The sequence below is a fragment of the Aquipseudomonas alcaligenes genome (genome assembly GCF_003205495.1).
Lineage (GTDB): Bacteria > Pseudomonadota > Gammaproteobacteria > Pseudomonadales > Pseudomonadaceae > Aquipseudomonas > Aquipseudomonas alcaligenes_B.
This window is the reverse complement of record NZ_QJRX01000004.1, coordinates 53,164-109,714: the sequence shown is the minus strand read 5'-3', so window position 1 is coordinate 109,714 and position 56,551 is coordinate 53,164. Positions and strand designations below refer to the sequence as shown.

Sequence of the window (56,551 nt, the reverse complement as noted above, 5' to 3'; positions counted from 1 at the left end):
TGATGGCGCGCGATCTGGGGCAGGAGGGCCTGGCGCCCCCGCCCGTCGAGGAGTCCGAGAAATGAGTCTGCTCACCCTGTTTCTGCCGCCCCAGGCCTGCACCGAGGCGAGCGCCGACATGCCGGTGTGGTGCGTCGAGAGCGACAGCTGCCGTCAGCTGCCCTTCGCCGAGGCCTTGCCGGCCGACGCGCGGGCCTGGCGCCTGGTGTTGCCGGTGGAGGCGGTGACCACCTGTGTCGTGCAGTTGCCGACCACCAAGGCACGCTGGCTGGCCAAGGCCCTGCCGTTTGCCGTCGAGGAGCTGCTGGCCGAGGAGGTGGAGCAGTTTCACCTGTGTGTCGGTAGCGCCCTGGCCGATGGTCGTCATCGTGTTCATGCCCTGCGCCGCGAGTGGCTGGCCGGATGGCTGGCGCTGTGCGGCGAGCGGCCGCCGCAGTGGATCGAGGTGGACGCCGACCTGTTGCCGGAGGAGGGTAGCCAGCTGCTCTGCCTGGGCGAGCGCTGGTTGCTCGGTGGTGCGGGCGAGGCGCGCCTGGCCCTGCGTGGCGAGGACTGGCCGCAGCTGGCGGCGCTCTGCCCGCCACCCCGACAAGCCTATGTGCCGCCCGGGCAGGCGGCGCCGCCGGGCGTCGAGGCCTGCCAGACGCTGGAGCAGCCGTGGCTCTGGCTGGCCGCGCAGAAGGCCGGCTGCAACCTGGCCCAGGGGCCTTTCGCCCGTCGCGAGCCTTCCGGCCAGTGGCAGCGCTGGCGGCCGCTGGCGGGGCTGCTCGGTCTCTGGCTGGTGCTGCAGTGGGGCTTCAATCTGGCCCAGGGCTGGCAGCTGCAGCGCGAGGGCGAACGCTATGCCGTGGCCAACGAGGCGCTGTATCGCGAGCTGTTCCCCGAGGATCGCAAGGTGATCAACCTGCGTGCGCAGTTCGACCAGCACCTGGCCGAGGCGGCGGGGAGCGGCCAGAGCCAGTTGCTGGCCCTGCTCGATCAGGCCGCCGCGGCCATCGGCGAAGGGGGCGCACAGGTTCAGGTGGATCAGCTCGACTTCAACGCCCAGCGTGGCGACCTGGCCTTCAACCTGCGTGCCAGCGATTTCGCCGCGTTGGAAAGCCTGCGGGCACGCCTGCAGGAGGCCGGCCTGGCGGTGGACATGGGCTCGGCGAGCCGCGAGGACAAAGGCGTCAGTGCGCGCCTGGTGATCGGAGGTAACGGATGAACGGCCTGCTCATGCAATGGCAAGCGCGCCTGGCGCAGAACCCTTTGATGCTGCGCTGGCAGGGCCTACCGCCGCGCGACCGGCTGGCCCTGGGCCTGCTCGCTACCTTCCTGTTGCTGGTGCTGCTGTACCTGTTGCTTTGGCGGCCGGTCAGCCAGAACCTGGAGCGGGTGCGCGGCTTCCTGCAACAGCAGCGTACGCTGCACGCCTACCTGCAGGAGCATGCCCCGCAGGTGCGGGCACGGCAGGTCGCACCGCAGGCCAGCATCGATCCTGCCGCGCTGCAGGGGTTGGTGACCGCCAGTGCCGCCAGCCAGGGGCTGAATGTCGAGCGTCTGGACAACCAGGGTGATGGTGGCCTGCAGGTGAGCCTGCAGCCGGTCGAGTTTGCCCGTCTGCTGCAGTGGCTGGTGAGCCTGCAGGAGCAGGGCGTGCGCGTCGAAGAGGCCGGTCTGGAACGTGCCGACAAGGGGCTGGTGAGCAGCCGCCTGCTGCTGCGTGCCGGTTGAGCCCGGCTGCACCAGGCGAGTGCATCGGCACTTGCGCGGAGCATCCGGAAAACCCGTCCGCGAAGAAAAAATTCAAGCAGGGTGTTGACTTAGCTATGACCTCTGCGTAAATTGCGCGCCTCGCAAGGCTAACGGCTGATTAGCTCAGCTGGGAGAGCACCTGCATCACACGCAGGGGGTCGGCGGTTCGATCCCGTCATCAGCCACCAATCTTTGCGAGACCGACGCGCAGCGGTAGTTCAGTCGGTTAGAATACCGGCCTGTCACGCCGGGGGTCGCGGGTTCGAGTCCCGTCCGCTGCGCCATATTAAGAGAAGCCCTCAGCTCGCAAGAGCTGGGGGCTTTTCGCATGTGGCGGAAAAAACTCGCTGTCACCACCCTGTCATCGGGAATCTTCAGGCTGTTGGCATGGTCTTTGTTTGAACCATGACGTCACGACAGGAGATAACCCTATGGATGACTACGTCGAAGAGCTCCTCGAATCCCGTGCAATCGAGCAGGACCCGCTGGAGCCGGCCGAGGACGCCACCGAACTCTGAGGCTCGCGGCTAGCCGGCCTGCAGGCGCTGGCTGCGCCGGAACTCCCCGGGCGTCTGCCCGCTCCAGCGCTTGAAGGCGCGCTGGAAGGCCTCCGCGGAGGCGAAACCGAGCAGGTAGGCGATCTCGCCGAAGGCCAGTTCGGTGTCGCGGATATAGGCCATCGCCAGATCGCGCCGCGTTTCGTTGAGCAGGGTACGGAACTGCGTGCCTTCTTCCGCCAGTTTGCGCCGCAGCGTCCAGCTCGGCAGCTGCAGTTTTTTCGCCACTTCCTCCAGCTCCGGCTCGCGCCCGTGCAGCATCGGTCCCAGCAGGTGGATGATGCGCTCGCGCAGGCTGCGGGTGCGAGTCAGCTGTTCCAGTTCCCGCTCGGCCAGTTCCAGCAGCTGCTGCCAGGTGCTCGGGCAGTGTTGTGACAGGGGCTGGTCCAGGGCGTTGTTGGTCAGGCGCAGGCGGTTGTGGCCGGCCGCGAATTCCACCGGGCAGCCGAAACAGGCTTCGTAACGTTCGGCATAGGCGGGGGCGGGGAACTCGATCTCCACCCGCTCCACCGCCAGCCTATCGCCCAGCAGGGCGCCGAGCTGGTGGTGCCAGCTGGACAGCACCGAGTCCACCACGAAGCGGTTGAAGTCGTTGTACGGACTGATCGAGTAGAAGCTCAGCCAGGCGCCGCCGGCATCCTCGACGAAGCTCGAATGGCCGCGGTAGTTGTGCGCGTACAGCGGTTCGAGGCGGATCAGCGTGCGCGCCGCCTCGCGCAGGGTCGGTGCCTGGGCGGCGGTGACGCCCGCCAGGCCGGCCTGGCCGATGCGGCTGTGGCGCCCCATCTCCAGGCCCAGCGCCGGGTCGCCGCACAGGGCGATGGCGCTGTGGCCCAGACGCATGTAGCGCGGGATCGACAGGCGCTCGCGTGGCAGGGCCAGGCGCGCGGCATCCAGGCGGAACTGGCGCAGCAGCTCGTCGGCGGCCACCCCCTTGTCCGCCAGGGCGGCCACCAAGCCGTGGACGAAGGCGACGGACAGGTCGCCCAGGCGGACGCGCGCGGCCTTCATATCAAAGCCACAGGTTGAGCAGGCGGGCGCCGGGGCCGTCCTCGGCCAGGTGCTGGGTGCCGGGGGTGGCCGCCATGCTGCGTCCCTGGCTGCCCAGGTCCCACAGCTGGCCGCGCAGGAAGACCAGCATGCCGGCGCGTGCCTGCGTTTCTCTCAGGTGGGCGGACAGCGCCTGCTGCAGGCGGCTCTCGGCTGCGCCTACAGGCGCGGCGTTGCCCGGCAGGAAGGCGGGCACGGCGAGCAGCTCCACCTGTTGCGCGGCGAGGTGCGCATAGTGCTGCGCCTGCTCGCCGTCGCTGCCGAGCAGGATGCCCAGGCGCCCGGCCGGGGTGGCGATCACCTGCAGCGCCTGGCTGGGGGCGGCGGCGGTGAAGGCGTCTTCGTCGCGATGCGGCAGGACCTTGCGCTGGGGCTGGCCGAGTGGCAGGCCGTCGCTGCCGAACACCAGGCTGACGTTGTACAGCGGGCCGCTGCCGACCTGCAGCACGCCCTCCACCACACTGGGCTCGGGCAGCACGATGGAGCCGGCGACCAGGGTGACGCCATAGCTCTCGGCCAGACCGCCGAACAGGCTCTGGTAGTCCGCGGCCATCTGCGCGGCCTTCATGCGCAGCAGGGCGTCGCTGAGCGGTGCCTTGCCCTGGCTGAACAGGGTGGCGCGGGCCAGCTCCAGAGGGTGGCTGAGGCCCAGCCAGATGCGTGCCTCGGCCAGGTCGCGGGCGGCGAAGGCCTCGCGCTTTTCCCCTGCGGCCACCAGCCAGGTGCCGATGTGCTCGGGCAGTATCACCACCGTCTTCGGGTTGAGCAGGCCCAGCGCGCGGGCCTGATCCAGATGAGCGGACAGTTTGCGGTGCAGGTGCAGCAGGCTGCGGTAATCGGCGCCCTGCAGGTCGGGCTGGATGCCCAGCAGGTTGCCGCGGCCGCGGTCCTGGCCCTGGTCGAAGGCCAGCGAGCTACGCAGGTCGCTGAGGATGTAGCTGTCCGGGCGCCACTGGGCCCAGGCGACGTAGGCGAGCAGGGCGAGTGGCAGGAGCAGCCAGAGGGCGCGGCGGAGCAGGGTGAGCATGGTGGAGCCTGTGCATACGATGAGGTCGCCAGACTAGGCCAAGGCGCCGCGCTTGCCTAGTCGCGCTGTCATTTATGATCAATAAGTTGTGCATTTCGATCATTGAGTGGTCGGCGGTCGCTCTTTATCGTCTGCCGCACAACGACCGTGCACGGAGCAGTGCGCGGCGCCCCGTGACAAGCCCGACGCTGTGGAGATGACCATGAGCAACGCCTACCCGAACCTGCTGGCCCCGCTGGACCTCGGTTTCACCACCCTGAAGAACCGTACCCTGATGGGCTCCATGCATACAGGCCTGGAGGAGAAGCCGGGCGGTTTCGAGCGCATGGCGGCCTATTTCGCCGAGCGCGCCCGCGGTGGCGTCGGCCTGATGGTCACCGGCGGCATCGGCCCGAACGAGGAGGGCGGTGTCTATTCCGGCGCAGCCAAACTGACCACCCCGGAAGAAGCCGAGAAGCACAAGATCGTCACCCGTGCGGTGCATGAGGCGGACGGCAAGATCTGCATGCAGATCCTCCATGCCGGCCGCTACGCCTACAGCCCCAAATCGGTGGCGCCGAGCGCCATCCAGGCGCCGATCAACCCGTTCAAGCCCCAGGAGCTGGACGAGGCGGGCATCGAGAAGCAGATCCAGGACTTCGTCACCTGCTCGCTGCTGGCCCAGCAGGCCGAGTACGACGGTGTCGAGATCATGGGTTCGGAAGGCTACTTCATCAACCAGTTCCTGGTCGCCCACACCAACCACCGTACCGACCGCTGGGGCGGCAGCTACGAGAACCGCATGCGCCTGCCAGTGGAGATCGTCCGCCGCGTGCGCGAGGCCGTGGGGCCGAACTTCATCATCATCTACCGCCTGTCCATGCTCGACCTGGTCGAGGGCGGCAGCACCTGGGACGAGATCGTGATGCTGGCCAAGGCCATCGAGAAGGCCGGCGCCACCATCATCAACACCGGCATCGGCTGGCACGAGGCGCGCATCCCGACCATCGCCACCAAGGTGCCGCGTGCCGCCTTCACCAAGGTCACCGCCAAGCTGCGCGGCGAGGTGAGCATCCCGCTGTGCACCACCAACCGCATCAATACCCCGGAAGTGGCCGAGCAGGTGCTGGCCGAGGGCGATGCCGACATGGTGTCCATGGCCCGTCCGTTCCTCGCCGACCCCGAGTTCGTCAACAAGGCGGCCGCCGGCCGCGCCGACGAGATCAACACCTGCATCGGCTGTAACCAGGCCTGCCTGGACCACACCTTCGGCGGCAAGCTGACCAGCTGCCTGGTCAATCCGCGCGCCTGCCACGAGACCGAGCTGAACTACATCCCGACCACCACGGTGAAGAAGATCGCCGTGGTCGGTGCCGGCCCGGCCGGCCTGTCCGCCGCCACCGTTGCGGCCGAGCGCGGCCACCAGGTGACCCTGTTCGACGCGGCCGGCGAGATCGGCGGTCAGTTCAATGTGGCCAAGCGCGTGCCGGGCAAGGAAGAGTTCTACGAGACCCTGCGCTACTTCAAGAAGAAGCTGGAGACCACCGGCGTCGACCTGCGCCTGAACACCCGTGTGTCGGCCGACGACCTGGTCAAGGGCGGCTACGACGAGATCATCCTGGCCACCGGCATCGTGCCGCGCACCCCGGCCATCCCGGGCATCGAGCACGCCAAGGTGATCAGCTACCTGGACGCCATCCTGCAGCGCAAGCCGGTCGGCCAGAAGGTCGCGGTGATCGGCGCCGGCGGTATCGGCTTCGACGTCTCCGAGTTCATCACCCACCAGGGCGAGGCTACCAGCCTGAACCGCGAGGCCTTCTGGAAGGAGTGGGGCATCGATACCGCACTGGAAGCCCGTGGCGGCATCGCCGGGGTCAAGGCCGAAGTGCATCCGGCGGCACGCCAGGTGTTCCTGCTGCAGCGCAAGAAGTCCAAGGTCGGCGACGGCCTGGGCAAGACCACCGGCTGGATCCACCGCACCGGCCTGAAGAACAAGAACGTGCAGATGCTCAACTCGGTCGAGTACCTCAAGGTGGACGACGCCGGCCTGCACATCCGCATCGCCGAGGGCGAGCCGCAGCTGCTGCCGGTGGACACCGTGATTGTCTGCGCCGGGCAGGACCCGCTGCGCGAGCTGCACGACGACCTGGTCGCCGTCGGGCAGAACGTGCACCTGATCGGCGGCGCTGACGTGGCCGCCGAGCTGGACGCCAAGCGTGCGATCAACCAGGGCTCGCGCCTCGCCGCCGAACTCTGATCGACAGACGCCCCGCCCAGTGCGGGGCGTCTGCTTTAAGGCTCACAACAACAAGGAGAAGCCGATGTCCACCGATCTTCAATTGCAACCGGCCGCGGCTGCCAGCCTGCAGCGCTGGCACCAGTTCGTCGCCGCCAAGGACCTGCGCCCGCTGCCCGAACTGCTGCATCCGCAGGCGGTGTTCCGCTCGCCCATGGCGCACACGCCGTATCCGGGCGCGCCGGCGGTCAACCTGATCCTCAATACCGTGCTGCAGGTGTTCCAGGACTTCGCCTACCACCGTGAGCTGGCCAGCGCCGATGGCCTGAGCGTGGTTCTGGAGTTTTCCGCGAAGGTCGGCGAGCGCGAACTCAAGGGTATCGACATGATCCGCTTCGACGAGGCCGGCAAGATCGTCGAGTTCGAGGTGATGGTGCGGCCGATGAGCGCTCTGCAGGCCCTCGGCGAGGAGATGGGGCGGCGTCTGTCACCCTATCTGGCGGCGGCCAAGGCCTGATTCACCCAACCGCATCACAGTTTCACCCCGCCGCCGGTCCGGCAGGCCGTTTCGGCGGGGTGGCTGCCAACCCAATCACATTGCCCGCGTTGCTTTTTCCCCTAGACTTGCCTGAAACAAGGGATTGCGCCTGCCTCGCAGGTTATGCGCCCGCCCGGGGCAAACCCGCAGCGAGCCGAACGTGATCCTGATGGCCTGAGGGAAATCCATGAGCATGCAGAACAAAGCGCAGATGGTCGAGGCCGTGCTGTTCTTCAATGAGCGCGGCGTCTGCAAGGAGATGCTGTTTCCCGAGTTCGAGGCCCTGCTCGACAACGTGGTCAACCTGCCCGAACTGGCCGATCAGCAGATGCGCCTGGCCTACGTGCTGATCAACCCGCGCCTGCTGGTGCGCGCCGTGGTGTTCTTCTACCTGGATTTCGATGAGCGTGGCGCGGCCGACAAGGGCTGGAACCTGCCGCTGCGCCATCTGGCCGACAATGCCGGGCGCGGCCCCGACCTCGGCGCCGGGCCGATCCGCCTGGCCTGCCGCAGCCAGTGCCCGGTGTCCTGGCACCAGATGCACCTGTGGGACCCCAGCCTGGCCCCCGGCAAGAACGACCTGGTACTGATCCGCGATGCGGTCAAGCGCAACAGCCTCGGCCTGCTGGTGGAGGAGGATGCGCCGGTGGTGCTGGCCGAGCGCCTGCAAGTGGCCGCCGAGGACAAGTGGCAGGCGCCCGACCCCGCCCGCGAGGAGGCCGGCAAGCAGGCCGAGCAGAAGGAGCAGGAGCACCGCCTGAAGACCGCCCAGCTGATCAAGCAGCAGCGCCTGCGCATCAGCACTCTGGGTAAGCAGCATGAAGAAGAGCTGGCGCGCCTCAAGCTGGCGGCCGAAGAGCGCCAGCGCGCCCTGCAGACCGAGATCCACAACCTGCACGAGGCCCTGCGTCAACAGGAAGAGTTGAACAACAGCCTCAAGGCGCAGCTGGGGGCCCAGGCCGACAGCATGCAGCAGACCCGCGAGGAGCTGTCCAGGCAGTTGCGTGACCTGGAGAAGCACGGTCGTACCGAAGCCGACATTCTCCGTTCGCAATTCGATTCCGAGCTGCAGGCCCGGGTTGCCGCTGCCGTGGCGGAGTTCAGGGAGCAGGTGGCGCTTCGCGACGTCGAGCTGGCCTACCGTGCCGAGCAGGAGACCCAGCTGCAGCAGGAGTTGGAGCGCCTCAGGCACGAGCGCGACGAGCTGGCCGGCCAGGGCGGCGAGCAGATCCTCGAGCGCCTGGCCAAGCTCGGCGTGGTGTTCGTGGTCTACCATCCCGGCGCCGGCCACCTGACCATCCCGCTGCAGGACATCGCCCGCTACCAGAACAACCCCATGAGCTATGCCGCGGCCAAGTGCTTCGTCTCCGAGGAGCAGTACCGCCAGTGGCTGGCCCATTACCAGCAGCCCACCTGCGAGGCCAGCCTGCCCTCCGGCGAGCGCTGCGCCATGCCCATCGACCGGGTGGAAACGCCCAGCCGCTTCATCGTCGGCGAGTCCAACTGCTGCGCCCGGCACAAGGCCGGAGCCCGCCTGCGTACCGTCGGCTAGTGCCGCTGCGCCTGCCCGACTGGGCGCCGGCAGCGCCCCTGCACGTGCTTTCCTGCGACTGGCTGACGCGTGCCGGCGTCGAACTGGCCGTGCTGCGTCTCGATCTGCTCGATTCCCTGCTGTCCGGTAACAAGTGGTTCAAGCTCAGGCCGCACCTCGAGGCTGCCGCCGAGGCCGGTGCCGAGGGACTGATCAGCCTTGGCGGCGCCCATTCCAATCATCTGCATGCCTTGGCCGCGGCCGGCTGCCGCTTCGGCTTCGCCACGGTCGGCCTGGTGCGTGGCGAGCCGCAGGACACGCCGACGGTGCGTGACCTCGAGGCTTTCGGCATGCGCCTGCACTGGCTGGGCTATGGGGAGTATCGGAGGCGCCACGAGCCAGGGTTCTGGCAATCCTGGCGCGCGCGCTATCCGCAGCTATGGCCGGTCAGCGAGGGGGGCGGCGGCCTGGCGGCGGCGCGTTCCTGCGCGGCCCTGGTCGAGATGGCGCGGGCGCAGCTGGTGAGCATCGGCTGGGTCGACTACCACGCCTGGTGGCTGGCCGCCGGGACCGGCACCACGGCGGCGGGTCTGGTGCTCGGCGAGCGGGGCGTTCATCCGGTGCATGTCGCCATGGCGGTACCGCCGGGGCACGGGGTAGAGAGCCAGCTGCCGGCCATGCTCCGCGAGGCGGGGGTGGCGGACGGCGGCTATCGTCTGCTGGACGCCAGCCGCGGCGGTTTCGCCCGCCTGGATGCCGAACTGGCCCGCTTCACCCTGGCCGGCGAAGAGGCCATGGGGTTGCCGCTGGAACCGCTCTACACCGCCAAGGCGTTGCTGGCATTGCGCGCCGAGGTGGAGGCCGGTTACTTTGCTGCGGGTACGCGCCTGCTATTCCTCCATACCGGTGGTCTGCAGGGGCTCAGGGCCATGGCCCTGCGCCTGCGGACACTGGTCGCGGGCTGAGCCGTGCCGCCGAGAAGAACAATGAAGGACTGGTTTTCATGACCGAGCCGCTGAACCCCGAACAGCTGCGCAGCTTCACCCCGCTCAACGTGCTTTCCGAGCAGCAGTGGCGCGAGCTGCGTCCCCAACTGGTGCCGCAGCCGCTGCTGGCCGGCCAGTTGCTGTTCCGCCAGGGCGATCAGGCTCGGACTACCTACTATCTGCTGTCCGGCGAGCTGCTGCTGCGCGATGCCGAGGGCCGTGAGCAGCACCTGCAGGCCGGCAGCGAAGCCAGCTGCCATCCACTGTCGCCGAGCCTGCCGCGCCTGCACGAGGCGCGTGCGCTGAGCGATGTCAGTGTGCTGGCGCTGGATTCCGCCACGCTCGGGCGCCTGCTCAACTGGCGCCTGGCTTATCAGGATCTGCTGCTCGACCTCAGTAGCAGCGGCGAGGATGTCGAGTGGCTGGAACGTTTGTTGGAAAATCCGCTGTTCAGCAAGGTGCCGCCGGCCAATGTGCGCGCCATGCTCGATCGTCTGCATCCGATCGATCTGCCGGCCGGCAGCCGGGTACTGGTCGAAGGCGAGAGCGGTGATTGCTGTTACTTCCTCAAGAGTGGCCGCGCCGAGGTATTCCGGGGAGGCGACGGCGGTCGCCAGGTGCTGGCCGAACTGGAAGTGGGCGCCTGCTTCGGTGAGGAGGCGCTGCTGTCCGACCAGCCGCGCAACGCCACCGTCACCCTGATCGAGCCCGGCGTGGTGCTGCGCCTGGATCGCCAGGACTTCTTCGCCTTGCTCAAGGCGCCGGTGGTCGACGAGGTGTCCTTCGGCGAGGCGGCGCGCCTGCTGTCGAGCGGCGCCCAGTGGCTGGACGTGCGTCTGCAGGCCGAATACGAGCAGGGCCATGCCCAGCAGGCGCTGAACATGCCGTTGCACCTGCTGCGCCTGAAGGTACGTCTGCTGGACAGGGACAGGACCTACCTGTGCTACTGCGACAGCGGCAAGCGCAGCGCCAGTGCGGTCTTCTTGCTGTCGCAACTGGGCTTTTCCGCCTATGCCCTGCGCGATGGCCTGGATGCGCTACCGGCGGTGCATCGCGCCGCCCTGCTGTGCGAGAGCGGTCCGGGCTACCTGGCTCGTTCCGGCGGGCGTACCGAGCGCAGTCACTAGCCTTCGCTGGCCCGCACGGAGGGCAGGGGCCACTGGTCGCCGACCAGGAAAAGCCGCTCGCTTTCCCGCCAGACGTCCCCGGTATCTGGCTCCAGTCGTACCAGCAGCTGCGCTGGGGCATCCTCGGCCTGTTGCTGCAGCCACTCATCCAGCTGCTCGTGGCTCCAGATGCTGTCCGCTTCGGCGCGTGCCGGCGCCAGCCAGGCGCGCCTGGGCAGTGGCTGCCAGCGCCCCGGGCCGGCCTGCTCGCGCCAGCCAGGCCAGGCGTGGCGGTGCAGCCAATGCCCGCGCAGGTGGTCCGGGTGGCTGCCGCGAGGGGGAACGCAGCCCTCGGGCCAGGGATAGAACAGATAGCCGCCCAGCCAGGTGGCGGCCTGGGGCGCTGCAGCGCCCATGTCGAGCAGGGCTGCGCGCGCTGCCGCGTGGGCGGACAGCGGTAGCTGGTGCTGCGCCAGATGCCGCAGCTTGAGTCCGAGGCGGTCCTCGCTGGCGGGGCCCAGCCAGTGCTCGGCATCCTCGCCGGCCTCCCGCTCGGGCCCCAGGTACAGCTTGATCGCCAGCTCCAGGTGGTGCACGCCCTCGGCGTCGCGCAACAGCAGGTCCAGTTCGCCCAGGGTATGGCCACCCTGGCGCACCGGCAGGTTGGCTGCCAGCAGTTGCACATCCGGCGCCGCCTGCAGGGCGAACTGCCAGAGCCGTTCGTAATGCCGGCCCAGGCGGCTGGAGCCGGCGGCGAGAAACGCCAGCAGCGCCGCCGGCGCCTGTTCCTGCTGCAGCAACCAGTCGGCCAGGCGCTGCGGCTCATGCCGCCAGATGCTGGCGGTCAGCGGGTGGCGCAGGGGTAGCCCGCTGCCATCGAGCAGCGGCGGAGCCAGCAGCGTCCAGGCCAGGTCGCGGACCTGGGGCTGGCGCAATTGGTCGAGCAGGGCATCGAGTAGCGCGCGCATCGGCCGAGCATAGCCCAGGCGGTTTGCTGCGGCCTCCGGCTTTCGCCCATAATCCGGGCAATTCTCCCCGTTGCAGAGCGCCCCATGGAGCAATTTCGCAATATCGGCATCATCGGCCGCCTGGGCAGCGCCCAGGTGCTCGATACCATCCGCCGCCTGAAGAACTTCCTGCTCGAGCGCCACCTGCACGTGATTCTCGAAGACACCATTGCCGAAGTGCTGCCCGGCCACGGCCTACAGACCTGTTCGCGCAAGATCCTCGGCGAGGTCTGCGACCTGGTCATAGTGGTCGGCGGCGACGGCAGCATGCTCGGCGCCGCCCGTGCCCTGGCCCGCCACAAGATCCCGGTGCTGGGCATCAACCGTGGCAGCCTGGGCTTTCTCACCGACATCAAGCCGGACGAGCTGGAGGTCAAGGTCGCCGAAGTGCTGGAGGGGCGCTTCCTCGAGGAAAGCCGCTTCCTGCTGGAGGCCGAGGTGCGCCGCCATGGTGAGGCCATCGGCCAGGGCGATGCACTCAACGACGTGGTGCTGCACCCGGGCAAGTCGACCAAGATGATCGAGTTCGAGCTGTTCATCGATGGCCACTTCGTCTGCAGCCAGAAGGCCGACGGCCTGATCATCGCCACGCCCACCGGCTCCACCGCCTACTCGCTGTCCGCCGGCGGGCCGATCATGCACCCCAAGCTGGATGCCATGGTCATAGTGCCGATGTACCCGCACACCCTGTCCAGCCGGCCCATAGTGGTCGACGGCAACAGCGAGCTGAAGATCGTGGTGGCCGACGACCTGCCGATCTACCCGCTGGTGTCCTGCGACGGCCAGAACCACTTCACCTGTGCGCCCGGCGACACCATCACGGTGGCCAAGAAGCCGCAGAAGCTGCGCCTGATCCATCCGCTCGACCATAACTACTACGAGGCCTGCCGCACCAAGCTCGGCTGGGGCGGCCGCCAGTGGAGCCACGACTGACATGCTGCTGGACAGCGGGCGTGGCTATGACCTGATCGGCGACGTGCATGGCTGCGGGCGCAGCCTGGAGCGTCTGCTCGAGCAGATGGGCTACAGCCGCCACGCCGGGGTATGGCGCCATCCGCAGCGCATGGCGCTGTTCCTCGGCGACATCATCGACCGCGGCCCGCGCATCCGCGAGGCCCTGCACCTGGTGCACGACATGGTCGAGGCCGGCCAGGCCCTGTGCATCATGGGCAACCACGAGTACAACGCCCTCGGCTGGTACACCGAGGCGCCGCCCAACAGCGAGCGGCGCCATGTGCGCGAGCACACGCCACGCCACGAGCGCCTGCTGCAGCAGACCTTTCGCCAGTTCGAGGAGCATCCGGCGGACTGGCACGACTTCCTCGACTGGTTCCAGCAGCTGCCGCTGTTCGTCGACGCCGGGCGTTTCCGCCTGGTGCACGCCTGCTGGGATGGCGAGCTGATCGGCCAGCTGCGCCAGCGCTTCGCCGATGGGCGGGTCGACCGCGACTTCGTCACCGCCTCGGCGGTGCCCGGCAGCTTCGCCAACCGGGTATTCGAGCGCCTGCTGCGCGGCACCGACCTGCGCCTGCCGCAGGGCCTGACCCTGACCAGCGAGGAGGGCTTCACCCGCAGCTACTTCCGCACCAAATTCTGGGAGGACGACCCGCAGACCTACGGTGACGTGGTGTTCCAGCCCGACGCCCTGCCCGAGAGCGTGGCCAGCCTGCCGCTGGGGCCGAGCGAGAAGAGCCGCCTGCTGCAGTATGGTGCCGACGAGCCCATGCTGTTCGTCGGCCATTACTGGCGCCGTGGCCGCCCGGCGCCGATCCGCCCCAACCTGGCCTGCCTGGACTACAGCGCGGTGATGTACGGCAAGCTGGTGGCCTATCGCCTGGACGACGAAACGCAGATCGAGCCGGACAAGTTCGTCTGGGTCGAGGTGGAGCGTCCGGAGGCGCCGCAATGAGCCCGGTGGAAGCGCTGCGCCGCCCGTTGCAGGAGGACCTCAGCGGCTTCGTCGCCTTGCTGCGGCGCCTGCAGGTGCCGCACCGGGTCAGCGAGGAGCGCGGTGCCCAGGTGCTCTGGGTGCCGGCCGAGGCCTTGGCCGAGCAGGTCCGTGCGCTGTACCTGCGCTATCCGCAGGGGGCCGCCGAGGAAGAGGTGCCGACGCCGGCGCAGCCGTCCCGTCCGGGCCTGGCCGCGCAGTTACGCGCCAGCTGGATGACCACCCTGGTCCTGCTGCTGACCCTGGTTGTGGCCGGCGTGACCCTGCTCGGCGACAATTTCACCACCCTGCGCTGGCTGACCTTTCAGGACTTTCGCATCGAAGGCCAGTACCTCTACTTCCAGCCCTGGACTGCCAGCCTGGAGGCGGGGCAGTGGTGGCGGCTGGTGTCGCCCATGCTGATCCATTTCGGCATCCTGCACCTGGCCATGAATGCGCTGTGGTACTGGGAGCTGGGCCGCCGCATCGAGTTTCGCCAGGGCGGCCTCACCCTGCTCGGGCTGACCCTGCTGTTCGGCCTGTTGTCCAATTTCGCCCAGTTCTGGTTCGGCGGCCCCTCGCTGTTCGGCGGCCTGTCCGGCGTGCTCTACGGCCTGCTCGGCTACTGCTGGATCTTCCAGCTGCTGGCGCCGACCCCGGCCTATGTATTGCCGCGCGGCGTACTGGCGATGATGCTGATCTGGCTGCTGGTGTGCCTGACCGGGGTGATCGATACCCTCGGCTTCGGCTCCATCGCCAACGCCGCCCATGTCGGCGGCCTGCTTGCCGGCTGCGCCGCGGGTCTCGTCGGCGGTGCGCTGGCGCGCCTGCGCCGGTAAACTTGGCGCCCTGTTTAGCTTTCCGTGTCGGAGCCCGCGATGTCGTCCTTTGCCGAAATGATCGAGAACATCACCCCCGAGATCTACCAGAGCCTCAAGCTGGCGGTGGAAATCGGCAAGTGGCCGGACGGCCGCAAGCTCACTCAGGAGCAGAAGGAGCTGTCGCTGCAGGCCATGATCGCCTGGGAAATCCAGAACCTGCCCGAGGAAGAGCGCACCGGCTACATGGGCCCGCAGGAGTGCCAGTCGCATGCCGAGCCGATTCCCAACATCCTGTTCAAGTCCAACGACACCCTGCACTGATGACCCAGGCTATGAACGAGCTGGGCCGCGGTAGCCTGAGCAAGATGGCCGTGCGCCTGGGTGAGACGGCGCAGTACGCCTTTCGCCTGGACGAGACCGAAGTGCCGGTCAATCCGCTGCTGGGCAAGCGTGTGCGCCTGGAGTTCCTCGGCGCCATCCACTGCAGCCACTGCGGGCGCAAGACCAAGAAGAGCTTCGCCCAGGGCTACTGCTACCCCTGCTTCACCAAGCTGGCGCAATGCGACAGCTGCATCATGAGCCCGGAGCGCTGCCACTACGACGCCGGCACCTGCCGCGAGCCGGAGTGGGGCGAGCAGTTCTGCATGACCGATCATGTGGTGTACCTGGCCAACTCCTCGGGAATCAAGGTCGGCATCACTCGCGCCAGCCAGATTCCCACCCGCTGGCTGGACCAGGGCGCCAGCCAGGCACTGCCGATCTTCCGTGTCGCCACCCGCCAGCAGTCCGGCTTCGTCGAAGACCTGCTGCGTACCCAGGTGGCGGACAAGACCAACTGGCGCGCGCTGCTCAAGGGCGATGCCGTGCCGCTCGATTTGCCGGCCATCCGCGACCAGCTGCTGGAAAGCTGCGCCGAGGGCATTGCTGCGTTGCAGCAGCGCTTCGGCCTGCAGGCGATCCAGCCGGTCGGTGATGCCGAGGTGCTGGAAATCCGTTACCCGGTGGAGGCCTACCCGACCAAGGTGGCCAGCCACGACCTCGAGAAGACGCCAGTGGTGGAGGGTATCCTCCGGGGCATCAAGGGCCAGTACCTGATCCTCGACACCGGCGTGATCAACCTGCGCAAATACACGGCCTACCAGGTCGCCGTACTCACCGAATAAGAGGCCACAAGCCATGCGTACCGAACAGCCGAAGATGATCTACCTCAAGGACTACCAGGTTCCCGACTACCTGATCGACGAGACTCACCTGACCTTCGAGCTGTTCGAGGACCACACCCTGGTGCACGCCCAGCTGGTGATGCGCCGCAACCCCGAGGCCGGCGCCGGCTTGCCGCCGCTGGTGCTGGACGGCCAGCAGCTGGAGCTGCTGGAGCTGAAGCTGGACGACCGCGTGCTCGGTGCTGCCGACTACCAGCTGACCGACAGTCACCTGACCCTGCAGCCGACGCAGGAACGGTTCGTCATCGACAGCAGCGTGCGCATCCACCCGGAAAGCAACACCGCGCTGGAAGGCCTGTACAAGTCCAGCGGCATGTTCTGCACCCAGTGCGAGGCCGAGGGCTTCCGCAAGATCACCTACTACCTCGACCGCCCGGACGTGATGAGCACCTTCACCACCACACTCAGCGCCGAGCAGCATCGCTATCCGGTGCTGCTGTCCAACGGCAACCCGATTGCCAGCGGCAGCGAGGAGGGCGGCCGCCATTGGGCGACCTGGGAGGACCCGTTCAAGAAACCGGCCTACCTGTTCGCCCTGGTCGCCGGCGACCTCTGGTGCGTGGAAGACCGCTTCACCACCATGAGCGAGCGCGAAGTCACCCTGCGCATCTACGTCGAGCCGGAAAACATCGACAAGGTGCAGCACGCCATGGACAGCCTGAAGAAGTCGATGAAGTGGGACGAGGAGGTGTACGGGCGCGAGTACGACCTGGACATCTTCATGATCGTTGCGGTCAACGATTTCAACATGGGCGCCATGGAGAACAAGGGCCTCAACATCTTCAACTCCAGCTGCGTGCTGGCCAAGGCCGAGACCGCCACCGACGCCGCCCACCAGCGCGTCGAGGCGGTGGTGGCCCACGAGTACTTCCACAACTGGTCGGGCAACCGCGTGACCTGCCGCGACTGGTTCCAGCTGTCGCTCAAGGAAGGCTTCACCGTGTTTCGTGACGCCGAGTTCTCGGCCGATATGAACTCGCGCACGGTCAAGCGCATCGAGGACGTGGCCTACCTGCGCACCCACCAGTTCGCCGAGGATGCCGGCCCGATGGCCCACCCGGTGCGCCCGGACAGCTTCATCGAGATCTCCAACTTCTACACCCTGACCGTCTACGAGAAGGGCTCGGAAGTGCTGCGCATGATCCACACCCTGCTCGGCGCCGAGCTGTTCCGCAAAGGCTCGGACCTGTACTTCGCCCGCCACGACGGCCAGGCCGTGACCTGCGATGACTTCGTCAAGGCCATGGAGGACGCCAGTGGCATCGACCTGACCCAGTTCAAGCGCTGGTACAGCCAGGCCGGCACGCCGCGCCTGGACGTCAGCGAGAGCTACGACGCGGCGGCCAACACCTACCGCCTGCAGCTGCGCCAGAGCTGCCCGGCCACCCCGGGTCAGGCCGAGAAGCTGCCCTTCGTCATCCCTGTCGAGCTGGCGCTGCTGGATGCCCAGGGCCGCGAACTGCCGCTGCAGCTGGTCGGCGAGGACAAGCCGGTCGGTCGCTCCCGCGTGCTGCAGGTGACCCAGGCCGAGCAGGCCTTCACCTTCGTCAACATCGCCGAGAAGCCGCTGCCCTCGCTGCTGCGCGGCTTCAGCGCGCCGGTCAAGCTGAGCTTCCCCTACAGCCGCGACCAGCTGATGTTCCTCATGCAGCACGATAGTGATGGGTTTAATCGCTGGGAGGCCGGCCAGCAGCTGGCCGTGCAGGTGCTGCAGGAGCTGATCGGCCAGCATCAGCGCGGCGAGCCGCTGGTGCTCGATCAACGCCTGGTCACCGCCCTGCGCAGCGTGCTGGAGAACGACAGCCTGGATCAGGCCATGGTCGCCGAGATGCTGTCGCTGCCGGGCGAGGGCTACCTGACCGAGATCAGTGATGTAGCCGACGTCGAGGCCATCCACGCCGCCCGCGAGTTCGCCCGCCAGCAGCTGGCCGAGGCGCTGTTCGAGCCGCTGTGGGCACGCTACCAGGCCAACCGCGAGGCCTCGCGCAACACGCCCTATGTGGCCGAGTCGGCCCACTTCGCCCGCCGCAGCCTGCAGAACATCGCGCTGTCCTACCTGATGCTCACCGGCAAGCCGGAGGTGCTCGCCGCCACCCTGGAGCAGTACGAGGTGTGCGATAACATGACCGAGCGCCTGGCCGCGCTGGCCGTGCTGGTCAACTCGCCCTTCGAGACGGAGAAGGCCGAGGCGCTCAAGGCCTTCGCCGAGCACTTCAAGGACAATGCGCTGGTCATGGATCAGTGGTTCAGCGTGCAGGCCGCCTGCACCCTGCCGGGCGGTCTGGCCCGCGTGCAGGCGCTGATGCAGCACCCGGCCTTCACGATGAAGAACCCGAACAAGGTGCGCGCACTGATCGGTGCTTTCGCCGGGCAGAACCTGGTCAACTTCCATGCGGCCGACGGCAGTGGCTATCGCTTCCTGGCCGACCAGGTGATCAGCCTCAACGCCACCAACCCGCAGATCGCTTCGCGCCAGCTCGGCCCGCTGACCCGCTGGCGCAAGTACGGCGCTTCGCGCCAGGCGCTGATGCGCGGCGAGCTGGAGCGCATCCTGGCCAGCGGCGAGCTGTCTAGCGACGTGTTCGAGGTGGTCAGCAAGAGTCTGGCCTGAACCCGGCAGGCGTTACCAAGCAAGCGCTCGGTAACGCCTGCTGTTACTCCCTGTTTCCTTTCTGCCTGATCAGTTTTTCGCTGGCGGCCAAAGCCCCGTGGCAGAGGCTTTGCGCTTCTTTTGTGGGCTATTTTCACAAGGCTGAAGCGCGCCACTCGGCAGACAAATTGCGACATCCTTGCGCGGTGCAGATCAATATATGTACTGCCGCCTGAGTCGCAGTAAAAACAGGACCAAAAGCGCTTTCCTGGTATCGATCTTGAATAGTCCCGCCCGGTCGCGAGTCCGGGTATGCCCGGCACGACGGACATAACAAGAACAATCGATCCATGGAGCTGCCTATGGCCATCCCTTTGCGCAAGTCGTCCCTGTGTCTCGCCCCCGTCAGGGCGGGTTTTGCCCTTGTCGGGCTTATTCCATTGCTGGTGGCTATCCCGGCCGGCGCCGTTGAGTTCAGCTTCGTCGAGGGCGAGGTGACCGGCTCGCTGGATACCACCCTGTCCTATGGCCAGCTGTACCGGGTGCAGGGGCGGGACAAGACCAACGACGACACCAACGGCAACGATGGCAACCGCAACTTCGATACCGGCCTGGTCTCCGAGGTGTTCAAGATCACCTCCGACCTGGAGGCCAACTACCAGAACTACGGCCTGTTCGTGCGTGGCACCGCCTTCTATGACACCCAGATCATGGACAAACGCAACGACAACGACGACTTCCGGCCGAGCCAGGGCTACCCGAACAACAACCATTTCACCGACGAGACCCGCGATAGCGCCGGCCACAGTGCCGAGATTCTCGACGCCTATGTCTATGGCAACTGGGATGTCGGCAGCATGCCGCTGACCGTCAAGGTCGGCCGCCAGGTGTTCAACTGGGGCGAGGGCATCTTCTATCGTGGTGGCATCAACACCACCAACCCGATCGACGCCGCCAAGTTCCGTCTGCCGGGCTCCGAACTGAAGGAAGTACTGGTGCCGGTGGAGGCCTTCAATTTCAACATCGGCCTGACCGACAATCTGTCGCTGGAAGGTTTCTACCAGTGGAACTGGAAGGAGTCGGCGATCGACCCGGCCGGTACCTTCTTCTCCGAGACCGATCTGTTCGCCGATGGCGGCAATACGGCTTATACAGTGAACGATGCCTTTGCCAATCCACTGTTGGCTGGTGCTTATAACGGTCTGGTGGCAGTTAATCAGCTGAGCGGCAGTGATTATTACGACCCTGCGACGGGGACGATCAAGGTTGCCAACATATCGAGCGACCTGAATGCCAAGAATGATGGGCAGTATGGTTTTGCGCTGCGTTACGTGGCGGAGGAGCTGAACCTCACCGAGTTCGGCTTCTACTTCGTCAATTACCACGCGAAGGAGCCGCAGATATCGGCGAGCGTTAACGATGCCTATGCGGGTTTCAACCCGGATGTACTTTGTAACACGCTGGGAGCAACCAGTTGTGCCAACCTGCAGCTGGCGGCCTCACTGGGCAACGCAGCCGCTGCGCAGGCTCTGGCTGGTGCCAATGGCCTGGCTGCCATCGATATCGCCAATCAGGTTGTAGGGCGGCGCGAATACGTCGAAGACATCCGCATGTATGGCCTGAGTTTCAATACCAATATTGGTGAGGCCTCGGTGTTCGGCGAGCTGGCTTACCGGCCTAACCTGCCGGTGGGCATCAGTGCGACCAATGACCTTCTGGGGGATCTGCTCGGTCAGTCTCTGCTGCTAGGGAGTGGCGGTTTGGCCAACATTGCGGGCAGGGATACCGCGCTGGATGGCCAAATTCACAACTACGAGCGTATCGAGGCGTTCAACCTGTCCATCGGCACCATCTACAACTTCGGGCCGGCGATCAGCTTCGATTCGCTGATGGGCGTGGCCGAACTGGCCTCCGAGCACTCCCGTGCCAGCGACCTGAGCTACACCGCCTACGATGGCAGCGAGCGCGGCTTCGCCGGTCGTCCCAATGGCGCCTATGTGTCCGGCTACGACGATGAGGACCAGCTGGATCGCGACGCCTACGGCTACACCCTGGCCCTGTCCGGTACCTGGAACGACGTGTATGCCGGGGTCAACCTGTCGCCCTTCGCCGTGTTCAAGCACAACTTCCAGGGCAACTCGCATCAGACCGGCAACTTCGTCGAGGGTGCCATGGCCTATTCGGTCGGCCTGCGTGCCAGCTACCTGAACAGCCTGGAGGCCGAGGTGCAGTACACCGAGTACTACGGCGCCGGCCAGAACAACAGTGGCCGCGATCGCGACAACCTCGGCGTCAACCTCAAGTACTCCTTCTGAACATGAATCCCAGGGCCGGGCGGCCAGGCCGCCCGGCTCGCTAGTACGGAGAATCACCATGCTGATGAAACACTCGCTGATGGGCGCCGCAGTCGCCCTCGCGCTTTCCACCGGCAGCGCGCTGGCCGCTGTCTCGCCGCAGGAGGCGGCCAAGTTGGGCGCCACGCTGACCCCATTCGGCGCGGAGAAGGCCGGCAATGCCGATGGCAGCATCCCGGCCTGGAGCGGTGGCATCACCCAGGCACCGGCTGGATTCAAGGGTGGCGGCCAGCACCATGTCGATCCCTTCCCGGACGACAAGCCGCTGTTCACCATCACCAAGGCCAACCTGGAACAGTACAAGGACAAGCTGAGCGCAGGGCAGATCGCCCTGTTCAACGCCTACCCGGACAGCTTCCAGATGCCGGTCTATCAGAGCCGTCGCTCCGGCTCGGCACCGCAGTGGGTGTATGACAACAGCATCAGGAACGCCACCAGCGCCAAGCTGGTCGAGGGCGGCAATGGCTTCGCCGACGCCTACGGTGGCATTCCGTTCCCGATTCCGCAGAGCGGCGTGGAGGCACTGTGGAACCACATCGTGCGCTACCGCGGTACCTATATCACGCGCCGCTCCGCCGAGGTGGCGGTGCAGCGCAACGGCGCTTTCTCGCCGGTGGTGTCCGAGGCCGAGGCGCTGTTCCGCTACTACGACCCGCAGGGCAGCTATGCCGACCTCAACAACATCCTGTTCTACTACCTGAACTTCACCAAGAGCCCGGCGCGTCTGGCTGGTGGTGCGGCACTGGTACACGAGACTCTGGATCAGGTGAAGGAGCCGCGCCAGGCCTGGGCCTATGCGGCCGGGCAACGTCGCGTGCGGCGTGCGCCGAACCTGGCCTACGACACGCCGATCGCCGCTTCCGAAGGTTTGCGTACCGCCGACGATACCGACATGTTCAACGGTGCACCCGACCGCTACGAGTGGAAGCTGCTGGGTAAGAAGGAGCTGTATATCCCCTACAACAACTACCGTATCGCCGCAGCCGGGGTGAAGTACGAGGATGTGCTGCAGGTTGGCCACGTCAACCCGGCGCTGACCCGCAACGAACTGCACCGCGTCTGGGTGGTGGAGGGCACGCTCAAGCCGGGGGCGCGTCACATATATGGCAAGCGCACCCTGTTTCTCGACGAGGACAGCTGGCAGGCTGCCGTGGTGGATCAGTACGACACCCGCGGCGAGCTGTGGCGGGTGTCCGTCGCCTACCTGAAGAACTACTACGACCTGCCCACCACCTGGTCGGCCATGGAGGCTTTCCATGACCTGCAGAGTCGCCGCTACCACGTGCAGAACCTGGACAGCGAGGAACCGGCCACGGTGAACTTCACCAAGGCGATTCCGGAGGACAGCTACTTCACGCCGTCCGCCCTGCGCCGCCGCGGTACCCGCTGAGCGTCACGCCAGGACACAAGGCCGCTGTCAGAGGCGGCCTTGTGCATTCTGCGGAGACGAAAGTCTGGGTAACCGACGCTTAACAAAACATAACGTCACGCCGATTGTCAGTTTTTTCCAAAGCCGTATAGCATGAGCCGCCTGCCATAAGGCATGTACCCACCTATAAGAATAAAGGGGGAAATTTATGCGTGAGCCCGTCATGCGGCGCACCCGCTCCGGTTGCCTGAATTCCATGCAGGCCCCGGCCCGTCAATACTCGCCGCTGGCGAAGGCGCTGTCCCTGCTCGGCGTCTGTTCCATTCTGGCTTTTGCCGCACCCATGCCTGTACAGGCTGCGGAATCCGCCAATGTCCTTTCCATCGAGTCGCCCAAGGCCGTGTCCAGCCTGTTGCTGGATGTCGCTCATGCCGGCAAGCGTCTGGTCGCCGTGGGTGATCGTGGTCACATCCTGTTCTCCGAAGATGCCGGCAAGAACTGGGTTCAGGCCCGTGTGCCGACCCGCCAGCTGCTGACTGCCCTGTACTTCGTCGATGACAAGCACGGCTGGGCCGTCGGCCATGATTCGCAGATTCTCGTCAGCGAAGACGGCGGCGCCAACTGGAAGCTGCAGTTCGAGGACCTCGAACGCGAAGCTCCCCTGCTCGACATCTGGTTCCGCGATACCAGCACCGGCTATGCCGTAGGTGCCTATGGCGCGCTGTTGGAAACCACCGACGGTGGCAAGACCTGGGCCGACGTCAGCGACCGCCTGGACAACGAGGACGGCTATCACCTCAACGGCATCGCCGAGGTCAAGGATGCCGGCCTGTTCGTCGTCGGCGAGGCGGGCAGCATGTTCCGCTCCGCCGATTGGGGACAGACCTGGGAGAGGGTCCAGGGCCCCTATGAGGGTACCCTGTTCGGTGCCCTCGGCACTGCCAGCAGCAACACCCTGCTGGCTTTCGGTCTGCGCGGCAATCTCTATCGCTCCACCGATTTCGGCGCCACCTGGCAACAGGTCCAGCTGCTCTCCGAGAGTGGTCCGCTGGAGTTCGGCCTGGCCGGCGGCAGCCTGCTGAAGAATGGCGACGTGGTCATCGTCGGCCACGGCGGCAGCGTGCTGACCAGCAAGGATTCCGGCCGCACCTTCACCGTGATCAACCGGGCCGATCGCGCCTCGCTGGCCTCGGCTGCTGCCGATGCAGCCGGCAACCTGGTCCTGGTGGGGCAGGGCGGCGTACAGATCGCTACTCCGACTGGCGCCGAGCCAGGCCAAAAACAATAAGCCGGGGCGTATGAGCATATGAGTTCCATGAGCAGCCATCACCAGGACAAGGCGACTTTCCTCGAGCGCCTGATTTTCAACAACCGGCCGATCGTCATCGCCCTCTGCGCGCTGATCACCCTGCTGCTGCTGTGGCAGGCCTCGCATATTCGTCCCTCGACCAGTTTCGAGAAGATGATTCCGCTGGAGCATCCCTTCATCCAGAAGATGCTCGAGCACCGCAACGACCTGGCCAACCTGGGCAACACCGTGCGTATCTCCGTGGAGGCGAAGGATGGCGACATCTTCTCCAAGGAATACATGGAGACCCTGCGCCAGATCCATGACGAGGTGTTCTACATCGCTGGTGTCGACCGTTCCGGCCTGAAGTCGCTGTGGAGCCCGGCCGTGCGCTGGACCGAAGTGACCGAGGAAGGTTTCGACGGTGGCGAGGTGATCCCGCAGACCTACGATGGTTCCGAGCAGAGCCTGCAGGAGCTGCGCAGCAACGTCCTCAAGTCCGGCCAGGTCGGTCGCCTGGTGGCCAACAACTTCAAGTCGAGCATCGTCGATGTACCCCTGCTCGAGCAGTACCCGGATCCGAACGATCAGAGCAAGCTGCTCAAGCTGGACTATCGCCAGTTCTCCCATGAGCTGGAAGAGAAAATCCGCGAGAAGTACCAGGCGCAGAACCCCAATGTGCAGGTGCACATCGTCGGTTTCGCCAAGAAGGTCGGTGACCTGATCGACGGCCTGATCATGGTGGTGGCCTTCTTCGGTATCGCCCTGGCCATTACCCTGGTGCTACTGTACTGGTTCAGCTGGTGCATCCGCTCGACCATCTCGGTGGTCTCCACCACCCTGATCGCGGTGGTCTGGCAGCTGGGCCTGATGAACCTGGCCGGCTTCGGTCTCGATCCCTACTCGATGCTGGTGCCCTTCCTGATCTTCGCCATCGGCATCTCCCACGGGGTGCAGAAGATCAACGGTATCGCCCTGCAGTCGAGCGACGCCGACAATGCCCTGACCGCGGCCCGGCGGACCTTCCGCCAGCTGTTCCTGCCGGGCATGATCGCCATCCTGGTGGACGCAGTCGGCTTCATCACCCTGCTGGTGATCGACATCGGCGTGATCCGCGAGCTGGCCATCGGCGCCTCCATTGGTGTGGCGGTGATCGTGTTCACCAACCTGATCCTGCTGCCGGTGGCGATTTCCTATATCGGCATCAGCAAGAAGGCCGTCGAGCGCAGCAAGCGCGAGGCCGGTCGCGAGCAGCCGTTCTGGCGCCTGCTGTCCAACTTCGCCCACCCGGTGGTGGCACCGATCTCCGTGGTCATTGCCCTGTCGGCCGGCGTGGCGGCCTTCTGGTACCAGAAGGAGCACCTGCAGATCGGCGACCTCGACCAGGGCGCGCCGGAACTGCGTCCGGACTCGCGCTACAACAAGGACAACGATTTCATCATCAGCAACTACTCGACCAGCTCCGACGTGCTGGTGGTGATGGTCAAGACGCCGAACGAGGGTTGCTCGACCTACGAGACCCTGGCGCCGATGGATCAGCTGATGTGGCGCCTGGAGAACACCGAGGGCGTGCAATCGGCCATTTCCATGGTCAGCGTGTCCAAGCAGGTGATCAAGGGGATGAACGAGGGCAGCCTCAAGTGGGAGACCCTGTCGCGCAACCCGGACATCCTCAACAACTCCATCGCCCGTGCCGACGGCCTGTACAACGCCGACTGCTCGCTGGCGCCGGTACTGGTGTTCCTCAACGACCACAAGGCCGCGACCCTGAAGCGCGCCGTCGCGGTGGTGCAGGAGTTCGCCGCGGAGAACAACAAGGAAGGCCTGGAGTTCATCCTGGCGGCCGGTAATGCCGGCATCGAGGCGGCCACCAACGAGGTGATCGCCACTTCCGAGCTGAAGATCCTGGTGCTGGTGTACATCTGCGTGGCGCTGATGTGCCTGATCACCTTCCGCTCCTTCGGTGCGATGCTGTGCATCATCCTGCCGCTGATCCTCACCTCCATCCTCGGCAACGCCCTGATGGCCTGGCTGGGTATCGGCGTGAAGGTGGCGACCCTGCCGGTGATCGCGCTGGGCGTGGGTATCGGCGTGGACTACGGCATCTACATCTACAGCCGCATGGAAAGCTTCCTGCGCGCCGGCCTGCCGCTGCAGGAGGCCTACTACCAGACCCTGCGCTCCACCGGTAAGGCCGTACTGTTCACCGGTCTGTGCCTGGCCATCGGCGTGGTCACCTGGATATTCTCGGCGATCAAGTTCCAGGCTGACATGGGGCTGATGCTGACCTTCATGCTGCTGTGGAACATGTTCGGTGCGCTGTGGCTGCTGCCGGCTCTGGCGCGCTTCCTGATCAAGCCGGAGAAGCTGGCCGGCAAGCAGGGTGGTTCGCTGTTCGCCCACTGATCGCTATCGCGGCTGGTGCAAGGGCTCCCTCGGGAGCCCTTTTTCATTGCCTGCCGTCTATTCTCGGGTAGGGAGGAGGGGGCCTTCGAGCTGCATGGTCAGCCCTTCACGGTGCTCAATAGCGGGCCGGCATTCCGATTCAACGAGGCCGTCTCCCTGCAGGTGCTGTGTGGCGATCAGGCCGAGGGTCGATCACTACTGGGGCCGGCTGGGTGAAGGCGGGGCGCCGCAGGCGCAGCAGTGTGGCTGGTTGAAGGATCGCTATGGCTGTCCTGGCAGGTGGTGCCCGAAGTGCTGCTGGAGATGCTGCTGGCCGAGGATCAGGCAGCGGTGCAGCGGGCGACCCAAGCCATGCTGCAGATGAAGAAGCTGGATATCGCCGCCTTGCAGCGGGCCTTCGTCGGCGAATCGCAGGCATGAAAAAGCCGCCTTGCGGCGGCTTTTTCAATGGGGCTCGAATTACATGTTGGGGTAGTTCGGGCCGCCGGTGCCTTCCGGAGCCACCCAGGTGATGTTCTGGGACGGGTCCTTGATATCGCAGGTCTTGCAGTGTACGCAGTTCTGCGCGTTGATCTGGAAGCGCTTCTCGCCGTCTTCCTGAGTCACCACTTCGTACACGCCGGCCGGGCAGTAGCGCTGTGCCGGCTCGTCGAACTTCGGCAGGTTGACGGACAGCGGGATGCTGGCGTCGGTCAGCTTCAGGTGGCAGGGCTGCTCTTCCTCGTGGTTGGTGTTGGAGAGGAACACCGAGGAGAGTTTGTCGAAGCTCAGCTTGCCGTCCGGTTTCGGGTATTCGATGCGCTGGCACTCGGCCGCCGGCTTGAGGCAGGCGTAGTCCGGCTTGTTGTCGTGCAGGGTGACCGGAATCTTACCGCCGAAGATGTTCTGGTCGATGAAGTTGAACGCACCGCCGGCGATGGCGCCGAACTTGTGGATGGCTGCACCGAAGTTGCGGCTGCGGAACAGCTCGTCGTACAGCCAGCTGGCCTTGAAGTCGTCGACATAGCCATTGAGCAGGTCGCCGCCCTGGCCGTCGGCCAGCAGCACGTCGGCCACGGCCTCGGCGGCCAGCATGCCGGACTTCATGGCGGTGTGGCTGCCCTTGATCTTGGCGAAGTTCAGGGTGCCGAGGTCGCAGCCGATCAGGGCGCCGCCCGGGAAGACCATCTTCGGCAGCGAGTTCAGGCCGCCCTTGCAGATGGCGCGAGCACCGTAGGCCACACGCTTGCCGCCTTCCAGGTACTTGGCGATCACCGGGTGATGCTTGTAGCGCTGGAACTCGTCGAACGGCGACAGGAAGGGGTTGGAGTAGGACAGGTCGACAATCAGGCCGACCACCACCTGGTTGTTTTCCAGGTGATAGAGGAAGGAGCCGCCCGGGTTCTCGTCGGACAGCGGCCAGCCGGCGGTGTGCACCACCAGGCCCTGCTCGTGCTTGGCCGGGTCGATGTCCCAGATTTCCTTGATGCCGATGCCGTAGTGCTGGGCGTCGGCTTCGGAGTCGAGGTTGAACTTCTTGATCAGCTGCTTGCCGATGTGGCCACGGCAGCCTTCGGCGAACAGGGTGTACTTGCCGCGCAGTTCCATGCCCGGGGTGTAGTAACCTTCCTTCGGGTGGCCTTCGCGGTCCACACCGAGGTCGCCGGTGATGATGCCGCGCACCACGCCGTTCTCGTCGATCAGGGCTTCCTGGGCGGCGAAGCCCGGGTAGATCTCGACGCCCAGGGCTTCGGCCTGCTGGGCCAGCCAGCGGCACAGGTTGCCCAGGGAGATGATGTAGTTGCCTTCGTTGTGCATGGTCTTGGGCACAAAGAAGTTCGGTACCTTGGCAGCCTTGTCGGCGCTCTTCAGCAGGTAGATGTCGTCGCGCTTGACTTCGGTGTTCAGCGGGGCGCCCAGTTCCTTCCAGTTGGGGAACAGTTCGTTCAGGGCGCGCGGCTCGAAGACCGCACCGGAGAGGATGTGAGCGCCGACTTCGGAACCCTTCTCGACCACGCAGACGCTGATTTCTTTGCCGGCTTCAGCGGCCTTCTGCTTCAGTCGGCAGGCGGCGGACAGGCCGGAGGGGCCGGCGCCGACGATGACGACGTCGAATTCCATAAATTCGCGTTCCACAGAGAATCTCCTACTCAAGGCTTCTTCGGTGTTGTTGATCTGGCTTGGCTAGGCTTTCTCTGGCCTGCGCGCTGGGCATTATATATACAGGCCCTTCGGCGTCCAATACAAACGTTTGTTTGAATTTTCTCAAAGCCTGATAGCGCAAGGGCTGGCGCCAGATAAAAGGGCGGTTTTTCGTGTTGACCGAAAAAGGCGTTCCGGTCAAGATACGGTCGGTTTTGCGTTCGCCGTATGGGCTGACCGTCGGTTCCGGCCGACTAGCATCACCGGCCAGGCTCGCCTTGGCGACATTCTTATTCACCGGAGAGTAACGAGGAATCCATGAAGGTTCTTGTAGCTGTCAAACGAGTGGTCGACTACAACGTCAAAGTCCGCGTCAAAGCGGACAACTCCGGCGTCGACCTCGCCAACGTCAAGATGTCGATGAACCCCTTCTGCGAAATCGCCGTCGAAGAGGCCGTTCGCCTGAAAGAGAAGGGCGTCGCTAGTGAGATCGTCGTCGTCACCATCGGCCCGAACGCCGCTCAGGAACAACTGCGCACCGCCCTGGCCCTGGGTGCTGACCGTTCCATCCTGGTCGAGACCAACGAAGAGCTGAACTCCCTGGCCGTGGCCAAGCTGCTGAAAGCCGTGGTCGACAAGGAGCAGCCGCAACTGGTCATTATGGGCAAGCAAGCCATCGACAGCGACAACAACCAGACCGGCCAGATGCTGGGCGCCCTGACCGGCTTCGCCCAGGGTACCTTCGCCTCCAAGGTTGAAGTGGCTGGCGACAAGGTCAACGTGACCCGCGAAATCGACGGCGGCCTGCAGACCGTCGCCCTGGCCCTGCCGGCGATCGTCACCACCGACCTGCGCCTGAACGAGCCGCGCTACGCGTCGCTGCCGAACATCATGAAAGCCAAGAAGAAGCCGCTGGACGTGGTGACTCCGGACGCCCTGGGCGTTTCCACCACCTCCACCGTAAAGACCCTGAAAGTCGAAGCTCCGGCTGCCCGCAGCGCCGGCATCAAGGTCAAGTCCGTGGCTGAACTGGTCGAGAAACTGAAGAACGAGGCGAAGGTAATCTAAATGACTATCTTGGTTGTTGCTGAACACACTAACGCCGCTCTGGCCGCTGCCACCCTGAACACCGTGGCCGCCGCTCAGAAAATCGGTGGTGACATTCACGTTCTGGTCGCTGGCGCCAACGCCGGTGCCGCTGCCGAAGCCGCTGCCAAAATCGCTGGCGTGAGCAAGGTACTGGTCGCCGACAACGCTGCCTTCGCCAACCAGCTGCCGGAAAACGTCGCTCCGCTGGTCGCCGAACTGGGCAAGGGCTACAGCCACATCCTTGCTGCCGCCACCAGCAACGGCAAGAACATCCTGCCGCGCGTCGCCGCTGCCCTGGATGTCGACCAGATCTCCGAGATCATCGCCGTTGAAAGCGCCGACACCTTCAAGCGCCCGATCTATGCCGGTAACGCCATCGCTACCGTGCAGTCCTCGGCTGCCGTGAAAGTGATCACAGTGCGTGGCACCGGCTTCGACGCCGCTGCTGCCGAAGGCGGTTCCGCTGCCATCGAAGCCGTGGCTGCTGGCGGCGACGCCGGCAAGTCGTCCTTCGTCGGCGAAGAGCTGGCCAAGTCCGACCGTCCGGAACTGACCGCTGCCAAGATCGTCGTATCCGGCGGCCGTGGCATGGGCAACGGTGACAACTTCAAGCACCTGTACGCCCTGGCCGACAAGCTGGGCGCTGCCGTTGGCGCCTCGCGTGCCGCCGTCGACGCCGGCTTCGTGCCGAACGACATGCAGGTCGGCCAGACCGGCAAGATCGTCGCGCCGCAGCTGTACATCGCGGTCGGCATCTCCGGTGCCATCCAGCACCTGGCCGGTATGAAGGACTCCAAGGTCATCGTCGCCATCAACAAGGACGAAGAAGCCCCGATCTTCCAGGTGGCTGACTACGGCCTGGTGGCTGACCTGTTCGAAGCCGTACCGGAGCTCGAGAAACTGGTCTGATCCGGTTTCCCGACCCAACAAAAAACCCGCTCGATGAGCGGGTTTTTTGCTTTCCGGGGGCAGCTATTTCAGGCTTTCGAGGAACGCCTGGTAGTGCCGGGCCGTCTCCTCGGGGCGCTCGATCATCGGTGCATGGCCGCAGTCTGGCATGATCACCACGCTCGGTTGCTTCAGCAGCGGCTTCATCACCTCGATGCTGGAAACATCCAGCACGCGGTCCTGCTCGCCCCACAGCAGCAGCGTCGGTACCTGAATCTTCGGTAGCTCAGGTTCCAGGGGTACATAGCGCTCGCGCAACTGGGCGAAGATCTTGTCGTAGTGCACCTGGTTGGCCATGGACTGCTCGGCGAAGTGGCGCTTGAGCGACTCCGGCAGGGGCGGCGGGTTGACGAAGACGAAACGCATCAGCGCATCGAAGTCCTCGGCCTGGCGTACCACCAGCGGATTGGGCTGGCCGCGCTCGATCATTTCGAACATCTCGCTCTTGCGTGGCGAGGTGACGCCGGCGTTGTCCAGCAAGGCGACGCTCAGGATCTGTTCGGGATGGCGGGCGGCATAGAGCGCGGCGATGTGGCCGCCCATCGAGTTGCCGATCAGGTGCAGGCGGGTGAGGCCCAGTGTCTTGGCAAAGGCATGCAGGCGCTCGGTCTGGCTGGCGACGTCGTAGTTGATGTCCGGTTTGCTGCTTTCGCCGAACCCCGGCAGGTCCGGCGCGATCACTCGGTAGTCCTTGAAGTGGCGGGCGAAGCGTAACCAGTTGTCACGGTTGGCGCCGAAGCCATGCAGCATCAGCAGGGGTTCGCCCTCTGCCGGGCCGCCTTCATAGTAATGTATGGTCAGACCTTCGACCTGCACCGTGCGGGGTTCGAGGCCCGCCAGTTGCCGCTCGACGAATTGCACGCTGGCCAGCAGTGCGCCGGGGGAGAGGTAGAGCACTCCCGCAGTAGCGGCCAGCAGCAGGATGAGGCTGAGCAAGAACTTTTTCATGGCGATTCCTTATCGCTAATTATTATTAGGTGTGCGGGTTACGCTAGCATGAAGCGGTTCGGCTCCGTGAGCGAGTCGCGAACCTGTCGCCATGATCATTCGAGCGGTGCATGAGATGCGAGAAACACTGCTGTTGAAGGCCCTGCCACTGCTGGCCCTGCTGCTGTTGCCCGGCTTGTCCGCTGCCGTCGGCAAGTGCGAGCGCCTGGTGGCCACCGGCAATCCGGAATACCCACCTTACCTGTGGCGAGATCCGCAGAGCCCGCAGCACCTGATCGGTGCCAACGCCGACCTGCTGACCCTGATCGGCGAGCAGCTCGGCGTGAAAATCGAGATCCTGCACACCGGACCCTGGTCGCGCGCCCAAGACGAGGTACGCACCGGCCGGGTCGACCTGCTGGCCGGCGCCTTCCTTACCCTGCCACGCCTGGAGCACATGGACTACGTACACCCGGCCTTCTTCGTCACGCCCAGCGTGGTCTGGGTGCGCAAGGAACAGGGCTTCCCCTACAGCGGCTGGGAGGACCTGCGCGGGCGCACGGGTGGTACCCTGGTGAACAACAGCTTCGGCCAGCAGTTCGACGCCTTCGCCAAGGCCAATCTGAACCTGGAGGAGGTACCCAGCCTGATCCAGGCCTTCCAGAAGCTGTTGCTTGGACGCACCGACTACGTGCTGTACGAACGCTACCCGGGCGTGGCGCTGGCCAATACCCAGGGCATGCTGGACAGCCTGGAGACCCTGGAGCCGCCGATCTCAAGTGAAGGGCTGTACCTGACCCTGTCGCATAGCTCGGCCTGCAACGATCCCTGGCTGCGCGGACAGCTGGCGAAAAAGATGACAGAATTGGTCGCCGCCGGCCTGCCGGAAACTCTTCTGCAGCGCAACCTGGAGCGCTGGAAGGCCCAGCAGCTGCAAGCCGCCGACGTTCCCCCGCAAGAGCAGGAAGTGCCTCAGTGAACCGACCCCTTATTCTCGCCCTGGCGCTGCTGGCCCTGGCCGGCTGTGCCAACGACCCGGCTCCGCACGAGCAGATGCGCCTGACTACCCAGGCCGTGCAGCAGGCCCGCGCCGTCGGTGCCGACCAGCAGATCGAGGAAATGCAGCTGGCCGAGAAGAAACTGGCGCGTGCCGAGAAGAACATGGGCGAGGCCGACTACAAGCGCGCCCGCATGTTCGCCGAGCAGGCCGAACTGGATGCCCGCCTGGCCGAGGCCAAGGTACTCAACCTGAAGAGCCAGAAGCAGCTGGACGAACTGAATGCGCGGATCACCCGCCTGCGCAAGCAACTGGGGGAGATGCCGTGATGGTCAAGGTCACTCTGGGCGGCGCCATGCTGCTGTCCCTCGCCCTGCTGGGTGGATGCGCCAGCCAGCAGGGGCGCCAGGCCGTAGCGGATGCCGAAGCGAGCTTCCTGGCGGTCAAGGAAGATACCGACGTGCTGCGCAGCGCGCCCAAGGACGTGATCCGCGCCGGTGAGACGCTGGCCCGCGCCGAGCGCCTGTCCAGCTATTGGGGCAGCGGCCAGGATGTCGAGCATTTCGCCTTCCTCAGTCAGCGCTACAGCCAGATTGCTCGGCAGCATGCCGAGTTGAACCTCAACCAGGAGCGTCTGGCCAAGCTGGAGCTAGAGCGCGAACGCCTGCAGCTGGCACTGCGCGAGGCCAAGCTGCTCAGCATCCAGCAGCAGGGCCAGTGGCTGGAGGAGCAGGTGGTCAGCCTGGCCGCCAGCGAGACCGACCGTGGCCTGGTGATGACCCTCGGTGACGTGCTGTTCGATGCCGGCCGTACCGAGCTCAAGGCTTCGGCCAACCGCACCATCCTCAAGCTGGTGCAGTTCCTGCAGATCAACCCGCGGCGCACGGTGCGCATCGAGGGCTATACCGACAATCGTGGCGATGCCCGGGAAAATCTCGAGCTCTCTCGCGCACGCGCGCAGGCGGTGGCCGATCTGCTGACCGACCTCGGCATCGAAGGGCGGCGCCTGGAGGTGGTGGGGTACGGTGAGGCTCATCCATTGGCCGAGAACGCCTCGGCCAAAGGGCGTGCGCAAAATCGCCGGGTGGAGATCCTGATCTCCGATGAGGCCGGCAAGCTCGGCGCCCAGCGCTGACACAGCCGTCGCTGCAGCGAAAACCCCGGAGCCCAGGCCCGGGGTTTTTTGTTGGGTCACAGTCTGATGTGAGTGGTGCAAATTTCACTCTGAGCTGGAACAGATGCAACTGTACCGCTAGCATATTTACTGACTGTATCGCCAAGACTGAACTGTATTTCGCTACTGTTATGGTTCAGTCGCGAATGGAGTTTCCTCATGACCAGTTTGTTGCTTTACCAGCGTATCGCCCAGCAGCTGGCCGAGGATATCCGTCGTGGCGTCTACCAGCCGGGCGAGCGCGTGCCTTCGGTGCGCAAGATGAGCTCGCAGCTCAGCGTCAGCCACGCCACCGTGCTGCAGGCCTACGCCAACCTGGAGGACATGGGCCTGATTCGCGCCCGTCCGCAGTCCGGCTTCTATGTGCACCAGACCGCCGGCCTGACCGCGCCGACCCCGGACATCGCGCGGGTCGAGCGTCCGTCCATGGTCACCCGCAGCAGCATCATCAGCCAGGTGCTCACCGAGTCGCGCCAGGAAGGGGTGTTCCCCCTCGGCGCCGCCGTTCCGCACGTTGACTACCTGCCGGTGCGCTCGCTGCACCAGCAACTGGCCAAGGTCACCCGCTTCCAGAGCCCGCGCGCCTTCAGCTACATGTTCAGCCCCGGCTACGAGCCGCTGCGGCGCCAGGTGGCGATCCGCATGCGCGACGCCGGCGTGGTGGTCGACCCTTCCGAGGTGGTGATCACCCACGGCTGCGTGGACGCCATCCACATGGCCCTGCGGGTCGTGACCCAGCCGGGCGACCTGATCGCCGCCGAGTCGCCGACCTACTACGGCCTGCTGCAACTGGCCGAAGTGCTGGGCCTGAAAGTCATCGAGATCCCCAGCGATCCGACCACCGGGCTCAGCCTTGAGGCCCTGCAGCTGGCCGCCAACCAGTGGCCGATCAAGGCCCTGGTGCTGACCGCGCGGCTGTCCAACCCGCTCGGTGGCAGCATCCCCGAGGAGCGCCAGAAGCAGCTGCTGCGCCTGACCGCCGACCACGGCATCCAGGTGATCGAGGACGACATCTACGGCGAGCTGCTGTTCGAGCCGGGGCGCAGCAAGGCGCTCAAGGCTTTCGATCGCGACGACCAGGTGGTGTATTGCTCGAGCTTCTCCAAAACCCTGTCGCCGGGCGTGCGCATCGGCTGGATCATCGCCGGGTGCTATCAGGAGGAGGTGGAGCGGCTGCAGACCTTCAGCACCCATTCGGCCTGCAGCGTGACCCAGATGGGCGTGGCTGCCTACCTGGAGAACGGCGGCTACGACCGCCACCTGCGGCACATCCGCCAGGAGTACCGCAAGAACATGACCGCCTACCAGCTGGCGGTGCAGCAGCACTTCCCGGAAGGCACGCAGATGACCCGGCCCAATGGTGGCTTCATCCTCTGGGTCAGCCTGCCGGGCAAGGTCAGCGCCCAGGAGCTGCATGTGCGGGCGCTGCAGCAGGGCATCAGCATCGCCCCGGGGCTGATCTTCAGTAACACCGAGCAGTTCAACCACTGCTTGCGGCTGACCTGCGGCGTGCCGTGGAATCGTGAGTCCGAGCGGGCGATCATGACTCTCGGTGCCCTGGCCAAGCAGCTCTGCCAGGAAAACGCTTAACCCGAAACGGCTGGCGGCTCCGTCTACCCGGGCGAATGGACTTTTCGCCCGAGGAGACCCCGCCATGTCCAGCATCGCCCCCCAACCCCTGCTCGCCAGCTTCGGCGCCACCTTGGCGCTGGCCCTGGCCGCCTGCAGCGCCTCCCACGATGAATCGGCCAGCCGTGCTGCGCCGCCACAGCTGGCCGAGCCCGAGGCCAAGCAGGAAGTGCTGCGCGAGGAGGTGGATGCCAACGCCTCCTATGCTCAGCCCTCGGGCGCGGCGGGATCGATGGAAGCCCGCAAGGCTGTACCACAGCTTATGCCGATGATCGCCCCGGCGGCGCCGCTGGCCGACAGCGCTGCCTTCGGCTACCAGGACGTCTACCGCGAGCAGTACCAGAAGATCGAGAGCAGCCCGGTGCAGGCCGTTGCCCAGCAGCCGGTATCGACTTTCAGCATCGACGTCGATACTGGCGCCTACGCCAACGTGCGCCGTTTCCTCAACGATGGAAGCCTGCCGCCCAAGGACGCGGTGCGCCTGGAGGAGCTGGTCAACTACTTCCCTTACGCCTATCCCAAGCCTGAGGGCGACGTGCCGTTCAGCGTCGCCACCGAGCTGGCGACCACTCCATGGAACCCCGAAACCCGTCTGCTGCGCGTGGCGATCAAGGCCACTGAGCTGAGCGCCGCCGAGCTGCCGCCGGCCAACCTGGTGTTCCTGGTCGACGTGTCCGGCTCCATGGACCGTCGCGAGGGCCTGCCGATGGTGCAGAGCACCCTCAAGCTGCTGGTCGATCAGCTGCGCCCGCAGGATCGCGTGGCCCTGGTTACCTATGCCGGCAATGCCAGCGTGGTGCTGGAATCCACCGCCGGTAGCGACAAGGCCAGAATCCGCGCGGCCATCGACCAGCTCAGCGCGGGCGGCTCCACCGCCGGCGAATCGGGTATCCAGCTGGCCTACCAGGAAGCGCAGAAAGGCCTGCTCAAGGACGGCATCAACCGCATCCTGCTGGCCACCGATGGCGACTTCAATGTCGGTATCAGCGACTTCGAGACGCTCAAGCAGCTGGCTGCCGACAAGCGCAAGAGCGGTGTGTCGCTGACCACCCTTGGCTTCGGCACCGACAACTACAACGAACAGCTGATGGAGCAGCTGGCCGATGCCGGTGACGGCAACTACGCCTACATCGACAACCTGCGCGAGGCGCGCAAAGTGCTGGTCGACCAGCTCAGCTCGACCCTGGCCGTGGTGGCCAAGGACGTGAAGATCCAGGTCGAGTTCAACCCGGCCGAGGTCAGCGAATACCGCCTGCTGGGCTACGAGAACCGCGCGCTGAAGCGCGAGGACTTCAGCAACGACAAGGTCGATGCCGGCGAGATCGGCGCCGGGCATACCGTCACGGCGCTCTACGAAGTGGTGCCGGTGGGCGCCAAGGGCTGGCTGGAGCCGCTGCGCTATGCCCAGGCCAAGGAGCAGCAGGGCAAGGCCGGCGAGATCGCCTGGCTGCGCCTGCGCTACAAGGCGCCAGAGGGCGGCGCCAGCAAGCTGGTCGAGCGGCCGATCGCCAAAGGCGAGGCCACGCCGATCAACCAGGCCAGCGAAGACCTGCGCTTCGCCGCGGCGGTGGCCGCCTTCGCCCAGCAGCTCGGGGATGCCAAGTACACCGGCGACTTCTCCCTGGCCGACAGCGCTAAGCTGGCACGCGGCGCCAAGGGCGAGGATCCGTTCAGCCTGCGCGGTGAGTTCGTGCAGCTGGTGGAACTGGCGCAGAGCCTGCAAACTCCGCAAAACGTTCAAGTCAGGGCCGACTAATTGAACCAACCCATGAGAGACGATGACGCCGCGCTGCTGCGGCGTTATCGCAACGGCGAGGCGGCCGCGTTCACCCAGCTTTACGAGCGCCACCGCCTCGGCCTGTTCCGTTTCCTCCTTGGCCTGTGCGGCGACCATGCGCTGGCCGAGGAGGTGTTCCAGGAAACCTGGATGAGCCTGATCCGCAGCGCCAGCGAGCAGCGCGAAGCGGTGCTGTTCAAGACCTGGCTGTACCAGATCGCGCGCAATCGCCTGATCGACCACTGGCGCAAAAGCGGTCGCCACCAGGGAAAGCTCGCTGAGTACGATGAGGCGCAGCACGCCAGTGCCGACCCGGGCCCCGGTCCCGAGCAGCAGCTGCTGCTCAGCCGCGACCAGGAGCGCCTGCAGGCGGCCCTGGCCGACCTGCCCGAGGAGCAGCGCGAAGTGTTCCTGCTGCGCGCCCATGGCGACCTGGAGCTGGCGGAGATCGCCGAACTGACCCGAACCCCGGCGGAAACCGTGAAGAGCCGCCTGCGTTATGCGTTGAACAAGTTGCGTCGGCTGCTGGCCGATCCGGCTTCGGCCGAGGAGGTATCCGCATGAGCCAACAACCCCACGATCTGCAGCAGGAGCGCGAGCTGCTGGAGCATTTCCGCCAGCACAGCCAGGGCGAGCCTTCCGCCGCCGTGGATGCGCTGATCCTTGATGCCGCGCGCCAGGCCGTGAGCCCGCCGGCACCCCGGCCGAATCCTGTCCAACGCCTGCATGCCTGGTTGTTCGGCGCCGGCAGCCGCACCCGCTGGTCGGTGGCCGTGGCCGGCCTGGCCGTCGTCGGTATTGGTCTCAACCTGGCGCTGCACACCCGCGATCAGTTGCCGCAAACCTACGACGCGCCGGCGCCGGCCTCTGCCCCGGCACTGCAGGAAATGGCTCCGGTCATGGAAGCGCGCAAGCAGAGCGCGGAGCCTGAGTACAAGAAGGCCGAACAGGCGCAGCGCTCGAGCGCAGGCTCGACTTCTTTTGCCGTCTCGCCGGCGGCCAACGCCGCGCCAAGATCGATAGCGCCGCCCACGCCGCAGGCCGCAGCGCCGGCTGGAGCGCTGGCTGATTCTGCAGGGTCGGTCGAGGCGGATGTGGCTCATGATCAGGCTCAGCCGACTGCCATGCTCAAGCAGAAGGCCCAGGCCGCAGCCAGAAGCAGTGAGGCTCCAGAAAAGCTCCAGGCAGAGGCATCGCCCAAGGTGCTGCAAGAGACGCTTAACGAGGATCAGTTGGCCGAAACCCTGGGGCATTCCGCCGTGCCTGAGGCGCCGCCACTGGAGCTGCATTTGCGTACCCTGCTGCAGCTGCGGCGCGAGGGTAAGCAGGCCGAGGCGGACAGGCTGCTGGCCGCGCTGAAACAGGAGTTCCCGCAGCGGGATCTGGAGTCGGAGCTCAATCGCCTGCAACGCGAGGCAGAAAAGCCGGCCAGTTCCCGCTAGGCATGGTGCAGGGCGGTAGAATGCCGCCCTCAACCGCGCAGGGAGCCGCGCCATGGCCAATATGGAAACCCCGGAAGCAGCCGCAGAGTCGCTGGGCAAGCTCGTGATCAAGCTGCTCTGGGAGCTGGTCAAGCTGGTGCTGCCCATTGTCGCCGTGGCCATGCTCGCGCCCTGGGCGGCGCTGGCTCTGGTGGCAACGTTCGCGCTGCTCACCGGGCTGTGCGCCCGGCTGGGCTGGCGCCGCGTGGCTGCGGTCCTGAGCTGGCTGCTGACCGCTGCGGTGATCGGTCTGAGTTTCTCTCTGTTCGCCTGGCTGTCGGCCTGGTGGGCGGTGCCGCTTTGCGCGCTGCTGCTGTTGTTCGGGCTGGCGCTGGTGGCCAGCTACGAGAAGCGTCTCGGCCTGGCCAAGGCCAAGCCACAAATAGCCGAAATCGCCACGTCGAGCGGCTCCAGCGCCTGGGGTGGAGGTGATCTGCAGACTCCGGAAGGCGAGACCATCCGCACCTTTGCCTGGGGTGAGATCGCCATGGGCGGGCCGACCTACGGCAGCTACCTGTTCCCCGATGGCGTGCTGCTCGAGGGCCTCGGTGCTTCGGTACGCTTTTCCGCCAGCGGCCGCTACTTCGCCGCGCCGCTGCCGAGCCGCGAGCGCTGGGGCCTGTTGATTCTCGACCGCCAGCAGCGACGCGTGTATCGCAATGCCGAGATCGGCGAATTTTGGGAGATCGACGAGTTCAGCGACGAGGCCATCGGCGGTCGGCACAGCCCGCTGGTGTGCAACCAGGCTTATCGCATGTCGCTGGCCGAGCTGCTGGCGCAGAGCGAGGGCGTCGACCTGGTGGCGATGCGTGACCTGTGGCTGGAGCCGGGCTGGTCGGTGGAGCTGGACGGGCGCGATTTCCCTGCGCCGGCCGCGGCGCATCGCCTGCGTGGCGTGCCGTACCTGCCGGAAACCCTCCGCGAGCTGGAGGACCCGCTGCAGCCGCTGCGCTACCCGGCACTGCGTCTGGAGATCGATGGCGAACCCAGCGACCTGCTGCTGGCGGCTGACGAGCTGCCGCTGTGGCGCGACGATGGCCAGGCCCTGGTCTGCCGTATCGGCCGCGCCTGGCCGAAGACACTCTGGCTCTGGCAGGCCGGGCAGGGCTGGCGCGAGTTGCCCGAGCCCTGGGTGACCGCCGAGACGGAGCCGGGGCTGCTCTGGGATGAGCCCTGCGCGCTGACCCAGACGGAGCTGCATCTGCAGGGGCGCCTGGCGACGGCGCAGCTCGACCACCTTGGCTTCGGTTACCAGCTGCAGCATTACTACGGTGAAGTTGAAACCGTCATTGGTCATGACCCAGAAGGACGCCTGCTGCTCGGTGAGCAGCAGGGCGCCGGGTTGACCCGCGTCCTGCCGCTGGAGGCCAAGGGCGTGCGTGGCGAGGGCGCTGTGCTCGGCGAGGCGATGACGGGCGGTGAGTCGCCGCGCTTCGAGTGGCGGCGCGACAGCCGCGATGGTCGCCTGGGCGCCTATGCCTGTCGAATCGGCGACTGGCAGCTGGAGGGTGAGTGGCTGCTTGATCATCGGGTGTCCGACTGCGGTCGCTACCTGGCCTTGATCGCGTTTGCCGAGGCGCCGGCGGTGCCGCACAGGCTCTGCGTCGCGGATCTGCAGCGGCGTGTCCTGCTGGAGTTCGCGCAGCGTCCGCTGATCGCCGGACTGCTGGACTTCCGTGCGGGCGTACTGAGCCTGGCCTGCATCGTCGGTCGGCTGGGGCGCGACGAGCGGGACACGGCCCTGCATCGTTATGACCGGGCAGCGCCGGCGGCCGAGCAGGCGGCAGGCTTCGTCGAGCGAGACGAGCACTCGCGGCTGTATCAGCGCCGCCTCGCGCTGCGCGTCGCTGCGGACGGTCTGCAGGCGCTGCCAGGCTGGCGCCTGGTGGAGCGTCCGCAGGTGGCCAATGCCGACGGTGACTTCATCCTGCCGGCGCCCGGTGGGCGGGATGCCGCCTGGCTGTTCGGGGCGCAGAGCGAGTATCGCGACGGCTACCCGCGTGAGCGCCACCCGCGCGGCGATGGCTGTCTGCTAACCGCCTCGGGGATGGGCCTGGCCGATGTCGGCCCCGCGCTGATCTGGTCAGCCGATGGCCGCTATCTGGCGCTGACCCGCCATGTGCCTCGTATGCAGGCTAGCGAGCGGGCCGACACCGACCTCTGGTACCTGCTGCTGCTCGATATGCACGCACGCACCTTGCGCCAGGGCGAGCAACACCTCGGCTGCATGCCGCATTTCCAGCGTTTCGACGCCCATGGTCTCGAGTGGCGGGTCCTGCCCACCGACTGGGAGCATGAAGATTCCGCCGCCGAATGGCAGGCTTGCCGCCAGCCGCTGGAGGCGCTGCTGGCTCTGCCCACGGTCGCGCTGCAGCCCTGTGGCGAGCTCTGGATGCCGGCCGCGGAACTGGCGCGTGCCGAACAGTGGCAGGGCCTGGATCGCCGGCATCTGCAGGCCTGGTGCAACATGAGGTAAAGCCTGCGGCTTGCCAGATCGCGGGTCTGGGGCGAGCATGAAGGCATTCTTCAGGCAAACCTGCTGATCATGAAACTTATTCGCCCGATGGCCCTGGGCCTGGTCGTCACCCTGCTGGCGGCCTGTGACCAGGCGCCGGCGCCGCCCGAGCCGACCCCGGCGGCAGAACCTGCCGCTCCTGCCGTGGAGCAACCCAAGGTGCCCGCTCAGCCAGTCGAGGTAGAGCGCACCGTCGAGGCCAAGCCGGAGCAACCGCCCGCACCACCCCGGCAAGACGCCCGAGTACGTGCCGCACCACCGGACAAGGCGCCAGAGGCGGCTCGCGTACTGCCCAAGGCTGCACAGGAGCCCGCACCTAAGGTCGAGCCCCTGCCAGCGGACAAGCTCGATCTGCGCCTGCCGGATGAACTGGTACAGCGCCTGGAGCTGGGGGCTCCGCTGGAGCAGCCCGAGCGCGAGCCGCTGTTGCCGCCGCTGTTCGTGGAGAAACCGGCCGAGCCCGGTCCCTATCAGCTCAACGGCCGGCTGATCACCAATGACCGGGTGGATGACTACTGGGATTCGGTGGAAGGGGCGGAGCTGCAGATCGAGTTCCGCAACTAGCGCGTCGTGGCGGCAGCTATTGCGCCGCCGAGAGCGGCGCCGGCAGGCACCAGCCCGGCGTGGTGGCCGGTGCCTGCCGAGTCGCGCCTCAGTCGACGAACAGGTCGGTCATAAGCTTGCCGGCCGGGTCATAGCGGTACTGTTCGAAGTCCGTCTGGCCCTGCTCACGCAGAATCTCCTCATCGATCAGCAGGCGGCCGCTGATGCTCCGTCCGCTGCTGGCGAGGATGGCGTAGGCGGCATCGGCCATGATCGCCGGCAGGCGCGCGGCCTTCATCACGGCGGGCCCGCCGGCCTCGAACTCGATGGCGGCGGTGGCGATCACCGTCCTCGGCCACAGCGAGTTGACGCTGATGCCGTACTTCCTGAATTCCTCGTGCATGCCCAGGGTCAGCATGCTCATGCCGTACTTGGTGGTGGTGTAGGGCCCGTAGCTGGCGAACCACTTGGGATCGAGGTTGAGCGGCGGCGACAGGCTGAGGATATGGCCCTGGGATTGCTTCAGGTAGGGCAGGGCGGCCTGGCTGCAGACCATCACCGCGCGGGTGTTGATCTGGAACATCAGGTCGTAGCGCTTGGGCTCCAGGTGCTCGACGCCCTTGAGGCGGATGGCGCCGGCGTTGTTGATCAGCGCATCGATGCCGCCGAAGTGCTCGGCGGCCTGGGCCATGGCCGCTTTTACCGCTTCCTCGTCGCGCACGTCCAGTTGCAGGGGCAGGGCCTTGCCGCCGGCGGCGACGATTTCCTCGGCCACCGAGAAGATGGTGCCCGGTAGCTTCGGGTGGGCCTCGGCGCTCTTGGCCGCGACCACGATATTGGCGCCGTCGGCGGCGGCCTTGAGGGCGATCTCGCGGCCGATGCCGCGGCTGGCGCCGGTGATGAACAGGGTCTTGCCGGAAAGGGACATGATCGGCCTCTTGTGGTCGGTTGGGTGGGGCGGGTTGGCCCCTCACCCCAACCCTCTCCTGGAGGGAGAGGGGACGGTTTTTATTTGGCCCGGATGCAATCCGGGTTGGATTGGCCCCCGGATTTCATCCGGGCTACGGCCGCATCAGGCGTCGGCCTCGATTTCCACCAGCAGCTGGCGGTTCTTGACCTGGTCGCCCTTGCTCACGCCAACCCGGCGGACCACGCCGTCCACGCCGGCCTTGAGCGGGTGTTCCATCTTCATTGCTTCCAGCACCACCAAGAGCTGGCCCTTGCTGACGCGTGCGCCTTCCTCGATCAGTACATCGACGATGGCGCCGTCCATGGGTGCCTTCACCGCGCCGGAGCTGGCGGCGTTCTGGCCGCCGGCCGGCTCGTGGGTCACGTCGGTGAGCTCCAGGTTGCTGAAGTGGCCGAACAGCCACAGACGATCGCCGTCGTGGTGGTAGGCCTGGCGGCGGCGGATGCCGTCCTGCTCCAGAGTCAGCCAGCGGCCATCGCTGGCCAGCAGGCGCAGGTCAACCAGGCTGTCACCCACGCGGGCGCGCAGCTGCGGCTGGGCGCCATCGCCGAGCACTTCCAGCTCGACCACGTGCTTGTGTTCACCCTGTTTGAGGATGAAGCGCCAGGGCGCGCTGCCGGCACTGCGCCAGCCAGCCAGGCTGGACTGGTGGCTGCGGCTGTTGGCCGATTCCTGATAGAGCAGGGCGGCGGCGATGGCCAGCTCGCTGGCGGCCGGCGCCTGCGGGGTCAGGCTTTCGTCGCTGGCAAAGTGCTCGGCGATGAAGGCCGTGGTGGCGTTGCCGGCGGCGAACTCGGGGTTGGCCAGCAGGTTGGCGAGGAATCGCTGGTTGCCGTTGACCCCCAGCAGCACGCAGTTTTCCAGGGCGCGAACCAGCTTGCGCCGGGCGTCCTCGCGGGTCGCGCCGTAGGCGATGACCTTGGCCAGCATCGGGTCGTAGAAGGGCGTGACTTCCTGACCTTCGACCAGGCCATGGTCGATGCGGATGCCTTCCAGCAATTCCGGCTCCCAGCGCAGCACACGGCCGGTCTGCGGCAGGAAGTTGTGCGCCGAATCCTCGGCGTACAGACGCACTTCCATGGCATGGCCGGTGAGGCTGATTTCGTCCTGCTTGAGCGGCAGGGGCTGGCCTTCGGCCACGCGGATCTGCCAGGCCACCAGGTCCTGCCCGGTGATCAGTTCGGTGACCGGGTGCTCCACCTGCAGGCGGGTGTTCATTTCCAGGAAGAAGAACTCGCCGCTGGCATCCAGCAGGAATTCCACGGTGCCGGCGCCGACATAGTTGACCCGCGCAGCGGCCTTGACCGCCGCCTCGCCCATGGCGCGACGCAGATCGGGCGTCATCACCGGGCAGGGCGCTTCTTCAACCACCTTCTGGTGGCGGCGCTGCACCGAGCAGTCGCGCTCGCCCAGATAGACGATGTGGCCGTGCTGGTCGCCGAACACCTGGATCTCGACGTGACGCGGACGGATCACCGCACGCTCCAGAATCAGCTCGCCGGAACCGAAGGCGTTCTGCGCTTCCGAGCGGGCAGTGCGGATCTGCTCCTGCAGCTCGCTGGCCTGATGCACCAGGCGCATGCCGCGACCACCGCCGCCGGCGCTGGCCTTGATCATCAGCGGATAGCCGATGCGCTCGGCCTCACGCACCAGGGTGTCGTCGTCCTGAGCCGCGCCTTCGTAGCCGGGAATGCACGGCACGCCGGCTTCGAGCATGGCGATCTTCGACAGGCGCTTGCTGCCCATCAGGTGGATGGCTTCCACGGTCGGGCCGATGAAGACGATGCCGGCGGCCTCACAGGCGCGGGCAAAGTCGGCGTTCTCGGAGAGGAAGCCGTAGCCCGGGTGGATGGCGTCGGCGCCGGTCTTCTGCGCCGCTTTGATGATGTTGTCGATCACCAGATAGGACTGGTTGACCTGCGCCGGGCCGATGCACACGGCCTCGTCGGCCACCTGTACGTGGCGGGCGCCGGCGTCGGCCTCGGAGTACACCGCCACGGTGCGGTAGCCGAGTTCCTTGGCGGTGCGCATGACGCGGCAGGCGATTTCACCGCGGTTGGCGATCAGGATCTTGTTGAAGGCGGGCATCGTCGTGCTCCTGCTAGTCGTAGCCCGGATGCAATCCGGGGTGTCGGTTCCCGGATTGCATCCGGGCTACTTCGATTTGTTCCCTCGCCCATGAATGGGAGAGGGGAGAGTCACTCCACCCACTTCGGCTTGCGCTTCTGCACGAAGGCCATGGTGCCCTCCATGCCTTCGCTGCTCAGCACCGCTTCGGCGAACTGGCCGGCTGCGTGGTCGAGCAGGCTGCCGAGGTGCTCGGTCTCGGTGGCCAGCAGCAACGCCTTGGTCGCGGCGTTGGCGCCGGGGGCGCACTGGCGAATCTGCTGCAGGCTCTCGGCGAGGCGGTCGACCAGGGCCTGGTCGTCGGCTTCGCTGAAGTGCACCAGGCCCAGGCGCAGGGCCTCGGCGCCGTCGAAGCGGGCGGCGGTCAGGGCCAGGCGGCGTGCCTGGGTCAGGCCGATGCGCCGCACCACGAAGGGCGCGATCTGCGCCGGCAGAATCCCCAAACTGGTTTCCGGCAAGCCGAACTTGGCCTGGGCGTGGGCGATGGCGATGTCCGAGACGCAGGCCAGGCCGAAACCACCACCGAGTACCGCGCCCTCCAGCACGGCGACCAGCACCTGCGGCGCGCACTGGGCTTCCTCCAGCAGGCTGCCGAAGGCCCGGTTCAGCTCGCGGTAGGCGTCGCCACCCTTCGCTCGGGCAGAGGCCATGTCCTTGATGTCGCCACCGGAGCAGAAATGGCCGCCGGCGCCGCGCAGCACCAGGGCACGCACGCTCTGGTCATGGCGCACGGCACGCAACACAGCGCGCAGTTCCTCGACCATGGCCAGGCTCATGGCGTTGCGGCTGTCCGGGCGGTTGAGGGTGACGTGCAGCACGCCACCTTCAAGGTTGAGCAGCAGGGTGTCGCAGTTCGGCAGCTCGGCCATGACGTGCTCCTTACTTCTTTTTGCCAGGCAGAATGCCCATCAGCTTGCAGATGATGCCCAGCATGATTTCGTCGGCACCACCGCCGATGCTGACCAGGCGCACATCGCGGTAGGCGCGGGAAACCGGGTTGTCCCACATGAAGCCCATGCCGCCCCAGTACTGCAGGCAGGCGTCGGAGACTTCGCGGCCGAGGCGACCGGCCTTGAGCTTGGCCATGGAGGCCAGCTTGGTGACGTCGCGGCCTTTCACGTACTGCTCGGTGGCCTGGTACACCAGGGCGCGCAGGCATTCGATCTCGGTCTGCAGTTCGGCCAGGCGGAAGTGGATCACCTGGTTGTCGATCAGCGGGTTGCCGAAGGTGTGGCGCTGCTTGCAGTACTCGATGGTGCTGTCCACGCAGTGCTCCAGGCCCTTGATCATGTTGGCCGCGCCAAACAGGCGCTCTTCCTGGAACTGCAGCATCTGCATCATGAAGCCTGCGCCTTCGTGGCCGATGCGGTAGCGCTGCGGTACGCGCACGTTGTCGAAGAACACCTGGGCGGTTTCCGAGCTGCGCATGCCGAGCTTGTCCAGATGCGGGCTGACGGTGATGCCCGGGGTCTTCATCGGCACCACGATCAGCGACTTGTTCACGTGCGGCTTGTCGTCGCTGGTGTTGGCCAGGAGGCAGATGAAGTCGGCCGACGGGGAGTTGGTGATCCACATCTTGCTGCCGTTGATCACGTAGTCGTCGCCGTCCTTGCGCGCGGTGGTCTTCAGGCCGGCCACGTCGGAGCCGGCACCGACCTCGGAGACGCCGATGCAGCCGACCATGTCGCCGGCAATCGCGGGCTTGAGGAACTCTTCGCGCAGCTCATCGGAGCCGAAGCGGGCCAGGGCCGGGGTGCACATGTCGGTCTGCACGCCGATGGACATCGGGATGCCGCCGCAGCGGATGGTGCCGAACTCTTCGGCGGCGACGATGGAGTAGCTGTAGTCCAGGCCCATGCCGCCGAACTTTTCCGGCTTGGAGATGCCCAGCAGACCCAGATCACCGGCCTTCTTGAAGATCTCGTGGATCGGGAAGCGACCGTCCTTTTCCCATTCGTCGACGTGCGGGTTGATTTCCTTCTCGACGAAATTCCTGACCGTGCGGCGCAGTTCTTCGTGTTCCTGGGTAAAGATCATGATGCAGGCTCCTAATGGGGTTACAGGCGGGCGACGCCGAAGGTGGACGATTTGAGCGGCCGTACCGCGGCCTCCGCGCAGATGTCGAGCAGAAAGCCCAGCAGCTTGCGGGTATCGCGCGGGTCGATCAGGCCGTCGTCCCACAGGCTGGCGGTGCCGTAGAGCGCGGTGGATTGGCTGTCGAGTTTCTGCGCAGTGACTTGCTCGAGCATGTCGAGCATTTTCGGATCGGCTTCCTTGCCTTCCTTGAGGTGTTTCTCCTCGGTGACGATGCGCAGCACCTTGCCGGCCTGCGCGCCGCCCATCACGGCGGTCTTGCTGTTGGGCCAGGCGAAGATAAAGCGCGGGTCGAGGCCGCGGCCGCACATGGCGTAGTTGCCGGCGCCGTAGGAGCCGCCAACGACTATGGTCAGCTTGGGCACGGTGGCATTGGCCACGGCCTGGATCATCTTCGAGCCGTGCTTGATCACGCCGTTCTGCTCGGACTCCGTGCCCACCATGAAACCGGTGGTGTTGTGGAAGAACAGGATCGGCGTATTGCTCTGCTCGCACAGCTGGATGAACTGGGCCGCCTTCGCCGCGCCACGCGGGGTGATCGGGCCGTTGTTGCCGATGATGCCGCAGCTGTGGCCTTCGATCTGCAGGTGGCCGCAGACGGTCTGGCTGTCGAACTCGTTCTTGAAGTCGAGGAACTCCGAGCCGTCGGCGATGCGCGCGATGATCTCGCGCACGTCATAGGGCTTCTTGGCATCGGCCGGGACTATGCCCAGCAGTTCCTCGGCCGGGTACAGCGGCTCGCGCCAGGTACGTTTCTCACGAGCGGGCAGTTGTTGGTTCCACGGCAGCATGCCGACGATCTCGCGGGCCAGGCGCACGCCATCGGCGTCGTTCTCGGCCAGGTATTCGGCGGTGCCGGCGACCTGGGCATGCATCTCGGCGCCGCCCAGCTGTTCGTCGGTGGCCACTTCACCGGTGGCGGCCTTGAGCAGGGGCGGGCCGGCGAGGAACATCTTGGCCTTGCCGCGCACCACCACCACGTAATCGGACAGGCCCGGCTGGTAGGCGCCACCGGCGGTGCTGGAGCCGTGCACCACGGTGATCTGCGGCAGGCCCATGGCCGACATGCGCGCCTGGTTGGCAAAGCCGCGCGCGCCTTCGACAAAGATGTCGGCGGCGTAGTTGAGGTTGGCACCGCCGCTTTCGGCCAGGGTCACCACCGGCAGTTTGTTCTCGAAGGCGATCTGCTGCAGGCGCAGGGATTTCTTCAGCCCGGTGGGGGAGATGGTGCCGCCCTTGATCGCGCTGTTGTTGGCGATCACCAGGCTGCGCACACCGGCGATATAGCCGATGCCGGCGATGATGCCGCCGCCGGCCATGCTGCCGTCCTTGTCGTCGTGCAGCTTGTAGCCGGCCAGCGAGGACAGCTCGAGGAAGGGCGCGCCCGGGTCGAGCAGCAGGTTCAGGCGCTCGCGCGGCAGCAACTGGCCGCGGCGCTCGAACTTGGCCTTGGCCTCATTGGCCTTGTCCAGCACCTTTTGTTCCACATCGCGGAAGCTGGCGATGGCGGCCAGCATGGCCTCGCGGTTCTGCGCGAAGCCTTCGCCGTGAACGTCGATTTCCGACTGGATGACAGGCATGGGGTTACTCCTGATCCTTGAATACTTCGGGCAGATAGGCCCGGTGGAAGCCGTTGTAGGACTCGCTGGATTTCGCCTTGCCCAGGGTCCAGGCACGGGTGCCCTGGCTGGCGGCGCCGTCGATGCGGATGGTGTTGCCACTGATGAAGTTGGCGCCCGGGGTGAGCAGGAAGACGATGGCCGAGGCCACCTCCGACTCGGTGCCGATGCGCTGCAGCGGCACGTGATCCTTGAGGTTGCGGATCATGTTCTTCATGGATTCCGGGTAGGTATCCATGCCGCTGGAGGCAATCCAGCCCGGCGCCACGGCATTGACTCGCACGCCTGAATGGCCCCACTCGTAGGCGGCGGTCTTGGTGAAGTTCTCCATGCCGGCACGGGCTGCGCCGGAGTGGCCCATGCCGGGCATGCCGCCCCACATGTCGGCGAGCATGTTGACGATGCTGCCGCCGGTCTTGCTCAGGCTCTGCAGGTAGACTTCCTTGGCCACCAGGAAGCCGCCGACCAGGTTGGTGCGCACCACCGTCTCGAAGCCTTTCTGGTTGATGCCGATCAGCGGAGCGGGGAACTGGCCGCCGGCGTTGTTGACCAGGTGATGGATGGGGCCATGTTCGGTGATGACCGCCTTGACCATGGCCTTGACCGCTTCCTCGTCACGGATGTCGCAGACCTGGAAGCTGGCCTTGCCGCCGTCTTCGAGGATTTCGCCGCAGGTCTTTTCCAGCTTCTCCAGCTTGCGTCCGACCAGTACCACCTGGGCGCCCAGGTGGGCCAGTTCATGGGCCACGCAGCGGCCGATGCCGCTGCCGCCGCCGGTGACCAGGATGGTTTGGCCGCTGAACAGGCCGGGCTTGAATACGGAGTCGTAACTCATCGTGTGTGTTGTCCTTACAGGCTGTCAGCCAGTGCACGCGGCACCGGAACCGGGAATTCCAGCAGCTGCTGGGCGAAGGCCTTGCCCTGCGGATCGATGCGCAGGCTGGCGACACCACCACCGCCCAGGGCGTTCTCCAGCAGGAAGTTCAGGCTGTGGCTGCCCGGCAGGTGCCAGCGGTTGACCTTGCCGGTCTGGCCGTCGAGTACATGCGCCATCCATTGCGCCACGGTGCCTTCGGAGAGCGCAGCCGCGATCCACGCCAGATACTCGGGTTTTCTGGCCATCACGCCGATGTTGCTGTGGTTACCCTTGTCGCCGGAGCGGGCGACGGCGAGCTTGACCAGTGGCACGGTCGCATCGGCGTTGCCGGCCGGGGTGGGCAGGGCGGCTGCGTCGGCGACCTGGCCGGCGTCGAACACGGCGACTTCCGGCAGGGTGACCGGCTGGCGCTCGCCGTCGATCTCCACTTCCAGTGCGCAGGCGCTCTTGTCGACCAGGAAGCTGAACAGGCGGATCACCGGGTAGACGGTGGGGCGCCCGCCGACGATGCCGGTCAGGCCCGGCGCCATGCCGGTGGCCGCCTGGGCGATCTCGCGGGAGAACAGGATCAGTGCTTCCTTCTTGGCGTGACGCACGCCGAGCTTGACCACCACTTCGCGGGTGTCCTTCCTCTGGGCGTGAGGTCCATAAGTGGCCTCGGTGCCCAGCAGCTCGATGCACACTTCCTTGTACGGCCCCCAGCCGCGCTCGGCGAACATCTCTTCGGTCTTGTTGATGATGGCCTGGCTGACGCGCTCGGCCTTGGCCACGGCATCGATGCCGGCCAGCAGGCAGCTGGCGGTGCAGCGGAAGCCGTCCGGGTGGGTGGCGCTGACCTTGTACTGGGCGGTCGGCGCCAGGCCGCGGGCGCCTTTCAGCTCGACGCGGTTGGCGCCGACCTGGGTCAGTTGCACCTGGGTGAAGTCGCAGACCACATCGGGCAGGTAGTAGGCACGCGGGTCGCCGATCTCGTAGAGCATCTGCTCGCCGACCGACAGGGTGGAGATCAGCCCGCCGGTGCCTTCGGGTTTGGCAACCACGAAGCTGCCGTCGGCCTGCACCTCGACGATCGGGAAGCCAATATGTTCGTAGTCCGGCACGTCGCGCCAGTCGGTGAAGTTACCGCCGGTGCACTGCGCGCCGCATTCGATGATGTGACCCGCCAGAGCGGCCTGGGCCAGCTTGTCGTAGTCGCTCCAGGCCCAGTCGAATTCATGCACCAGCGCGGCGCTGACCACCGCGCTGTCGACCACGCGGCCAGTGATGACGATATCGGCGCCGGCCTCCAGAGCCGCGACTATGCCCGGCGCGCCCAGGTAGGCATTGACCGACACGCACATCGGCGGCAGCGGGGCGCCGGTGAACATTTCGGTGGTGCCGGCCTTGGCCAGCTCGCCCAGCTTGGGTTGCAGGTTGTCGCCATGCAGCACGGCGATCTTCAGGTTGACCCCGGCCTTCTCGCAGGCCGCGGCCAGGTCCTTGGCGCAGGAGGTGGGGTTGACGCCGCCGGCGTTGCTGATCACGCGGATCTTCTTCTGCGCGATCTCGCCCAGCAGCGGGGCGAGCACTTCGACGAAGTCGGTGGCATAGCCCTCGTCCGGCTTCTTCATGCGCGCGCCGGCCATGATCGACATGGTCACTTCGGCGAGGTAGTCGAACACCAGGTAGTCCAGTTCGGCGCCGTGAACCAGCTGGGCGGCGGCAGTGGAGGTGTCGCCCCAGAAGGCGGAGGCGCAGCCGATGCGTACGGTTTGGGTCATTGGAGTTGTCCGCAACACATGAATAGGGTGAAGCGAACACTACCAAGCAAGCGCTTGGTTGAAAAGTCTTTGTGGCGACTTTCTACCCCAAGCGCTTGCTCGGCTGCCCGGCAGCCCCCTAACATCCACGGCGCAACGAGTATTCATGTGGGGTAGTGATGAGCCTGGACGAACAGAAAGCCCGGAAGGTGATGCAGGCGCTGGTGGCGCGTGGCGAGCTGACCGATCCGGAAAGCCCGCGTGGCAAGCTGCTGCAGACCGCCGCCCACCTGTTCCGCAGCAAGGGCTACGAGCGCACCACGGTCCGCGACCTGGCCAGCGCCGTGGGTATTCAGTCCGGCAGCATCTTCCACCACTTCAAGAGCAAGGACGAAATCCTCAAGGCGGTGATGGAGGAAACCATCCTCTACAACACCGCGCTGATGCGTGCCGCCCTGGCCGAGGCGCAGGGCCCGCGTGAGCGGGTGCTGGCGCTGATTCGCTGCGAGCTGCAGTCGATCATGGGGGGCACCGGCGAGGCCATGGGGGTGCTGGTCTACGAATGGCGCTCGCTGTCCGAGGAAAGTCAGGCCTACATCCTCAGCCTGCGTGACAGCTATGAGCTGATCTGGCTCGAGGTACTGGGCGAGGCGAAGGCGGCCGGACTGTGCCAGTCCGACCCCTTCGTCCTGCGGCGCTTCCTCACCGGCGCGTTGAGCTGGACCACCACCTGGTTCCGCCCGGGCGGCAAGATGAGCCTCGACGAGCTGGCCGAGCAGGCTCTGGCCCTGGTGATCAAGGAAGGCTGACGCCGATAGGCTAAGCTGCAAGCACTGCCGGCTCAGATCGGCCTCGGCGACAGGGATGTGCCAGGTGCGGCTTGTTCTTCGTTCCGAGGTGAAAACGTTGCGCATGTTCCGTTGGCTGTTACCCCTCGCCCTGGCACTGTGCGCGCCTGCCGTGCAAGCTGAGCAGTTGGTGCGGGTCGGTGCCTACCACTTCCCGCCCTATGTGACCAAGCCCGAGAGCCAGAGTCCTGGCGGGTTGCTACCAGAGATGCTGGTTGCGCTCAACGAGGCCCAGGACGACTACCACTTCAGCCTGGTGCCGACCTCGGTGACCCGGCGCTATCGAGACTTCACCCAGGCGCGCTACGATCTGATCTTCTTCGAGTCGCCCGACTGGGGCTGGCAGGACATAGCCCTGGACAAGCTGGACCTGCAGATCGCCGATGCCGAGGTCTACGTCACGCGGGCCGCTCCCGATCGCGATCAGCGCTATTTCGATAGCCTGCGGGGCAAGCGCATGGCCCTGTACAGCGGCTATCACTATGGCTTTGCCGGCTTCAACGCCAACCAGGATTTCCTCATCCGCAATTTCAACGCGGTGCTGACCTATTCCCATGACAGCAACTTGCTGATGTTGCTGCACGATCGCGTCGATATCAGTGTGGTGACGCGCTCCTACCTGCGCCTGTACCAGCGGCAGAACCCCGAGGAGGGGCGACAGCTGCTGGTGTCCGAGCGTACCGATCAGGTTTACCGCCACCATGCCCTGCTGCGCCCCGAGGGCCCCATCGATGGTCTGAGCCTTGGCGAGCTACTCTCCGGGCTGCGTGCCAGTGGCAAATTGCCTGAACTGTTGGTGCGCTACCAGCTGCCGACGGCACAGGCTGATGTCGAACTGGCCGACCCTATGCCGCATTGACGCAGATTCTGTTGCATTTACCTGAGCCGGAGGCTGGGCTAGTCTCTGCGCAACGGGAAGAGATGCGAGGTCAGCATGGATTGGTGTCGACAGGGATTGCTGCGCGCTGCGGTGCTGGCGTTGACGACACTGTTCTGTCAGGCGGCCAGCGCTGCGGACGAGGTACTGATCGCTGCGGTGCATTTCCCGCCCTACGTGATCAAGCCTGAGGAAAACCTCAATAGCGGTCTGCTTGGCGAGCTGGTGATGGCCCTCAACCAGGTGCAGGGGCAGCATCGTTTTGCCCTGCGTGCCACCTCCCTGCCTCGGCGTTTCGACGATTTTCGTCAGGGGCGCTTCCATATCGCCATCTTCGAGAATCCGGACTGGAACTGGCAGGGCATCGCCGGAATTCGAGTCGACATGGGTCTGGAAGATGCCGAGGTGCTGATCGCCCGTGCCGAGCAGGGGCGCGATCAGCATTACTTCGACAAGCTGATGGGCAAGCGCATGGCCTTGTTCAATGGCTACCACTATGGCTTCGCCGGTTTCAATAACGATCCAAAATGGCTGGAGCAGCACTTCAACGCAGTACTCACCTACTCCCACGAGAGCAACCTCAAGCTGGTGCTGCGCGGGCGCGCCGATATCGCCCCCATCACCCGTTCCTGGCTCGGTGCGCGCCTGCGCGAGCAACCCCAGCTCAAGGCACAGCTGTTGATCTCGGAGTGGGAGGACCAGCGCTACCGGCATTACGCCATTCTTCATCCGCAGGCGCCGATCAGTGCCGAAGACTTCCGCCAGGCCCTGCAGCTGCTGCGCGAGAATGGCGAGCTGGAGCGCATCTTCGCGCCCTACGGCATCGAGGTCAGGCCATACGTAGCGGGTAGCTCAGCAGCAACAGATGTAGCAAATTGACCGCGCCGTGCAGCACCAGCGCCGGCCACAGGCGCCCGCTGCAGTGCAGGGCTAGTCCGTAGCCCAGCCCGGCCAGCCCCGCTACCAGGGCGAATAGGGGACTGAAGGGGATGTGGGCAGCGCCGAACAACAGGGCGCTGATGCCAATTCCGGCAGCGGCGCCCAGACGTGCTACCAGAGCCCCCTGCAGCCAGCCGCGGAACAACAGTTCCTCGGCCAGTACCGCCACTCCCAGATTGACCATCAGCCACAGCCACAGCTCCTGAGGCCATTTCGGCTGCCAGCCAACCATTCCCAGCCCCAGAGCGGTCAGCGGCACCAGCAGCAGGGTTGCGAGAGCGACCAGGGCTGTCCGCCGCAGAGAGCCGCGCGGGTCGGGCTCACGCCCCAGCCACCAGGCCAGCAGGCTCAGGCCCAGCAGCAGCTTGTCCCACGCCAGGCGCAGGGCGTAGGGCGGGGCGTCGGCGCTGAGCTGGCGCGCTGGCCACAGTGGTGTGGCCTGAAAGCCGGGAAGCAGGTGAGCCGCCAGGGCGATGCCGCCGACCAGGCCGCCACTCCACCACAGCCAGCCCGGCAGGCGGCCTTCCGCCAGGAGGATCCAGCTGGCGAACAGGGCGATCCATAGCAGCCCCAGGGGCTGGATGAAGCCCAGGGCCAGGCCCAGGCCGAGGGGCAGCGCGGGCAACAGCAGGCGCAGGTGCAGCGGTGGCATGCGACGTCCTTGTGCGGGGTGTCAGCGCTCTTCGGCGTCCTTGGCATCCTGCTCGGCATTGCGCTGGCGGATGCGCTTGAGCTGCTCCTCGGTCAGCGGCAGGCGGCGTGCGCTGTCACGCAGCAGCAACAGGCTGCCGAGGATGGAGCCGAGGGCGAGGACGATGATCAGCCAGGCGTACCAGGGCATGGCGTTCTCCTTCGAGGCAATGGCCCACCTTAGCCGCCGGACGCCGCTCAGGCAATCGAGGCGAGCGGGCATGGCCGCTGTCAGATAACGGCAACCTGTGGCTGTTTGAATGCCGGCCATTCGCACTTCCGGGAGTAGTTGTAGGGGCGTCCTGCCTGCCCTGGCGCGCGGACTAGGGCTGCAGGCCATGTGCATCCTGCTGGCTGGAACTCCGAGCTGCAGGCGGTGATGGTGGTGCATCTTCAGTTACCTGTCCAAGTCGATCCGCCGCGCGAAGCCGGCGAGCGCGAGCGGGGTAGCAGGCTGTCGGGTGGTCTCGGACGGCTGCGCGCAGGGCTCGATTACTTAGATGATGGATATCGGCATGAGCGAGGCCGCGGATCGCGGCTGGATCGTCAGGGTGGGGCAGTGCAGCGTGCCCTTTTCCTCCCAGGAAGCGGCCGACCAGTTGGTCGAGCAGCTCATGGCGCGACTGGCGGCGCCGCATGGGTTGCCCGGGGCATAGGGTCATCAAACTGTCATGCAGGAGACGCAAGATCGTCCCTGACAGATTGCAGCAACCGCCCAGGCAGACATACCCGGCGCTTGCTCAGGTGACGTGCTACTCGAACTTGCCGCCGCGGATACGCGGCGTTTTTTTGCCCGCTCAGCGCTGTCCGGCGATCTTGGCGATCACCTTGAGCTCGCCCGGCAGCACGTTCTGCACCGATGGGCGCGCCTTGATGCGCTGGTAGTGGCTAGTCAGCGCCGGCCAGCGTGCGGCATCCAGTGCCTCGCCGCCGTGCTCCATGTTGAGCAGCTGGGTGAAGATGGCCAGGTCGGCCTGGCTGAACTGCTCGCCGAGGAAGAATTCGCCCTGGCCCAGCGTCCGCTCCAGGTAGTCGAAATGCTGCGGCAGCTTTTCATGCAGCACACCCTGCACCGCCTGTTCGTCGCAGGCCTGGCCGAGCATGGGCTTGAGCAGGCGATTGCGGAACACGCCGAAGGTGCATAGCGGGGCCAGCTCGTAGTCGCCGTACTTCTCCAGCCAGCGCACCCTGGCCGCCTCGGCCGGATCCTTGCCGAACAGCGGCAGGTGCTGCGGATAACGTTCCTCGAGGTACTGGCAGATCACGCTGGAGTCGGCCAGGGTCAGCTCGCCGTCACGGAAGGCCGGGATACGTCCCAGCGGATTGAGTTCCCGATACCAGTCCGGCTGGCCATAGGGCGTGACGATCTCCAGCTGGTAATCCAGCCCCTTCTCCAGCAGGCACAGGCGCAGCTTGCGCACGAATGGCGACAAGGGTGCGCCGTAGACGATCAGGCTCATCGGATGTTCCCGGGGGAGGGGTCAGTCGTAGATGTTCTTTTTCTTCCAGTCGTCTTCCTCGATGGACTTGAGTCCCTCGGTCAGCTCGCTGGATTCATCGGGGTTGGGCTGTGCCTTCTCCAGTACCACGGCGTTGGCGCGTGCCAGCTGCTGCTCCAGCTGTTGCAGCTGGGCCTGGTAGCGGGCGGGGTCGGGCTGCTTGCGCAGGTACTGCACGCCACGCTCGAAGGCCAGGCGGGCCTGGCCGGGATGGTTTTGCTGCAGGGACTGCTGGCCGAGGTTGCTGAAGAACTCGAAGTGCAGTTGCACCAGCATGTGGCGGATCTCGCCCAGCCAGCGCTTGGCCTCGTTGGCCGACAGCAGCTTGTCCTGGGTGGCGCGATTGATCTGGCCGTGCAGGTTCTCGAGGAGGAAGCGGATGTCCTTGGCCTTGGCCTCGGTCATGATCTGTTGCGGCGGGTTGCGCACCGGAATGGCGTCGTTCTTGGCCACCAGCTCGCGCAGCTCGGCGATGCGGTTGCGCAGGTTGGCGTTCTGCTTGTCCAGCGGTTGCAGGCGCTCGCCGTAATAGAGTTCGAAGCGACTGAGCAGATGCTTGAGGGCGGGGCTCATCAGCTGCCCCGGCATGTTCTCGGAAACATCGCGGCTGCGGCGTACCCGGTCGTTGAGGTCGGCCCTGAGGCGAGCCTTCTCCAGCTTGCTGTTCTCCACCATGTGATTGATGTAGCCAATGGCGAACAGCACCACTATGCCGGCGACTATCAAGGCGGTGATGACGAGTGGGGACACCCTGGAACCTCCCGTACGCTTCTTTTTCCCCGAGTGTAGTGCCTTGGCCGCGCTGCTCATAGCGCTGTATCAATTTATGATCCGAAGTCTTTGATTTAGAAAAAGTTTTGATTGAGGGTTGACGCTCTCTGAAAGGCTCCATAGAATGCGCGCCACTTTCAGCGTGTTGGCGAAAGCCGAGCTGCGGAAAGTCGGGAAGCTGTTATAAGCTCCTGGCCACGTCCCCTTCGTCTAGTGGCCTAGGACACCGCCCTTTCACGGCGGTAACAGGGGTTCGAGTCCCCTAGGGGACGCCATGCGGGAATAGCTCAGTTGGTAGAGCACGACCTTGCCAAGGTCGGGGTCGCGAGTTCGAGTCTCGTTTCCCGCTCCAGTTTCACGAGGCGCCGCTCCTGTAGCGGCGTTTTGATTAGAGTTAGACGGTGGGTGGTAACACCGACCGGCAACACCGGGAAGCTGTTGTAAGCTCCTGGCCACGTCCCCTTCGTCTAGTGGCCTAGGACACCGCCCTTTCACGGCGGTAACAGGGGTTCGAGTCCCCTAGGGGACGCCATGCGGGAATAGCTCAGTTGGTAGAGCACGACCTTGC

At 65.8% G+C, this 56,551-nt stretch carries 49 protein-coding genes, 5 tRNA genes and 1 pseudogene (1 of these 55 cut by a window edge); 39 read left to right on the top strand and 16 right to left on the bottom strand.

What is annotated here, in order from left to right; translation table 11 throughout:
* The 5 genes from gspK to DMO17_RS08435 all read left to right on the top strand — a co-directional run.
* Positions 1-65, top strand: the end of a protein-coding gene (gene gspK / locus DMO17_RS08455) for a type II secretion system minor pseudopilin GspK (protein WP_110682053.1). 889 nt of this gene lie to the left of the window's left edge; the window shows 65 of its 954 coding nt (coding positions 890-954); its start codon lies beyond the left edge, outside the window; its stop codon occupies positions 63-65.
* Complete coding sequence (gene gspL, locus DMO17_RS08450) at positions 62-1,207, top strand: type II secretion system protein GspL (protein ID WP_110682052.1); 1,146 nt, start codon at positions 62-64, stop codon at positions 1,205-1,207. Before gspK ends, gspL begins: the two co-directional genes overlap by 4 nt.
* Positions 1,204-1,716, top strand: a complete 513-nt coding sequence (locus tag DMO17_RS08445) for a type II secretion system protein M (RefSeq protein WP_110682051.1) — start codon at positions 1,204-1,206, stop codon at positions 1,714-1,716. Before gspL ends, DMO17_RS08445 begins: the two co-directional genes overlap by 4 nt.
* A gap of 133 nt (positions 1,717-1,849) precedes the next feature.
* Positions 1,850-1,925, top strand: a tRNA-Val gene (locus DMO17_RS08440).
* A gap of 19 nt (positions 1,926-1,944) precedes the next feature.
* Positions 1,945-2,021, top strand: a tRNA-Asp gene (locus tag DMO17_RS08435).
* Positions 2,022-2,264: 243 nt separating this feature from the next.
* Here DMO17_RS08435 and DMO17_RS08430 read toward each other — a convergent pair.
* Together DMO17_RS08430 and DMO17_RS08425 are read right to left on the bottom strand one after the other, a co-directional pair.
* On the bottom strand, positions 2,265-3,305 hold the full coding sequence (locus DMO17_RS08430; protein ID WP_110682050.1) for an AraC family transcriptional regulator: 1,041 nt from the start codon (positions 3,303-3,305) through the stop codon (positions 2,265-2,267).
* Position 3,306: 1 nt separating this feature from the next.
* Complete coding sequence (locus DMO17_RS08425) at positions 3,307-4,371, bottom strand: carbon-nitrogen hydrolase family protein (protein ID WP_110682049.1); 1,065 nt, start codon at positions 4,369-4,371, stop codon at positions 3,307-3,309.
* A gap of 202 nt (positions 4,372-4,573) precedes the next feature.
* On the opposite strand from DMO17_RS08425, the gene DMO17_RS08420 reads away from it, so the two are divergent.
* The 5 genes from DMO17_RS08420 (at position 4,574) to DMO17_RS08400 (ending at position 10,768) form a co-directional block, all read left to right on the top strand.
* A complete protein-coding gene (locus tag DMO17_RS08420) occupies positions 4,574-6,607 on the top strand; it encodes an oxidoreductase (protein ID WP_375538012.1) in 2,034 nt (677 codons plus the stop codon).
* A 64-nt stretch (positions 6,608-6,671) separates the two neighbouring features.
* A complete protein-coding gene (locus DMO17_RS08415) occupies positions 6,672-7,103 on the top strand; it encodes a nuclear transport factor 2 family protein (RefSeq protein WP_110682048.1) in 432 nt (143 codons plus the stop codon).
* A gap of 208 nt (positions 7,104-7,311) precedes the next feature.
* Entirely contained in the window at positions 7,312-8,676 is a 1,365-nt protein-coding gene (locus DMO17_RS08410; protein WP_110682047.1) for a chromosome partitioning protein ParA, read from the top strand.
* Positions 8,676-9,620: a 1-aminocyclopropane-1-carboxylate deaminase/D-cysteine desulfhydrase gene (locus DMO17_RS08405; RefSeq protein ID WP_110682046.1), complete on the top strand. Its 945-nt coding sequence runs from the start codon at positions 8,676-8,678 to the stop codon at positions 9,618-9,620. Before DMO17_RS08410 ends, DMO17_RS08405 begins: the two co-directional genes overlap by 1 nt.
* Before the next feature lie 38 nt (positions 9,621-9,658).
* Positions 9,659-10,768 carry a cyclic nucleotide-binding domain-containing protein gene (locus DMO17_RS08400; protein ID WP_110682045.1) on the top strand — a complete coding sequence of 370 codons (1,110 nt, stop codon included), beginning with the start codon at positions 9,659-9,661 and terminating at the stop codon, positions 10,766-10,768.
* On the opposite strand, the gene DMO17_RS08395 is transcribed toward DMO17_RS08400, so the two are convergent.
* The gene (locus DMO17_RS08395) at positions 10,765-11,715 is read right to left on the bottom strand and encodes a DUF1853 family protein (protein WP_110682044.1); all 951 of its coding nucleotides are present in this window, start codon (positions 11,713-11,715) and stop codon (positions 10,765-10,767) included. The genes DMO17_RS08400 and DMO17_RS08395 overlap by 4 nt on opposite strands.
* 84 nt (positions 11,716-11,799) lie before the next feature.
* On the opposite strand from DMO17_RS08395, the gene DMO17_RS08390 reads away from it, so the two are divergent.
* From DMO17_RS08390 to DMO17_RS08340, 11 genes and pseudogenes are all read left to right on the top strand, one after another.
* Positions 11,800-12,687 carry an NAD(+) kinase gene (locus DMO17_RS08390; protein WP_110682043.1) on the top strand — a complete coding sequence of 296 codons (888 nt, stop codon included), beginning with the start codon at positions 11,800-11,802 and terminating at the stop codon, positions 12,685-12,687.
* Positions 12,688-12,691: 4 nt separating this feature from the next.
* Positions 12,692-13,663: a metallophosphoesterase gene (locus DMO17_RS08385; protein ID WP_110682357.1), complete on the top strand. Its 972-nt coding sequence runs from the start codon at positions 12,692-12,694 to the stop codon at positions 13,661-13,663.
* Positions 13,660-14,520 (top strand): rhomboid family intramembrane serine protease, encoded by an 861-nt coding sequence (locus DMO17_RS08380; protein ID WP_110682042.1) that lies wholly within the window; start codon positions 13,660-13,662, stop codon positions 14,518-14,520. Before DMO17_RS08385 ends, DMO17_RS08380 begins: the two co-directional genes overlap by 4 nt.
* Before the next feature lie 39 nt (positions 14,521-14,559).
* Positions 14,560-14,823, top strand: coding sequence for a YeaC family protein (locus tag DMO17_RS08375; RefSeq protein WP_110682041.1), 264 nt, complete (start codon positions 14,560-14,562; stop codon positions 14,821-14,823).
* An 11-nt stretch (positions 14,824-14,834) separates the two neighbouring features.
* The gene (locus DMO17_RS08370; RefSeq protein ID WP_110682040.1) at positions 14,835-15,665 is read left to right on the top strand and encodes a DUF2797 domain-containing protein; all 831 of its coding nucleotides are present in this window, start codon (positions 14,835-14,837) and stop codon (positions 15,663-15,665) included.
* Positions 15,666-15,678: 13 nt separating this feature from the next.
* The gene (gene pepN, locus DMO17_RS08365; RefSeq protein ID WP_110682039.1) at positions 15,679-18,336 is read left to right on the top strand and encodes an aminopeptidase N; all 2,658 of its coding nucleotides are present in this window, start codon (positions 15,679-15,681) and stop codon (positions 18,334-18,336) included.
* 341 nt (positions 18,337-18,677) lie between these two features.
* Positions 18,678-20,630: a DUF1302 domain-containing protein gene (locus tag DMO17_RS08360; RefSeq protein ID WP_110682038.1), complete on the top strand. Its 1,953-nt coding sequence runs from the start codon at positions 18,678-18,680 to the stop codon at positions 20,628-20,630.
* A 58-nt stretch (positions 20,631-20,688) separates the two neighbouring features.
* Entirely contained in the window at positions 20,689-22,059 is a 1,371-nt protein-coding gene (locus DMO17_RS08355) for a DUF1329 domain-containing protein (protein ID WP_110682037.1), read from the top strand.
* 187 nt (positions 22,060-22,246) lie between these two features.
* Positions 22,247-23,326, top strand: coding sequence for a WD40/YVTN/BNR-like repeat-containing protein (locus tag DMO17_RS08350; RefSeq protein WP_375538011.1), 1,080 nt, complete (start codon positions 22,247-22,249; stop codon positions 23,324-23,326).
* A gap of 27 nt (positions 23,327-23,353) precedes the next feature.
* Positions 23,354-25,732, top strand: coding sequence for an efflux RND transporter permease subunit (locus DMO17_RS08345; RefSeq protein ID WP_110682035.1), 2,379 nt, complete (start codon positions 23,354-23,356; stop codon positions 25,730-25,732).
* Between the two features lie 60 nt (positions 25,733-25,792).
* Positions 25,793-26,152 (top strand): annotated as a pseudogene (locus tag DMO17_RS08340) (VOC family protein); the annotation flags it as partial.
* 39 nt (positions 26,153-26,191) lie between these two features.
* Here DMO17_RS08340 and DMO17_RS08335 read toward each other — a convergent pair.
* Positions 26,192-27,865 (bottom strand): electron transfer flavoprotein-ubiquinone oxidoreductase, encoded by a 1,674-nt coding sequence (locus DMO17_RS08335; protein WP_110682034.1) that lies wholly within the window; start codon positions 27,863-27,865, stop codon positions 26,192-26,194.
* 306 nt (positions 27,866-28,171) lie between these two features.
* Between DMO17_RS08335 and DMO17_RS08330 the strand changes: the two genes are divergently transcribed.
* Both DMO17_RS08330 and DMO17_RS08325 read left to right on the top strand, forming a co-directional pair.
* Positions 28,172-28,921 (top strand): electron transfer flavoprotein subunit beta/FixA family protein, encoded by a 750-nt coding sequence (locus DMO17_RS08330; RefSeq protein ID WP_021699684.1) that lies wholly within the window; start codon positions 28,172-28,174, stop codon positions 28,919-28,921.
* On the top strand, positions 28,922-29,851 hold the full coding sequence (locus tag DMO17_RS08325) for an electron transfer flavoprotein subunit alpha/FixB family protein (RefSeq protein ID WP_021699683.1): 930 nt from the start codon (positions 28,922-28,924) through the stop codon (positions 29,849-29,851).
* Positions 29,852-29,914: 63 nt separating this feature from the next.
* Here DMO17_RS08325 and DMO17_RS08320 read toward each other — a convergent pair whose 3' ends face one another.
* Positions 29,915-30,838, bottom strand: coding sequence for an alpha/beta fold hydrolase (locus DMO17_RS08320; RefSeq protein WP_110682033.1), 924 nt, complete (start codon positions 30,836-30,838; stop codon positions 29,915-29,917).
* Between the two features lie 115 nt (positions 30,839-30,953).
* On the opposite strand from DMO17_RS08320, the gene DMO17_RS08315 reads away from it, so the two are divergent.
* The 9 genes from DMO17_RS08315 (at position 30,954) to DMO17_RS08275 (ending at position 40,954) form a co-directional block, all read left to right on the top strand.
* Complete coding sequence (locus DMO17_RS08315; RefSeq protein ID WP_110682032.1) at positions 30,954-31,796, top strand: substrate-binding periplasmic protein; 843 nt, start codon at positions 30,954-30,956, stop codon at positions 31,794-31,796.
* Complete coding sequence (locus DMO17_RS08310) at positions 31,793-32,143, top strand: DUF4398 domain-containing protein (protein WP_110682031.1); 351 nt, start codon at positions 31,793-31,795, stop codon at positions 32,141-32,143. The genes DMO17_RS08315 and DMO17_RS08310 overlap by 4 nt, the downstream gene beginning before the upstream one ends.
* On the top strand, positions 32,143-32,949 hold the full coding sequence (locus DMO17_RS08305) for an OmpA family protein (RefSeq protein WP_110682030.1): 807 nt from the start codon (positions 32,143-32,145) through the stop codon (positions 32,947-32,949). The genes DMO17_RS08310 and DMO17_RS08305 overlap by 1 nt, the downstream gene beginning before the upstream one ends.
* A 198-nt stretch (positions 32,950-33,147) precedes the next feature.
* On the top strand, positions 33,148-34,578 hold the full coding sequence (locus DMO17_RS08300; protein WP_110682029.1) for an aminotransferase-like domain-containing protein: 1,431 nt from the start codon (positions 33,148-33,150) through the stop codon (positions 34,576-34,578).
* 64 nt (positions 34,579-34,642) lie between these two features.
* Entirely contained in the window at positions 34,643-36,373 is a 1,731-nt protein-coding gene (locus DMO17_RS08295; protein ID WP_110682028.1) for a vWA domain-containing protein, read from the top strand.
* A complete protein-coding gene (locus tag DMO17_RS08290) occupies positions 36,374-36,958 on the top strand; it encodes an RNA polymerase sigma factor (protein WP_110682027.1) in 585 nt (194 codons plus the stop codon).
* Entirely contained in the window at positions 36,955-37,836 is an 882-nt protein-coding gene (locus DMO17_RS08285) for a hypothetical protein (RefSeq protein WP_110682026.1), read from the top strand. The genes DMO17_RS08290 and DMO17_RS08285 overlap by 4 nt, the downstream gene beginning before the upstream one ends.
* A 52-nt stretch (positions 37,837-37,888) precedes the next feature.
* On the top strand, positions 37,889-40,351 hold the full coding sequence (locus DMO17_RS08280) for an energy-coupling factor transporter transmembrane component T family protein (protein WP_110682025.1): 2,463 nt from the start codon (positions 37,889-37,891) through the stop codon (positions 40,349-40,351).
* Between the two features lie 69 nt (positions 40,352-40,420).
* The gene (locus DMO17_RS08275) at positions 40,421-40,954 is read left to right on the top strand and encodes a hypothetical protein (protein ID WP_146224903.1); all 534 of its coding nucleotides are present in this window, start codon (positions 40,421-40,423) and stop codon (positions 40,952-40,954) included.
* An 88-nt stretch (positions 40,955-41,042) separates the two neighbouring features.
* On the opposite strand, the gene DMO17_RS08270 is transcribed toward DMO17_RS08275, so the two are convergent.
* From DMO17_RS08270 to DMO17_RS08240, 7 genes are all read right to left on the bottom strand, one after another.
* Positions 41,043-41,861, bottom strand: coding sequence for an SDR family oxidoreductase (locus DMO17_RS08270; RefSeq protein ID WP_110682023.1), 819 nt, complete (start codon positions 41,859-41,861; stop codon positions 41,043-41,045).
* 144 nt (positions 41,862-42,005) lie between these two features.
* On the bottom strand, positions 42,006-43,991 hold the full coding sequence (locus tag DMO17_RS08265; RefSeq protein ID WP_110682022.1) for an acetyl/propionyl/methylcrotonyl-CoA carboxylase subunit alpha: 1,986 nt from the start codon (positions 43,989-43,991) through the stop codon (positions 42,006-42,008).
* A gap of 110 nt (positions 43,992-44,101) precedes the next feature.
* Positions 44,102-44,899 (bottom strand): enoyl-CoA hydratase/isomerase family protein, encoded by a 798-nt coding sequence (locus DMO17_RS08260; RefSeq protein WP_110682021.1) that lies wholly within the window; start codon positions 44,897-44,899, stop codon positions 44,102-44,104.
* A 10-nt stretch (positions 44,900-44,909) separates the two neighbouring features.
* Positions 44,910-46,067 carry a citronellyl-CoA dehydrogenase gene (gene atuD / locus DMO17_RS08255; protein ID WP_110682020.1) on the bottom strand — a complete coding sequence of 386 codons (1,158 nt, stop codon included), beginning with the start codon at positions 46,065-46,067 and terminating at the stop codon, positions 44,910-44,912.
* A gap of 20 nt (positions 46,068-46,087) precedes the next feature.
* A complete protein-coding gene (gene atuC, locus DMO17_RS08250) occupies positions 46,088-47,704 on the bottom strand; it encodes a geranyl-CoA carboxylase subunit beta (RefSeq protein WP_110682019.1) in 1,617 nt (538 codons plus the stop codon).
* Positions 47,705-47,708: 4 nt separating this feature from the next.
* Positions 47,709-48,578 carry an SDR family oxidoreductase gene (locus tag DMO17_RS08245; protein ID WP_110682018.1) on the bottom strand — a complete coding sequence of 290 codons (870 nt, stop codon included), beginning with the start codon at positions 48,576-48,578 and terminating at the stop codon, positions 47,709-47,711.
* Between the two features lie 14 nt (positions 48,579-48,592).
* The gene (locus DMO17_RS08240) at positions 48,593-50,380 is read right to left on the bottom strand and encodes an acyclic terpene utilization AtuA family protein (protein WP_110682017.1); all 1,788 of its coding nucleotides are present in this window, start codon (positions 50,378-50,380) and stop codon (positions 48,593-48,595) included.
* Between the two features lie 164 nt (positions 50,381-50,544).
* Between DMO17_RS08240 and DMO17_RS08235 the strand changes: the two genes are divergently transcribed.
* The 3 genes from DMO17_RS08235 (at position 50,545) to DMO17_RS08225 (ending at position 52,963) form a co-directional block, all read left to right on the top strand.
* Positions 50,545-51,168, top strand: coding sequence for a TetR/AcrR family transcriptional regulator (locus DMO17_RS08235; RefSeq protein WP_181418766.1), 624 nt, complete (start codon positions 50,545-50,547; stop codon positions 51,166-51,168).
* A gap of 103 nt (positions 51,169-51,271) precedes the next feature.
* Entirely contained in the window at positions 51,272-52,066 is a 795-nt protein-coding gene (locus DMO17_RS08230; RefSeq protein WP_110682355.1) for a substrate-binding domain-containing protein, read from the top strand.
* Between the two features lie 75 nt (positions 52,067-52,141).
* The gene (locus DMO17_RS08225; protein WP_110682016.1) at positions 52,142-52,963 is read left to right on the top strand and encodes a substrate-binding domain-containing protein; all 822 of its coding nucleotides are present in this window, start codon (positions 52,142-52,144) and stop codon (positions 52,961-52,963) included.
* On the opposite strand, the gene DMO17_RS08220 is transcribed toward DMO17_RS08225, so the two are convergent.
* Positions 52,914-53,675: a CPBP family intramembrane glutamic endopeptidase gene (locus DMO17_RS08220; protein WP_110682015.1), complete on the bottom strand. Its 762-nt coding sequence runs from the start codon at positions 53,673-53,675 to the stop codon at positions 52,914-52,916. The genes DMO17_RS08225 and DMO17_RS08220 overlap by 50 nt on opposite strands.
* Before the next feature lie 21 nt (positions 53,676-53,696).
* Complete coding sequence (locus DMO17_RS08215; protein ID WP_110682014.1) at positions 53,697-53,864, bottom strand: DUF2897 family protein; 168 nt, start codon at positions 53,862-53,864, stop codon at positions 53,697-53,699.
* 349 nt (positions 53,865-54,213) lie between these two features.
* On the opposite strand from DMO17_RS08215, the gene DMO17_RS19705 reads away from it, so the two are divergent.
* The gene (locus DMO17_RS19705) at positions 54,214-54,369 is read left to right on the top strand and encodes a hypothetical protein (protein WP_181418752.1); all 156 of its coding nucleotides are present in this window, start codon (positions 54,214-54,216) and stop codon (positions 54,367-54,369) included.
* A 141-nt stretch (positions 54,370-54,510) separates the two neighbouring features.
* On the opposite strand, the gene DMO17_RS08210 is transcribed toward DMO17_RS19705, so the two are convergent.
* Entirely contained in the window at positions 54,511-55,173 is a 663-nt protein-coding gene (locus DMO17_RS08210) for a glutathione S-transferase family protein (RefSeq protein ID WP_110682013.1), read from the bottom strand.
* 21 nt (positions 55,174-55,194) lie between these two features.
* The gene (locus DMO17_RS08205) at positions 55,195-55,962 is read right to left on the bottom strand and encodes a hypothetical protein (RefSeq protein WP_110682012.1); all 768 of its coding nucleotides are present in this window, start codon (positions 55,960-55,962) and stop codon (positions 55,195-55,197) included.
* A gap of 220 nt (positions 55,963-56,182) precedes the next feature.
* Here DMO17_RS08205 and DMO17_RS08200 point away from each other — a divergent pair.
* The 3 genes from DMO17_RS08200 to DMO17_RS08190 all read left to right on the top strand — a co-directional run bounded on the left by DMO17_RS08200 (position 56,183) and on the right by DMO17_RS08190 (position 56,515).
* Positions 56,183-56,258, top strand: a tRNA-Glu gene (locus DMO17_RS08200).
* Position 56,259: 1 nt separating this feature from the next.
* A tRNA-Gly gene (locus DMO17_RS08195) sits at positions 56,260-56,335 on the top strand.
* Positions 56,336-56,439: 104 nt separating this feature from the next.
* Positions 56,440-56,515, top strand: a tRNA-Glu gene (locus DMO17_RS08190).
* The last annotated feature ends 36 nt before the right edge of the window (positions 56,516-56,551 follow it).

Bases quoted from the DNA above. Each gene is read 5' to 3' on its own strand.
- gspL (WP_110682052.1), top strand. From the start codon at position 62: ATGAGTCTGCTCACCCTGTTTCTGCCGCCCCAGGCCTGCACCGAGGCG.
- DMO17_RS08445 (WP_110682051.1), top strand. From the start codon at position 1,204: ATGAACGGCCTGCTCATGCAATGGCAAGCGCGCCTGGCGCAGAACCCT.
- DMO17_RS08430 (WP_110682050.1), bottom strand. From the start codon at position 3,305: ATGAAGGCCGCGCGCGTCCGCCTGGGCGACCTGTCCGTCGCCTTCGTC.
- DMO17_RS08425 (WP_110682049.1), bottom strand. From the start codon at position 4,371: ATGCTCACCCTGCTCCGCCGCGCCCTCTGGCTGCTCCTGCCACTCGCC.
- DMO17_RS08420 (WP_375538012.1), top strand. From the start codon at position 4,574: ATGAGCAACGCCTACCCGAACCTGCTGGCCCCGCTGGACCTCGGTTTC.
- DMO17_RS08415 (WP_110682048.1), top strand. From the start codon at position 6,672: ATGTCCACCGATCTTCAATTGCAACCGGCCGCGGCTGCCAGCCTGCAG.
- DMO17_RS08410 (WP_110682047.1), top strand. From the start codon at position 7,312: ATGAGCATGCAGAACAAAGCGCAGATGGTCGAGGCCGTGCTGTTCTTC.
- DMO17_RS08400 (WP_110682045.1), top strand. From the start codon at position 9,659: ATGACCGAGCCGCTGAACCCCGAACAGCTGCGCAGCTTCACCCCGCTC.
- DMO17_RS08395 (WP_110682044.1), bottom strand. From the start codon at position 11,715: ATGCGCGCGCTACTCGATGCCCTGCTCGACCAATTGCGCCAGCCCCAG.
- DMO17_RS08390 (WP_110682043.1), top strand. From the start codon at position 11,800: ATGGAGCAATTTCGCAATATCGGCATCATCGGCCGCCTGGGCAGCGCC.
- DMO17_RS08380 (WP_110682042.1), top strand. From the start codon at position 13,660: ATGAGCCCGGTGGAAGCGCTGCGCCGCCCGTTGCAGGAGGACCTCAGC.
- DMO17_RS08375 (WP_110682041.1), top strand. From the start codon at position 14,560: ATGTCGTCCTTTGCCGAAATGATCGAGAACATCACCCCCGAGATCTAC.
- DMO17_RS08370 (WP_110682040.1), top strand. From the start codon at position 14,835: ATGAACGAGCTGGGCCGCGGTAGCCTGAGCAAGATGGCCGTGCGCCTG.
- pepN (WP_110682039.1), top strand. From the start codon at position 15,679: ATGCGTACCGAACAGCCGAAGATGATCTACCTCAAGGACTACCAGGTT.
- DMO17_RS08360 (WP_110682038.1), top strand. From the start codon at position 18,678: ATGGCCATCCCTTTGCGCAAGTCGTCCCTGTGTCTCGCCCCCGTCAGG.
- DMO17_RS08355 (WP_110682037.1), top strand. From the start codon at position 20,689: ATGCTGATGAAACACTCGCTGATGGGCGCCGCAGTCGCCCTCGCGCTT.
- DMO17_RS08350 (WP_375538011.1), top strand. From the start codon at position 22,247: ATGCGTGAGCCCGTCATGCGGCGCACCCGCTCCGGTTGCCTGAATTCC.
- DMO17_RS08345 (WP_110682035.1), top strand. From the start codon at position 23,354: ATGAGCAGCCATCACCAGGACAAGGCGACTTTCCTCGAGCGCCTGATT.
- DMO17_RS08330 (WP_021699684.1), top strand. From the start codon at position 28,172: ATGAAGGTTCTTGTAGCTGTCAAACGAGTGGTCGACTACAACGTCAAA.
- DMO17_RS08325 (WP_021699683.1), top strand. From the start codon at position 28,922: ATGACTATCTTGGTTGTTGCTGAACACACTAACGCCGCTCTGGCCGCT.
- DMO17_RS08320 (WP_110682033.1), bottom strand. From the start codon at position 30,838: ATGAAAAAGTTCTTGCTCAGCCTCATCCTGCTGCTGGCCGCTACTGCG.
- DMO17_RS08315 (WP_110682032.1), top strand. From the start codon at position 30,954: ATGCGAGAAACACTGCTGTTGAAGGCCCTGCCACTGCTGGCCCTGCTG.
- DMO17_RS08305 (WP_110682030.1), top strand. From the start codon at position 32,143: ATGGTCAAGGTCACTCTGGGCGGCGCCATGCTGCTGTCCCTCGCCCTG.
- DMO17_RS08300 (WP_110682029.1), top strand. From the start codon at position 33,148: ATGACCAGTTTGTTGCTTTACCAGCGTATCGCCCAGCAGCTGGCCGAG.
- DMO17_RS08295 (WP_110682028.1), top strand. From the start codon at position 34,643: ATGTCCAGCATCGCCCCCCAACCCCTGCTCGCCAGCTTCGGCGCCACC.
- DMO17_RS08285 (WP_110682026.1), top strand. From the start codon at position 36,955: ATGAGCCAACAACCCCACGATCTGCAGCAGGAGCGCGAGCTGCTGGAG.
- DMO17_RS08280 (WP_110682025.1), top strand. From the start codon at position 37,889: ATGGCCAATATGGAAACCCCGGAAGCAGCCGCAGAGTCGCTGGGCAAG.
- DMO17_RS08275 (WP_146224903.1), top strand. From the start codon at position 40,421: ATGAAACTTATTCGCCCGATGGCCCTGGGCCTGGTCGTCACCCTGCTG.
- DMO17_RS08270 (WP_110682023.1), bottom strand. From the start codon at position 41,861: ATGTCCCTTTCCGGCAAGACCCTGTTCATCACCGGCGCCAGCCGCGGC.
- DMO17_RS08265 (WP_110682022.1), bottom strand. From the start codon at position 43,991: ATGCCCGCCTTCAACAAGATCCTGATCGCCAACCGCGGTGAAATCGCC.
- DMO17_RS08260 (WP_110682021.1), bottom strand. From the start codon at position 44,899: ATGGCCGAGCTGCCGAACTGCGACACCCTGCTGCTCAACCTTGAAGGT.
- atuD (WP_110682020.1), bottom strand. From the start codon at position 46,067: ATGATCTTTACCCAGGAACACGAAGAACTGCGCCGCACGGTCAGGAAT.
- atuC (WP_110682019.1), bottom strand. From the start codon at position 47,704: ATGCCTGTCATCCAGTCGGAAATCGACGTTCACGGCGAAGGCTTCGCG.
- DMO17_RS08245 (WP_110682018.1), bottom strand. From the start codon at position 48,578: ATGAGTTACGACTCCGTATTCAAGCCCGGCCTGTTCAGCGGCCAAACC.
- DMO17_RS08240 (WP_110682017.1), bottom strand. From the start codon at position 50,380: ATGACCCAAACCGTACGCATCGGCTGCGCCTCCGCCTTCTGGGGCGAC.
- DMO17_RS08230 (WP_110682355.1), top strand. From the start codon at position 51,272: ATGTTCCGTTGGCTGTTACCCCTCGCCCTGGCACTGTGCGCGCCTGCC.
- DMO17_RS08225 (WP_110682016.1), top strand. From the start codon at position 52,142: ATGGATTGGTGTCGACAGGGATTGCTGCGCGCTGCGGTGCTGGCGTTG.
- DMO17_RS08220 (WP_110682015.1), bottom strand. From the start codon at position 53,675: ATGCCACCGCTGCACCTGCGCCTGCTGTTGCCCGCGCTGCCCCTCGGC.
- DMO17_RS08215 (WP_110682014.1), bottom strand. From the start codon at position 53,864: ATGCCCTGGTACGCCTGGCTGATCATCGTCCTCGCCCTCGGCTCCATC.
- DMO17_RS19705 (WP_181418752.1), top strand. From the start codon at position 54,214: ATGATGGATATCGGCATGAGCGAGGCCGCGGATCGCGGCTGGATCGTC.
- DMO17_RS08210 (WP_110682013.1), bottom strand. From the start codon at position 55,173: ATGAGCCTGATCGTCTACGGCGCACCCTTGTCGCCATTCGTGCGCAAG.